Raw genomic sequence first — 55,335 nt, 5'->3', positions numbered from 1 at the left:
CGGCAGGCGCGAAATCTGGTAGCCAAGGCGAACAAAGTCGCCGCGCAGCAGATCGCGCGGATCGATCGGCTCGACCCTCAGCAGCACCTGCTTGCCGTCGCGCAGGATCGCAGCCCGGCCGGCGATGATCCAGCTCAGGAAGCCGATCTGGACGAGCGCGAGCACCAGCGCCGAAATGATCAGTCTTTTGCCGGTCATCATGCCGCCGCTCCTTCCACGCTCGAGACCCTCATGCGCTTTTCCACGCGGAGGATGACAAGGGCGAGCAGGCCAAGAAGCACAGCGGCTGCAAGGAAGAAGCCTGCGGTGTCGAGCATCGACTGCAGCATCACCACATAGATGATGGCGAGTTCGAAGGCGAAGCCGGCATAGGCAACCCAGCGCAAGCCCCTGCTCTCGCGGCCGCCCAGCACAATTGCCGCGACAATGCCGGCAAGCGCAATGACCGAGGCAATGCCAAAGCCGCTGTTATTGCCTTCACCGGCCAGTTCGAACTGGACCATCGCCAGGCCGGTGAGAAACCCGATCAGCGCGTGCAAGGGCAGCCGGCCGCCAAGTTGACCCGGTCGACGGGCCCGGCAGCGAAGATCGCAGCCGCGAAAAGCAGCGCCGACACGATAATGAGCGGGACGGCGACCTGCAGCGTTTCGTATTCCGTAAGCAGCAGCACGAGATAGAAGATGACCGACAGGATGATCAGATGCCGCGCCGCCTGGCTGCGGGTCCAGAACGAAATGGCGAACAACACGATCACCATGACGACGAAGAGGTGCGGAAATTTCGTGCGCCTGAAATAATCGAACCCTGTCAGGAACAGCCACGCGTCGGCAATGCCGACAGAAGCGACGGTCAGCGGGTTCGAGCGCAGCGCAATGGCCGCCAAGGCGGTGCCCGCGCCCCAAGTGATCAAGGCCGACGCTTCGTCGCCGGACAAATGGTACATCTGGCTGATCAGCGCGATCGATCCGCCGAATGCCGCTGCGGCGACGATCCAGAGTGCCTCGCCGATTGCAGCATGGTCGCGTGTCTTCAGCACGGCGCCGCCGACATAGCCGGCGATGATAATGGCGAAGAGCGCAGCCACCCGCACCAGCCGCGGAATGGCTTCCCAGTTGGCGGCGACGAAGATCAGCACGGCCGCACCAAAAAGCAACGCCGCTATCATCGCCAGGATCGAGCCGAAGCTCAGTGATCTGCGCTCATAGGCGTCGACGCGTCAGCGCCTCGGCCGTCGAGGCGTCGATCAGGCCAGCCTGCAGCCATCGTGCGATATCGGCCCTGACCCGCGATGAATAGCTCGCCATGCCTTTCTCCCCCAGCTTGGTCGTTTCTTCAGCCGACCCGATCAAACCGTTGACGCTACGGCATTTTCCGATTCGTGCCTATCTATGTCGAAGACGAGAATTGCTGGTGATTGTGCATTGCACAATTTGCATTGCTGCCATGCACCAATAGCGCTTTTAAATCGATATGACCCAACCTATCTTCTGGGCGTACACAAAGACGGAATGATCCGAAAGAAAGACGAAACGAGAATACCATGAACCTGATCCGCAACTACCGCAACTGGCGCCGCTACCGGGACACCGTTTCCGAGCTGAGCCGCCTGAGCAACCGTGAACTGACCGACCTCGGCATCAGCCGCGGCGACATCCACTACGTCGCCCGCAAGGCGGTCTAATCCTCTTCGGACCGCAAATGGTCCGAACCAGTTTGACTCGAAAAGAGAACGACAATGAACCTGATCCGCAACTATCGTAACTGGCGCGTTTATCGCTCGACGGTTACCGAGCTGGGCCGCCTTTCGAACCGCCAGCTGCATGATCTCGGCATCGTCCGCGAAGAGATCAAGAGCATCGCCCGCAAGGCGATCTAGTCAGAATTTCGCCAGGGTCGACCTCCTCCCCGACCCTGACGGATACGGTCAGCCTTCACCTCCTCCCGAGGGTTGACCACAAAAACGGCGCCCGCCGCACCTCCTCCCGCGGCGGGCGCTGTTTAAAGGACGAAACACGTTTCGTCCTGGGGTTTCGCCCCCTTCATAAGGCGAAAGGAATTTCGTCAAAGCCGACCTCCTCCCCGGCGATGGCGAATACGGTCGATCTTCACCTCCTCCCGAGGATCGACCTGCAAAACGACACCCGCCGGACCTCCTCCCCCGGCGGGTGTTGTTGTTTTCAGGATCGACGAGCACTGAGAATCGTTCTGGGAGGATCGTTCTGGCGAGGAAGTCCCTTTCGTCAGTCGAGCGCACCGCTTTCCAGCACGCCCCGCTTCTTCCACTGGCTCAGCGGAAAAATGTCCGGTGCGCCACCCATCGGCGCATACCAGGAATCCACCACCCACTCGGTGCCCTTGCGGTCGCTGATCACCGCCGTCCAGTGGGGATAGCGCCCGTCGACAAGCAAGCCTCGCGAGGCCTTGTCCTCGACCTTGTGGAACCTGAGCAATTTTCGCTCGGCAAGATAGACCAGCAGCGCATGGGTATTGGTCGATTCGTCGACACAATCCATCTGGCCCCTGATGCGCGATGCACCGAATTCCGACTGCGGCAGATCGCGAATGCCGGTGGCCCGGAGAATGCGCTGCTCGAAATAGCGAACAGCCTTCGAAATAGCGGCACGCTCGGCTTGCGGCGAACCGGCGCCGGCACGCAGGATAGAGCGGAAACGCGCGCCGTCACCGGGGCCAAGCGCCAGCATCGTGCGATAGTTGCAACTGTAGCCGTGGCAGATGGGAATCCGCTTGGAAGCTGTCGCGGCCAGGTCGCCGGCGGCCGCTGATCCGCCCACGGCGATCACGACTGTCAGAAATGCCGATCTGGCAAACATCCCGAGCTTCCCGTCCATTCTCCGACAGTAGACAATTTCGGCACTTGGCGGCAACAACGCCGCCGGATCGTGTAATTGCAATCGCAGCGACAAAGGATTATTTCGGCGCTTATGAACAAGAATCCCATTCACGTCATCGGCGGTGGCCTGGCCGGTTCTGAAGCCGCCTGGCAGGCGGCCGAAGCCGGCGTTCCCGTCGTGCTGGATGAAATGCGTCCCATCCGCGGCACCGATGCGCACAAGACGGATGGATTGGCCGAGCTCGTCTGTTCCAATTCCTTCCGCTCCGACGATGCGCAGACCAACGCCGTCGGCCTGCTGCACGCCGAAATGCGGCTGGCCGGTTCGCTGATCATGAGCGCCGGCGACGCGCACCAGGTGCCGGCCGGCGGTGCGCTGGCCGTCGACCGCGACGGGTTTTCCGGAGCGGTGACAGAAAAGCTCGAAGCGCACCCGCTCATCACCATCCAGCGCGAGGAAGTGCCCGGCCTGCCGCCGGCGGATTGGGATCAGGCGATCATCGCCACCGGCCCGCTGACCGCACCTTCGCTCGCCCAATCGATCGCGGAAGCGACCGGCGCCGATGCGCTCGCCTTCTTCGATGCCATCGCGCCGATCGTCCATTTCGACACGATCGACATGGACATCTGCTGGTTCCAGTCGCGCTACGACAAGGTCGGGCCCGGCGGCACCGGCAAGGATTACATCAACTGTCCGATGGACAAGGAGCAATATCTCGCCTTCGTGCAGGCGCTTGTCGACGGCCAAAAGACCGAATTCAAGCAATGGGAAGGCACGCCCTATTTCGACGGCTGCCTGCCGATCGAGATCATGGCCGAGCGCGGCGTCGAGACGCTGCGTCATGGGCCGATGAAACCGATGGGGTTGACCAATGCGCACAATCCGTCGGTAAAGGCCTATGCCGTCGTCCAGCTTCGCCAGGACAATGCGCTGGGCACGCTCTACAACATGGTCGGCTTCCAGACCAAGCTGAAGCACGCCGAGCAGGTGCGCGTGTTCCGCACCATCCCGGGCCTCGAAAACGCCGAGTTTGCCCGCCTCGGCGGCCTGCACCGCAACACCTATATCAATTCGCCGACGCTGCTGGACCACTCGCTGCAGTTGAAATCACGGCCCGGCCTGCGCTTCGCCGGCCAGATCACCGGCTGCGAGGGCTATGTCGAAAGTGCCGCCATCGGCCTGCTTGCCGGGCGCTTTGCCGCCGCCGAGCGGTTGGGCCACGCGCCGGCGCTGCCGCCGATGACCACAGCCTTTGGCGCGCTGCTCAACCATATTACCGGCGGTCACATCGTTTCCGACGACGAGCCGGGAAAGCGCTCGTTCCAGCCGATGAACATCAATTTCGGCTTGTTCCCTCCGGTGGAAGCCCCGAAAGCCGAGGGAAAACGCCTGCGCGGCAAAGACAAGACCGTCGCCAGGCGGCGTGCCATCACATCGCGTGCGTTGGCTGATTGCCGGGAATGGCTGGGGCTGCCTTCGCGGGCTGAAGCAGCGGAGTAGCCCTTTTCCGCACTTGTCGGTCAGCTGATCGGAGAGTAGGATATTATCCTACCTCCATCACAGGGAGCAATTCCATGGAGCCCGCCGAGAAACTGTCCGTCACCGTCACGCCAGCCATGGCGCGCATGATCCGCGAAAAGGTCGAGGACGGCTCCTTCGGATCGGCGAGCGAGGTCATCCGCGCAGCACTTCGCGCCTTCCAGCGCGACGAGGAAGAGCATGCCGAGCGCATGGCGTCGATCAGGGCGCGCGTCAAGGCCTCGATTGAAGATACGAGACCGAACCTTTCTGGCGAGGAGGTTCGCGACCGTCTTAGGGGATTTTTCGCGCAGTATTCGAGCCGCGCCGATGATTCGGCGGCTTGAGGTCGAGTATCGCGAAAGCGCCAGCGGTGATCTGGCAGCAATATTCAGACACATCGCCGAGGCTAGCGGAAGTGCTGATATCGCACTGAAATTCGTTCTGCGTATCGAAGACCGCTGCCAAAACATCGGCAATGCCCCTCGCGGTGGCCGCAGGCGCGACGACATCGTGCCAGGATTGCGAACAGTTCCGTTCGAGCATTCTGCCGTCATCGCTTACGTCATCGAAGGCGATCTCGTCCGCATTGTGAACATCTTCTACGGCGGTCGCGACTATGAGACGCTGATGCGCGATGGCGGATCGAGCGATCCATCATGATGGACAGTTACCCACCCAGATCAACGATCGCGGCGGGAGCCCCGGTTTTCCATCTCTAAGGTTCCTTCATACTTGTCAGCCTTCAGGCGACCGGCCAGCCTCGCGTTGCGCGGCGCAACAGCAGCCAATGCAGGCGCCAGGCCGAGAGCCGCGCCACGCCGTTCAGAGGTGACTGACGAGAAATTTCCATCTTGCCGAGATAGGCGCGCGACAAGGCCAGCGGCAAAAATGCTGGTCTGAGCGAATCCGGCAACGCCGATGCACCCTGCTCGAATGCCGCAAGATGTTCTTGCGCCAGCGCGATCATCGCGGCGACGGCGCGTTGCGCTCCAGGCCCGTCATCGCCCGCAACAAACTCATCGGACGACGACCCTGCCGCGGCGAGAATGTCGGCCGGGACAAAGCACTGCCCGCGCTTGCGGTGCAATGGCAGCAGCAGCAAAAGGCCGGTCATCGCTTGTGCACATCCTGCCCTGCCCGCAAGCTCGGCGAAACGCGGCGCTTCGACGGGATCGAGCACCATCGCTGCAAGCTGGATGAGCGCCGCTGCGGTTTCGCCGCAATAGCCTTCCAGATCGGTGCGCGACGGCATGGGATCGTCGTAGAGATCGAAAATACGGGCTTCGAGCATGTTCTCGAAGGCGGGTTTCGGCAGGCGGTGGGCGGAAATCGTCGCCTTCAACGCGTCGGCAACGGGATGGCCGGTGCCTGCCCCGGTGTCCCCGGCTGCGATGACATCGCGCCACCATTGCAGCCGCACTTCCCCCGGCAGAGCCTCGCGGATACGGTCGCGAATGCCTGATATCTCGGCATTGAAGGCATAGAGCGAAAACAGCGCGTCACGCTTGTCCTCGGGGGCATAGAGCGCGCAGACATAGCGGTCATGATCGGCGGCGCGCACCGTTTCCCTGACGATTTTGGCGTTTTCGCTCACGTCACTCGACGGCAATCAGCGCGGCGGCCACCGCGCGGTTTTCCGCCAGAAGAACATTGTAGGTCCGCACGGCAGCACCAGTCGACATCGGATCGGCCGCAACACCCGCCGCCTTCAGCGCAGCACGCAGCGCCGCCGGCAACGGCCTGAGATCCTTGCCGGCGCCGACCAGCAAGATCTCGACCTTGTCAGCCTCGTTGAGCAGCTTGGCGAAATCCGCCGCCGTCAGCGCCAGGGGATCGGCCGGCTCCCAGCCATAGATGCCCGACGGCAGGCACAGGAGCGAGCCGCGATGCGACATGTCGGCGAAGCGAAACCCGCCATTGCCATAGGCCTCGATCGGCGCCCGGCCGGGGAAATGCGCTTCACGGATGACAATGCCTTTGGTCATCCCGTTGGCCGCCCGTCAGCTTGCCATGGCTTTGCCGCCGCTCACCGGCTTCTCCACATCGGCCGTCGCAGTCTCCGGACGAAGCTTGAACAGGATGAGCAATGGCGCGGCGATGAAGATCGACGAATAGGTACCGAAGACGACGCCGAACAGCATTGCCAGGGTGAACGAGCGGATCACCTCGCCGCCGAACAGCACCAGCGCCAGCAGCGCCAGCATCGTCGTCACCGAGGTCAGCGTCGTTCGCGACAGCGTCTCGTTGATGGCGTTGTTCAACAATTGCGGCAGCGGCATCCGCTTGTATTTTCGCAAGTCTTCGCGAACACGGTCATAGACGACGATCGTGTCATTGAGCGAATAGCCGATGATGGTGAGTATCGCCGCAAGAGACGATTGGTTGAATTCGAGACCGGTGATGACGAAGAAGCCGATCGTCATGACCACATCGTGGACCGTGGCGATAATGGCGCCGACCGCGAACTGCCATTCGAAGCGGAACCAGACATAGACCAGGATTCCGAGCAGCGCGATCAGCATGGCTATGGTGCCTTGCTTGGCGAGTTCGCCGGAAACCGTCGGCCCCACCACTTCGACACGGCGGAAATCGTAATGGTCCTGCAACTCGCCGCGCACCTTGTCGATGACGGTCTGTTCGGCGTTCTCGCCGCCCTCCTGCGTGCCGACGCGGATCAAGACGTCGTTCGGGTCGCCGAACTGCTGCACCTGCACTTCACCGATGTTGAGTTCCGAAAGCCTGCCGCGGATGTCGGCAATGTCGGCGGTGCCATCCTTGGCCTGCACCTCGATCAGCGAACCGCCCTTGAAGTCGATGCCGTAGTTGATGTCGACGGTCATGAACAGCACGACCGCCAGGATCGACAGCACGCTGGACAGCGCGAATGTCCAGCGGCGGATGCCCATGAACGGAATTCGCGTGCCCGCCGGGACGAAGGTCACCGGCGCGCGCGGCAACTCCTTCGGGCGGGCGCGGCGAAGCCAGATCGACACCAGCAGGCGGGTGAAGGTGAAGGCGGTGAAGACGGTGGTCAGAATGCCGATGGCGAAGGTTACGGCAAAGCCCTTGACCGGCCCGGTCCCCAGCCAGAACAGCACCACGGTTGCGATCAGCGAGGTGACGTTCGAATCGACGATCGTCGCCAGCGCTTTGGAAAAGCCCGTGTCGATCGCCTGGATGACCGAGCGACCGTTTCGTCGCTCCTCGCGGATGCGCTCGTAGATGAGGACGTTTGAATCGACCGCCATGCCGATGGTCAGCACGATGCCGGCGATGCCTGGCAATGTCAGTGTCGCGCCAAGCAACGACAACAACGCGATGATCATCGCCACATGCACCGCCAGCGCGATATTGGCAATGAAGCCGAGAAAGCCATAGGCCACGAACATGAACACGACGACGAGTATGGAGCCGATCACGCCGGCGACCTTGCCGGCGTGAATGGAATCCTCGCCGAGCCCAGGGCCTACCGTGCGCTCTTCGATCACCGTCAGCGTCGCCGGCAGCGCGCCGGCACGCAACAGCACGGCGAGGTCGTTGGCACTCTCGGCGGTGAAATTGCCTGAGATCTGGCCGCTGCCGCCAAGGATCGGTTCGCGGATCTGCGGCGCCGAAATCACCTGATTGTCGAGGATGATGGCAAACAGCTTGCCGACATTCTGCGAGGTGGCCTGGCCGAAACGCGCCGCCCCCTTGGAATCAAAGGTGAACGAAACCACCGGCTCATTGGTCTGGGAATTGTACGTCGCCTGCGCATCGACGAGATTCTCGCCAGAAACGATGACGCGGTTCTCGATCAGATAGGGAACCGGCGGATCATCTTGGGAATACAACACCGAGGATCCGGCCGGCGGACGACCGTTGAGCGCGTCCTGCACCGGCATCGACTGGTCGACCATCTGGAAAGTCAGCTTGGCGGTCTGGCCTAGAATATCCTTCAGCCGTTGCGGATCCTGCAGGCCCGGCACCTGGACCAGAATGCGGTCGTCGCCTTGGCGTTGCACGATCGGCTCGGTGGTGCCGAGTTCGTTGACGCGGCGCTCGACGACTTCGAGCGACTGCGCCAGCGCCGTCGACGTGCGATACTTGATGCCGGCATCGGTGAAGGCAAATTTGAGCAGGCCGGGCTCGGAATCATCCAACGACATTTCCTGGACGGAGCCGCCGCTGAACAGGCCGGCGGCCACCGGGTCTGTCAATGTCTTCAGCGCCGTCTTGGCAGCTTCGACCTGACCGGGGTCGGTGATGCGGACCTGCACGGCCCGGCCTGATCCGGCAAGGCCGGTATAACCGATCTTGGCATCGCGCAGCCGCGTCCTGATTTCGTCGCGCGTCGTCTCCAGCCGATCCTTGATCAGATCGTTCGGATCCATCCTGAGCAGGATATGCGAGCCGCCCTGCAGATCGAGGCCGAGCGTCATCTGGCGCTTCGGCACCCAGTCGGGAAGCTTGGCGAGCGTGCTTGCCGAAAAAAGATTGGGCGCAGCGAGGATCACTGTGGCGGCCACGGCCAGCCAGATCAGGATCATCTTGAAGCGCGAGAAATAGAGCATAAGGCGTCGTCCGTCACGGCGTTCGGGCGGATCGTTCCGCCTGGAATTGGGTTATTTCTAGGCGCTCTGGTTCGCCCTGGCGAGCCGTGGTCCGCACATAGGTTGATGTCGAGCACAAGGCAGTTCACTTTGATGCTGCCATCGGGCTTTCTTCAACTATTGTCAATCTTGCCGGCATGGGACCAGCGCACAATGGCATCACGAGATCGTTGGCGCCCCGTGATACCGGCGGTCAGCCAGATCAGAGTCGTCCTGAAGCGCGAAAATACAGCAAATGGCGTTGCCGGACGGGGCGATCCTGGGGAAACGTTGTGCCGACAATCCGTTTATTTCTTGGCGTTCTGGTTCGCCACTGGCTCGCCCTTGACGCGCACATCGGCAATCGTCGAACGCAGCGCCGTTACCTTGGTGCCACCGCCGAGATCGATCTCGAGCTCGTTGTCGTCGATGACCTTGGTCACCTTGCCGACGAAACCGCCGCCGGTGATGACCGTATCGCCGCGGCGAACCGCCGCCAGCATCTCGCCACGCTTTTTCAACTGCGTGCGCTGCGGCCGGATGATCAGAAAATACATGATCACAAAAATCAGGACAAACGGCAAAATGCTGATGAACATATCCGGGGAGGTGCCGACGCCTTGGGCATATGCCGGGGTCACGAACATCGAAGTACTCCTGAATTTTGAAAAACAGCCGCCAAACGGGTAATTTGGCGGCCCCGTGAAATTTGGCCGGAATATAGTCGGTAAAGTTGCCAATGCAACTGCGACCGAGCATTTCAGCTGCTTTTCCGGCTGGTTGAGCCGTGTTAGAGCATGGTCCCGAAGGATGGAGCGCGGTTCTCAAAAAAGATCGTGCCCTAACAAAAGGTTGGAGCCGGTTCCGAAACCGCCGGAATCGATAGGTTCCGTTGCTCTTAATGCAAAAACAAAAGACAAGAATGACCGACAGCACCATCGAAGCCCTGAACAGGAAGCTCGACCGCCTGATCGAGGCGGTCGCCCGCCTCGCCCCGCCCCCGGTGCCGGAAACCGATCTCGGCCGGGCCGACTGCTTCGTCTGGCAGGCTGATCCCGGCTATCTGGAGCCGGTGCGCAAGGTCAACCGGGTCGACATCGGCCTGATCCGCGGCGTCGACCGCGTCCGCGACATACTGGTCGACAACACCGAGCGTTTCGCCTCCGGTTACGCCGCCAACAACGTGCTGTTGTGGGGCGCACGCGGCATGGGAAAATCCTCGCTGGTCAAGGCCGTACATGCGGCGGTCAACGCATCGGCAAAGCTGGATTTGCCACTCAAGCTCATCGAGATCCACCGCGAGGACATCGACACGCTGCCGAAGCTGATGGCGCTGCTGAAGGCAGCGCCTTACCGTTTCATCCTGTTTTGCGACGACCTCTCCTTCGACCACGACGACACATCCTACAAGTCGCTGAAGGCGGCGCTCGAAGGCGGAGTCGAGGGCCGCCCGGCCAATGTGATCTTCTACGCCACGTCGAACCGGCGCCACCTTTTGCCGCGCGACATGATCGACAATGAGCGCTCGACCGCCATCAACCCGTCGGAAGCGGTCGAGGAAAAAGTCTCGCTCTCCGACCGTTTCGGGCTATGGCTCGGCTTCCACAAATGCTCGCAGGACGAGTATCTCGACATGATCGACGGATATGTCCGCCATCACGGACTCGCCATCGATCCCGAGACGCTGCGCGCCGAGGCGCTGGAATGGGCGACGACGCGCGGCAGCCGTTCGGGTCGCGTCGCCTGGCAGTACACCCAGGATCTGGCAGGCCGGCTCGGCAAGTCGCTGCAGGATTAGACCATGATCCCGAACCGAAGGTCAGCGCAGCAAAAAGTGGAGCCCGGTTTTTTCGGAGAAGATCATGGTCCGGAAAAGCCACTGAAAAAGCCCGCCCCTTGCGGAGCGGGCTGAGCCGGCGGGCCGGACTGGAGGTCAGGCGGCCCGCAATCGCTTTTCTTGTTCTATTCAAGATAGGTCGAAGGATCGTCTTGCCTACTCAAGGTAGGTCGAAGGATCGACTTTCTTCATTCAAGATAGGTCGAAGGATCGACCGGCGCCGAATTCTTGCGCACTTCGAAATGCAGTTTCGGCGAGTCGGTGGTGCCGCTCATGCCGGACTGCGCGATTTCCTGGCCGCGCTTGACCTTCTGGCCGCGCTGGACCTCGATCGAACGGGCGTGGCCATAGACTGTGACCAAACCGTTCTCGTGGCGCACCAGCACCGTGTTGCCGAATTCCTTGAGGCCATCGCCGGCATAGATGACGACGCCGTTCTCGGCCGCCTTGACTGGCGTTCCTTCCGGCACGGCGATGTCGACACCGTCCTTGCCGCCGCCAAAGCTGGAGATCACGCGGCCGCGCACCGGCCAGCGCATCTTGCCGATACCGGTGGCATTTGGCGCGACCGCGTCGTCGTCCTCGGCCTGCTGGATGAGCTTCGCATCCTTCTTCGGCGGCGTGTAGGCGGCGAGCGTCTCCGACGGCGTGGTCTTTGGCGCAGGCGGGGTGGTGGCAGTCGTAACCGGATCGACCTTTGCCGGCCTGGCGCTGGCAACTGTCGCGGTGCCGCCGGCCGGCACCTTCAATGTCTGGCCGATCTTGAGCAGACCGTCCTGCATGCCGTTCGCCTGCTTCAACGCAACCACGCCGACGCCGGTCTTCCTGGCGATGGCCGACAGCGTATCACCCTGCTGGACGGTATAGGACCCACCGGCACCAGCCGCCTTGGGTGCGGCGTCCTTCGGCTGGCTTGCCGCGGCCGATGCATCCACCTGCGCGGCGGACTTGCCCTCCTTGAGCTTGGGCTGCTGCGGCAGCACGGCCACCATCTCCGGCGCCTTGGCCGGCAAATCGTGTTTGGTGTCGTTCGCGGGCTTGGCGTCGGCAAGCTTCGGCGCCGGTTTCTTGCCCGAATAGGCATAGGCCGGAATGACAATCTTCTGGCCAGTCTTCAGCCCGTTGGTCGCGCTTAGCCCATTGACCTTCATCAGCGCGTCGGCGGGCACGCCGTAGCGCCGCGACAGGCCGGAAATTGTCTCGCCGTCCTTGACGATGATCTCGGCTGCACGCGGTTCGCCGCTCGCCGTCGCCATGCGCGGAGCATCGGGCCGTGACTCTTTGAACGGCTTTGCCACGGTTGCGGTCGCAGTCCGGTCGACCCGGGGAGCGGCTGGCGCCGTAGCGGTGCGAGCCGGACGGGCGGCGGGCGCCGACGCGGTAGCTGGCTGCGCCTGATCGACCGGCGGCAATTGCTGCGTCGTGACCGGTTCAAGGCTTGAACGGCTTACCGACTGGGTGTGGCTGCCGTCGAGCGGCGCAGCCGAAACCGCGGCATCGCCGGGATATGGCTGGGCGGCATCCTGCTTGTCGATGATGGCGCGCTGGTTGTTTGTGGACGACGTGAAGACGTCGTCGACGCTGTTGAACCGCGAGACTTGGGAACTGCATCCCGCCGCGGTGCCCGCAACCATCAGGACGGCGATACCCCGCGCCAGGTTGCGTCCGTTTGCCTTCAAAATACTGAATTGCATCGCATTTACCCGCAGATACCCGGTACAGACTGACCGTGATTAAAGCGCGTTAATGTTACCGGCCGGTTAAACCTCTAGAATCAGACGCAAATTTTCTTAAAATATTTAAAGCTGCACGAACGGGTGTGATTCAGCTCAGGTAAGCCGGAGACCGACCAGACAGGTGAGTTGCGGGCATCACCTGAACATCGACAGATCCTAGATGACGGCGGCTACGCTGCGCAGGATCGGCTGCAGGCGTACCAGACCGATGTCCTCGCGTTCGAAGCGGCTGCCGACCTTGGTCAGTTTGGCCAGCACCTGCTCGCCCTCCTCGGGTCCGATCGGGGCGATGACGATGCCGCCGCTCGACAATTGATCAAGCAGGAAGCGCGGCAGGCTGTCGAAGGCCGCCCATGCGACGATACGGTCGAACGGCGCTTCATTGGCCAGTCCGTTGGAGCCGTCCGCCTGGCGCACGATGACATTGCCGATGCCGAGCGCCTCGAAGCGCTGTTTGGCCTGCTCGACCAGCGTCTTGTAGCGGTCGATGGTGACGACGCGCGCGGCGAGCCGCGACATCACCGCTGCCGTGTAGCCTGACCCGGTGCCGATCTCGAGCACCCGGTTGCCCGGTTCGATGGCAAGTGCTGCGATCACCGCGGCTTGCAGATCGGCGCCCTCGATCGCCTCGCCGCATTCGATCGGCAGCATGCGGTCCGACCAGGCGATCGGATGGAACTGTGCGGCCAGGAAGCCGCGCCGCGGCGTCGCCTCGAAGGCGGCGATCAGCGCCTTCGGCACCACACCCTTGCCACGCAGGCGGAGCAGGAAAGCGGCGAAGCCTTCGCGGTCATCGACCGTCGGACCATGGTTCAGGTTCATGCGAGCGCCTTGGTCAGTTGATCGCGAATTTCATGCGCTGTGAGATCGAGCTGCAGCGGTGTCACCGACACCTGCCGGTTGCGCATGGCATGGAGATCAGTGCCTTGCTTGCCCTCGACCAGCTCGCGGCCGAAGCGCAGCCAGTAATAGGGAAGCCCGCGGCCGTCGCGGCGCTCGTCGACCCACAGGCTGTGGACGAGCTTGCCTTGCGAGGTGACGACCGTGCCGGCGATCTCTTCGGGAAGGCAATTCGGAAAATTGACGTTGAGCAGCACGCCATCCGGCAGCGGCATGGCGACCAGCTTTTTGAGCAGCGCCGGCGCCAGCGCCTCGGTGGTTTCGTAAGGGACGAGGCGATCCTCGCCGACATAGGAATAAGCCTGGCTGAGCGCGATCGATCGCACGCCGAGCAGCGCGCCTTCCATGGCGCCGGCAACGGTGCCCGAATAGGTGACGTCGTCGGCGATGTTGGCGCCGGAATTGACCCCGGAAAGGATCAGGTCTGGCGCTGCGGGCAGGATCTTTTTCACGCCCATGATGACGCAGTCGGTCGGCGTGCCGCGCACGGCAAAGTGCTTTTCGCCGATCTTTCTCAGGCGCAGCGGCTCCGAGATCGACAGCGAATGCGCGTAGCCGGACTGGTCCTGCTCCGGCGCCACCACCCAGACATCGTCCGACAGCGTGCGGGCGATGCGTTCGAGCGATGCAAGGCCCTCGGCATGGATGCCGTCATCATTGGTTAGGAGGATGCGCATTATCTCGATTCGATCTTTTCCAGACCGCCCATGTAAGGCCGAAGCGCTTCAGGAATGGTTACGCTGCCATCCTCATTCTGGTAGTTTTCGATGACAGCAATAAGAGCGCGGCCGACGGCGGTGCCGGAACCGTTCAGCGTGTGGGCGAAGCGGTTGCCCTTGCCGTCCTTGTCCTTGTAGCGGGCATCCATGCGCCGCGCCTGGAAATCGCCACAGACCGAGCAGGACGAAATCTCGCGATAGGCGTTCTGGCCCGGCAGCCAGACCTCGATGTCATAGGTCTTGCCCGCGCCAAAGCCCATGTCACCAGTGCACAGCGTCACCGTGCGGAACGGCAGGCCGAGCCGCTTCAGCACTTCCTCGGCGCATTCGGTCATCCGCTCGTGCTCGGCAAGCGAGGTGTCCTGGTCGGTGATCGACACAAGTTCGACCTTGTAGAACTGGTGCTGGCGCAGCATGCCACGCGTGTCACGCCCGGCCGAGCCCGCTTCCGAGCGGAAGCACGGCGTCAGCGCGGTATAGCGCAGAGGCAGTTTCTCATGCGGCGTGATGTCTTCGCGCACAAGATTGGTCAGCGGCACTTCGGCGGTGGGAATGAGGCCAAGCCTGCCATCTCCACGCGAGGCGAAGAACAGATCCTCCTCGAACTTCGGCAGTTGCCCGGTACCGAAAAGAGCTTCGTCGCGCACCATCAGCGGCGGCTGGATCTCCTGGTAGCCATGCTCGGTCGTATGCAGGTCCAGCATGAACTGGCCGAGCGCGCGCTCCATCCGTGCCAGTCCGCCCTTGAGCACGGTGAACCGCGAACCGGACAGTTTCACCGCCCGCTCAAAATCCATCATGCCGAGCGCTTCGCCGATCTCGAAATGCTCCTTCACCCAGTTCGGGCGAGCCGGCACATTGCCGACGATGCGCTTGACGACGTTGTCGTGCTCGTCCTTGCCGACCGGCACATCGTCGAGCGGCACGTTGGGCAGCACCGCCAAAGCGTCGTTCAGCGCCTTGTCGAGCTCGCGTTCGCGCGCCTCGCCGTTCTGGATGAAGGCCTTGATCTCGCCAACCTCAGCTTTCAGTCTTTCGGCAAGGGCGGCATCGCCCGAGCGCATGGCGTTGCCGATTTCTCTCGAGGCGGCATTGCGGCGCTCCTGCCTGGTCTGCAGTTCGGTCAGATGTTCGCGCCGCGCCTCGTCCCTGGCGATCAGATCATCGACAGTGGACTGTGCCTCCGCAGCCGGCCACGAGCGCTTCTGGAGCGCCTCGACAAGGGCCTTCGGATTGTCACGAATCCATTTGATGTCAAGCATGGTTTTTTCGTCCTCAAGTAGGCTAGAGGGGCGTAAACCGCATCCTTGACCGATGCAAGATGTGAACATCGAGTTCCCTCGCGCCCCCCTTTGTCCTGCCGGACATCTCCCCCACGGGTGGGGAGATCGGCTGTCATCACGACTTTCGCCAATCTCCAGAATCCAAGAAGTGAGCCGTCGGCGAAGCTGCCATTCTCCCTCCTTGTGGGGGAGATGTCCGGCAGGACAGAGGGGGGCGCTGTCCCGCAAACCTGAAAATAATGGCCTCAGGCCAGCCTAGGTCGACGACGCGTCCGCCGACTTTTCGGCCGCCGCTTCCGCAGCCTCCCGCTTCTCGCGCGCCAGACGTTCCCGTTCCTTGCTGCGCTCGATCAGCCGGGCCGACCAGATCGAGACCTCGTAGAGAAGGATCGTGGGAACGGCCAGACCGATCTGGCTTATCGGGTCGGGCGGCGTCAGGATAGCCGCGACGACGAAGGCGATGACGATTGCCCATTTGCGCTTTTCGACCAGCGCCTCGGACGACAGCATGCCCACCCGCGTCATCAGGCTGGTCACCACCGGCAACTGGAACACCAGCCCGAAGGAGAAGATCAGCGTCATGATCAGGCTGAGATATTCCGACACTTTCGGCAGCAGCGAAATCTGCACCTGGTCGTCGGTGCCGGTCTGCTGCATGGCGAGGAAGAACCACATCACCATCGGCGTGAAGAAGAAATAGACCAACGACGCGCCCATCAGGAACAGGATCGGCGAAGCGATCAGGAACGGCAGGAAGGCGTTGCGTTCATTCTTGTAGAGGCCGGGCGCGATGAATTTGTAGATCTGCGTGGCGATCAGCGGAAAGGCGATCACCATGCCACCGAACATCGCCAGCTTGACCTGGGTGAAGAAGAATTCCTGCGGCGCCGTGTAGATCAGTTCGACCTTGAGCGGGTCGAGCCCTGCCCATTGCGTCGCCCATTTGAATGGGATGACCAACAGGTTGAACAACTGCTTGGCGAAGAAGAAGCAGAACAGGAAGGCGACGAAGAACCCGCCGATCGACCACATCAGCCGCCGGCGCAACTCGATCAGATGTTCCATCAGCGGAGCCGCCGACTTGTCGATCTCGTCCTTTTCCGAAATGCTCACTTGGCGGCTCCCGCCGTCTTTTTGGCGGCTGCAGCCGGCTTCTTCACCGCTGCCGGTGCAGGCTTCGGCTCGGCCTTTTTAGCCGCGGTCTTTGTCACAGCAGGTTTTGGCGCTGGCTTCGCTGCGGTCTTGGGGGCTGGCATCGCTTTCGCTGGCGCGCCCTTCGTCTTCGCCGCCGAGGTCTTTTGCGATGCGGCCGGCATCGCCGTCGCGACCGGCGGTGTCACCGAACCATCGGTCATTGCCGGAAAGGTCGGCGCCGCCGGCGCCGCTTCCGGGGCTTTGACGCCCGGCAGCACCGTCGCGCCGTTGTTCAGCTCGGCATCCTGCGTTGAAGCAGCCGGCGCGACCGGGTCTGCAGCCGGCTTCGGCTTCATCACCGCGTCGACGCCTGAACGGACGTCGGCCGCCGCCTGCTCGAACGGGTTGAGCTGTTTCCTGATCTCGGCGGCCGGGTTGAGGCTTCTGAGTGAATCGACCGACTTCTTGACGTCGTCAAGCTCGGCCTCCTTCAGCGCATCGTTGAACTGTTTCTGGAAGTCGGCTGCCATGCCGCGCATCTTCGCCGTCGTGCGGCCGAAAGTGCGCAGCATCTTGGGCAAATCCTTGGGCCCGACGACCACGATCATGACGATCGCGATCACCAGCATCTCGGTCCAGCCGATGTCGAACATGGCGATACGTTCCGACTAAAGTTTTGGGCTCAGCTCTTGCTGGCCTTTTCCTTCGCTGCCGAAACGGTTTCGTCGGCACGGTGCTCGACGGTGCGCTTGTCCTCGGCAACGTCGTCGTCGGCCATGCCCTTCTTGAAGCTCTTGATACCTTTGGCCATGTCACCCATCAGCTCGGGAATCTTGCCGCGACCGAACACCAGCAGCACGATCACCAGCACGATCAGCCAATGCCAAATCGAAAATGAACCCATAACAATCTCTCTCGAAAGTTTTCTCTGACGATGATCTATGCGCTTTCGCGCCGGGATTCAAACATAACCGCGACAGAGTTTATAAATGAGTGGCCGAAGTCACGCAGTTTCGGCGCCGCAGCCCGCTACCTATCGGCGCAGCCGCTAAACACCAATCGCTTTCGGCACGTCTTTGCGATCAATCTTCCTCGACGCGCGGCGTCAACAGGCCGAGTTCCTCAAGGTCGATGTCGGTCAGCGGATCCTCGTCGTCGGTCAGCGCATCCGGGTCGGCCGGCGGCAGCGGAATGGAAAAATTCGACGGCATGCGGCCCGAAAGCAGCCCAGCACCCTTCAATTCCTCCATGCCGGGGAGATCGCGGATCTCCTCCAACGCGAAATGGTCGAGGAAGATGTCTGACGTGCCGTAGGTGACGGGACGGCCGGGCGTGCGGCGCCGGCCGCGCATCTTCACCCATTCGGTTTCCATCAGCGTGTCCAGCGTGCCCTTCGAGGTCTCGACGCCTCTGATATCCTCGATCTCGGCGCGCGTCACCGGCTGGTGGTAGGCGATGATCGCCAGCACTTCGAGCGCCGCACGGGAAAGCTTCTTCTGCTGCACCGTGTCGCGGCTCATCAGGAAAGCGAGATCGCCGGCGGTGCGGAACGCCCAGGCATCGCCAACGCGCACCAGATTGACGCCACGCCGCGCATAAATCTGCTGCAGTTCAGCCATCGCCGCGGCAATATTGATGCCGTCGGGCAGGCGCGCGGCAAGCTGTTTTTCGCTGACCGGTTCGGCGCTGGCGAAAACGATCGCCTCGGCCATGCGCACGGCTTCCGCCATATGCAGCCGCTCGCCGGGATTCTGGGACAGGTTCTGGACCTGGCTTTCTGCCGGCACATCGGCGAGCACGTCGTCTTCGGTCTCGTCTTCGACCTTGAACGGAATGACCGAAGCGTTGGCGCGCTCGCTCATGATGCCACCTCAACTGCCCTGATGCCTTGCGCACGACCGCGCAGGTAGAGCGGCGCGAACACCTCGTCCTGCCGCATTTCCATTTTGCCTTCGCGCACCAGTTCCAGCGTCGCCGCAAACGAACTGGCAACCGCCGTACGCCGCTCGTCCGGGTCGGTCAGATATTCGACCAGGAAACTGTCCAGCGCCGTCCAGTCGGCAAGCGTGCCGATCAGCCTGTTCAGGATGTCGCGCGCATCCTTGAGCGACCACACACCGCGCCTGGCGATCGTCACATTGGTGATCGCCTGCTTCTGGCGTTGCGCCGCATAGGCGGTCAGCAGATCGTAGAGCGAGGCCGAATAGGCGTTGCGTTTCTCGACGATGACCATTTCCGGCATACCGCGGGCGAACACGTCGCGTCCGAGCCGGTTGCGGTTGACCAGGCGTGCCGCCGCGTCGCGCATCGCCTCCAGCCGCTTCAACCGGAATTGCAGCACCGCCGCCAGTTCCTCGCCGCTTTCACCGTCATCGCCGGGTTGCTTGGGGATCAAAAGCTTCGACTTGAGAAACGCCAGCCACGCCGCCATCACCAGATAATCGGCGGCAAGCTCCAGCCTGAGCGCCCTCACCTTTTCGACAAAGGCCAGATATTGCTCGGCCAGCGCCAGGATCGAGATGCGCGACAGATCGACCTTCTGGTTGCGGGCAAGATGCAGCAGAAGATCGAGCGGGCCCTCGAAACCGTCGACATCGACGACCAGCGCGGGATCGCCGGTCAGCCGCGAATCGTCGTTCTCGGCCCAAAGACGGTCCATCGGTGCGGCCTTGCCGGCCTTACTGTCCAACGTTTCCGCCACTTCCTGTCGCGTCCTTTGCTTTTAATCTTCTTGTTTGACCGTGATCTGTTCCGAAAAACCGGCTCCCACTTTTTGCTACGCTGACCTTCGGTTTGGAATCACGGTCTAGGCCACCGCATCGAAATAAGTGGCGAATTCGGCGCGTATCTCGGCTTCATCGGCCCGATCGCGGTTCTTGATATAGGTCAGTGCCCGTTGCGCGCGTTGCAGCGACATGCCTTCAAGCCCCGTTGTGCGCGACGCAATGCCAACCATCTCCTCGAAAACGCCGTTGCAGTGAAGGACCAGATCGCAGCCCGCCGCAAGGATCGCCGCGGCCTTTGTCGGGAAATCCCCAGAAAGTGCCTTCATCGAGGTGTCGTCGCTCATCAGCAGCCCGTCGAAGCCGATTTCGCCGCGGATGATCTCGTCGATGACCTTGCCGGAGATCGTGGCCGGGTTCTTCGGGTCGATCGCGCTGTAGACGACATGTGCTGTCATCGCCATCGGCAAATGATTGAGTTCCCTGAACGGGGCAAAATCATGCCGCTGCAAGTCGCTCATCGAGGCATCGACGGTCGGCAGTTCGAAATGCGTGTCGGCAAAGGCCCGTCCATGTCCGGGAATATGCTTCATCACCGGCAGCACGCCTCCCGACATCAGGCCCTCCGCCGCGGCGCGGCCAAGTTCGATTACGGCGCGGGGCTCTTTGCCATAGGCGCGCGCGCCGATGACGTCGCTGGCGCCCTCGATCGGCACGTCGAGCACCGGCAGGCAATCAGCCGTGATGCCGTAGCGCAGCAGGTCGAAAGCATGCAGCCGCGCCATTAGCCATGCTGCGCGGTTGCCGGCGTCGTGATCGTTGCGCCACAAGGCGCCGAGCGCGCCACCGGCCGGATAATTCGGTGCCAGCGGCGGCCGCAGGCGCTGCACACGGCCGCCTTCCTGGTCGATGAACACCGGAGCGTCCGGGCGCTCGACACAATCGCGCATCGCGGCGACCAGATCGCGGATCTGCTCGGCCTCGCCGATGTTGCGGGCAAACAGGATGAATCCCCACGGGCATTCGTTGCGGTAGAAATTGATTTCCTCGCGTGTGAGCGATTTCCCGGCGCAGCCAAGGATCATGGATTTTGATTCGGTCATGGGCGGGAGTTTAGAGCGTCACGCAGACAAAGGGAATCGCATCGAGCCAAATCGCTCGAGCCGGAATCCCTTCCACACAAAGAACTCGTTCCAACATAGAAAACCGGCGCGGTCACAGACGCGCCGGTTCTTTCGGCCCAAGGGCGGGAGGTTTGAAAACGGTTAGCGCGACACGAAACAATTGCCGCCGGCAGCCTTGTAGTTGGTGCACAAGTTGATCGCATCGTTGCGCGACTTCGCCGGGACGCGGACGCGATAAAACGTCCCCTTGCCGGCGATCTCGGCCTTGACGATGTTGGCCGTGTGGCCGGAGAGCACGCTGCCATAGCGACGCTGCAGATCCTGATAGGTCGACTGGGCGCTTTCGACGGTCGGCTGCGAGGCGATCTGCATCGACCACGAGCCACCGCCGGTCGAGGCCGCCGCATTGATGGACGCGACCTGGTCGGGCTTGACCTCACCGACGACGTCGACCGGCTGGTCGGACGGGCGCTGCGGCGCCACCGGCACCGTGTCCGGCGTGTTGGCGGGCTGGGTGGTTTGGGCTTCAGCCTCAGCCGTGGGCACGGCGGCCAGATTGGCTGCTTCCGGCGTGGCGGCTCCCGGCGCGGCGGTTTCGGCCCGGTCGCCTGCCACTGGGTCGCCCACTGGGGTTCCGCCCAACAGGTCGCCACTTGCCTGGTCGGCAACAGACGGTACGGTACCGGTCTGCGCCGCGTCGCCGGCCTGACCCGCCGGGGCCACAAGCTGCGGCGCCGGATCGACGGGCTCGACGGCAGCCACTTGCGATGCCGCAGGCGCCGGATCCTCGCGCGCAACCAATGAACCATCTGATTTCACCACCATGGTTCTCACCTTGCGTGGCGCAACCGCGACGACATCCGGCTCGGTGCCCTGCTCGGCCTCTTGCAGAACCTGGGCGATACGATCCTCGGACTTGGGTGCCGGCGCGGCGGCGTCGGCATTCCCGACCGCTTGCGTGTCGCCGACCGCTTGCGTGTCGCCGGCCGCCTGCGTGTCGCCGGCCGCCTGCGTGTCGCCGCCGGCCGCATCGGCGGCTTCAGCCGTGTCGATGTCGGGCGAAAGATCGACCACACGGCTCTGCGGCGGCTCCTTGGCGGCCACGTCCACCGGCTCTTCGGTGTTGGTAACCAGTTTTTCCTGGACCGGTTCGGCAGGCCTCGCGCCCCCCTTGGCCACGGCGTCGTAAACCTTGTTGTCCTGGTTCGGCACGACGGTGCCGCCCGGGTTTTCCGGCCTGACCTTGATCGGTGCGTTGTCTGCCTTGACGATCACCGGCGCATCGCTGCCGCCGTTGCCGCCGAAAGACAGCGCGAAGGCGCCGAGACCGCCGGCGACCGCCACGGCGCCGACGACTGCGGCGACCAGCAGGCCGCGGCGCCGGGGCTTCGCGGCATTCTGCTCGGCCAGGCCTGCAACCGACATGGCCTCATCCAGTTCGGGGTCATAGTCGAGTTCGTCCAGGGCAAAGTCGTTGGCTTGCGCTTGCGAAACCGGCCGGCCGCTGGGCAAGTCGCCCAGATCGAAGCCGTTGGCAGCATCGGCGTAAGCCGCACTGACGGGCGCTGTTGCCGGTCTCGCCGCATAGGTCCGCGTTTCAACACGGTCGGGCTGGAACCCGGCCGCTGACTGGAATCCTGCCCCCTGCTGGGGTCCGGCCGCCGGCTCGAATCCTGCCCCCGGCTCATATCCGCCCCCTGGCTTAAATCCGGCCCCCGGCTTGAATCCGGCATTGTAGGATTCGTCGTCATACGCCGCGCTGCGCGCTGGGGCGGCAGCGACATCCACGGCACTCATTTCCGAGAGAAGGCTGGCGAACTCGGTATCGAGATCGTCATAGGCAGGCGCCGGCGGTTCGTCTTCATTGAAGTCGAGTTCCGGAATATCGAGGTCGTCGGCCAGCGCTACGACGCGCTCGGGCACATCGACCGTCTCGACATCAGGCATCTCGTCATATGCAGAGGGCTGTTCGCCTTGCGCCGGCGCAGGTGCCGCATTGGCGGCATCGCCTTCGGCCGGCTCATTCCGATAGGCCGGCTCATCCTGATAGGCCGGCTCATTCTGATAGGAGGGTGCCGCAGCCACTGGTGGTGTCGTTGTTTCTGTGGTCGCCGAAGCCGTTAGCTGGGCTGCAAAGGCAGGCTGCGGCTGTGCGACCGGCGTTACGCGGCTCCACGAACGGGCCGGCGCAGGCGCGACGGAGGGTGCCGCCATCCAGCTGAGCGAATCATTCCGATCCTGTTGTGAAGCGGCCGCAACGTCATCGCCGTCGCCATGATCCAGACCGATGTCCTTGGCGAAGGCGGCGTGCAATGCGTCCTCGTCGAAATCGATATCAGCCGGTCCGGCAGCATCTTCAGCGCCGAAATCATGGCCCTCGAGCCCGTCGAGGAGAACGGTATCGAGATCGGCGTCGGCGGCCTGGACCGCATCATCGTTCGGCTGCTCCGAAGGGTCTTGCTCGTCAAGGCTCCAGACCAGTTCGTCGGTGGAATCCACTGGTTTGCCGGCGGCTTTTCCAGCCGCAACTACAGGTTGCTGAACCATGGCGGCCGCGGACGCTGCCACTGGGGCAGCCCGTGTGCTCATGGTGCCCAACAGCGCGTTCAATTCGTCTTCGAGGCTCCGCTCCTCAGCGACGGGAGCTGGCGCTACCGGCTGAGCCACGGCGGCTGGCGCCGTCGGTTGGGCTGCAATGCCGGGGGCCTGCGTAGCCGGCTCCTCGGCTTCCCCGGCAAGCGCGTCGTCGAAGCTCAGTTCAAAATCGTCGTCGAACGCAGGTTCCGGGGTCGCCGCGGAAGGCTCGTCGTCCGTGGCGGCGATAGCCTCCGGTCCGTCAATTTCTGGCTCGTCGATTTCGACCGGTTCAGCCGTGCGAATGTCGAAATCCAAGTCGACGTCATCCGCGTCGACGTCATCATCCATCGCGACGTCGGCCATGGTGTCGTGGTCGGCAAAGACTTCATCGGACTCGTCCGAAACGGCCCGAACAGGCGCAGCAGGCGCTTCAACAGCGGCCTCGATCGGCTCAAGTTCGTCGAGCATCAGATCGTCTTCGAGCGAGCTTGCGACGGCGCTTTCGAATTCATCGTCGAAGGCTGGTTCGGCGGCCGGCGCGGAGACGTCGGCGGCTTCGGCAGCCTGCTCCACCGGCACGTGCTCGTCGAGCATCAGGTCGTCTTCGAGCGAGCTTGCGACGGCGTTGTCGAATTCATCGTCGAAAGCGGGTTCGGCGGCCGGCGCCGAGATGTCGGCGGCTTCGGCCGCCTGCTCCACCGGCACGTGCTCGTCGAGCGTCAGCTCGTCTTCGAGCGAGCTTGCGACGGCGTCGTCGAATTCATCGTCGAACGCGGGTTCGGCGGCCGACGCGGCAGTATTCTGTTCGGCCCCGTCCGCCGTATCGTCGTCCAGTCGGAAATCCTGTTCGAGCGACGCGGCAGGCTCGTCGTTAACCGGCAAATCGTCTTCGAATGGCGACACGTCTTCGAGCGAACTGGCGAGCGCATCATCGAAATCGTCGTCGAAAGCAGCTTCAACAGCCGGCGTGAATGCTCCGGCAACGCCAGGGCGTACATCGTCGGCATCGGCGGTTTCGTCTGCCGCATCGTCGTCCAGCAGGAGATCCTGTTCGAGCGACGCGACAAGCGCGTCGTCGATTGGGTCAGTGGCAGCCGGGTCGAAAGCCGGCTCGCGACGTTCGGTTGCGCCGTCATTGTCGTCGGCGCCGAATTCGCCCATCAACTCCTTCTCGAGGTCGATGCCGAAATCGCCGTCGTCCGCCGGCTGACTTGCTGCGGCCGGCGCCGAATGGGCCTGCGGCTTAACCGGCTGGCGCGGGTCGAACCCCATGATCCTGGTCAGTTCCGCGAACGGATCATCGTCGGCGATATCGTTTTGGGCGGCTGCTTTCAGCTGGGTTCTGTCTGCCATTATTGTTCCCGAACTCGCACTCATTCGGACGCCGTGGACGTCGCGCAGGGTTGGCCCTTACCAGCGCAATGTGGGCAAAAGGTGACAGGTTTTTTAGTCAAAACCTAACGCATTTCGGTGGGCGCATCGGCTCCGATCAGCGTCAGGCCGGACGTCAAAACATCCGAAACAGCCTGCACCAGCCCTAGTCTGGCATGGGTCAATTGTCGGTCGTTAACCTTAACAAAACGTAAGTCGGGATTTTCGGTACCGCGGTTCCAATGTCCGTGGAAGCTGGAGGCGAGATCGTAGAGGTAGAATGCCAGCCGGTGCGGCTCGAGCGCAAGTGCCGCGGATTCGATCAGCCGCGGATATTCGGCAAGCTTCCTGATCAGGCCGATCTCGCCTTCGTCGGTCAGCGAAGCGGTGGCCGCGGCCAACCGATTGCGGTCGAAATTGGCCTCGCCCAACTGTTCGCTCGCTTGCCGGAACACCGAATGGCAGCGCGCCGAGGCATACTGCACGTAGAACACCGGATTGTCCTTCGACTGCTCGGTCACCTTGGCGAAGTCGAAATCGAGCGGCGCATCGTTCTTGCGGTAGAGCATCATGAAGCGGATCGGGTCGCGGCCGACCTCCTCCACCACTTCGCGCAGCGTTACGAAATCGCCCGACCGCTTGGACATGCGCACCGGCTCGCCCTCGCGAAAAAGTTTTACCAACTGGCAAAGCAGCACGGTAAGCTTCACCTGGTCGCCGGAAATCGCCCTGGCAAGCGCTTCCAGGCGCTTCACATAGCCGCCATGATCGGCGCCAAGCACATAGATCAGCTCGACGAAACCGCGATCGACCTTGTCTTTCAGATAGGCGACATCAGCGGCAAAATAGGTGAAGGTGCCGTCCGACTTGACCAGCGCCCGGTCCATGTCGTCGCCGACCGCCGTCGAGCGGAACAGCGTCTGCTCGCGATCCTCCCAGTCGTCCGGCTTCTCGCCCTTGGGCGGCGGCAGCTTGCCCTTATAGATATGGCCCTTGAGCGTCAGGTCGTTGATCGCCGAGCGGATTTTCCTGGCGTGGTCGGCGTGCAGGGTGCGCTCCGAGAAAAAGACGTCGTGATGCACATTGAGCAGCGCCAGATCGTCACGGATCATCGCCATCATCGCGTCGATGGTCCGGTCCTTGACAATGGCAAGCGCTTCCTCGTCCGGCATCAGCAGCAAGGAACGGCCAAATTCGCTCGCCAGAGCCTGACCGACCGGCACGAGATAGTCGCCCGGATAGAGCCCGGCCGGAATCTCGCCGATGGCGTCGCCCAGCGCCTCGCGGTAACGCAGCATGGCAGAGCGGCCGAGCACGTCGATCTGCGAACCAGCGTCGTTGATGACATATTCCTTGGTCACGTCGTAACCGGCGAAGGCCATCAGATTGGCGAGCGCATCACCCACCACGGCGCCGCGGCAATGGCCGACATGCATCGGTCCGGTCGGGTTGGCCGAGACATATTCGACGTTGGCTTTCTTGCCGCCGCCGACCGTCGAGCGGCCGTAATTGCGGCCTTCGCCGAGCAGCCCAGTCAGGTGCACCTGCCAGAACGCGTCCTTGAGCCTGAGATTGACGAAGCCCGGGCCGGCAACGTCTGCAGCGGCGATGTCCGGGTCGGCGCGCAGCGCTTGCGCCAGCCTTTCAGCCAGTGCGCGCGGCGGCTGGCCGGTCGGCTTGGCCAGCACCATTGCCGCATTGGTCGCGAGGTCGCCATGGCTGGCGTCGCGCGGCGGCTCGACGGCGATGCGCGACAAGTCCAGCGAACCGCCGTCTTTGTCTTTCAAATCAAGCGCTTCGACGGCCTTTATAATTCGCGCGTTGAAATCGGCGAAGATGTTCATTGGTGTGGCTCTGGCTCTGACGGCTTTGCGGGAAACCGGTCTATTGGCCGGCAAAATCGAGCCCCGCCTAGCTTAATTCAGGCGTATGGTCAAACAAACGGCGGTGTTCTTTCAAAGCATAGGTATCCGTCATGCCCGCCAGGAAATCGGCGACGCTGCGCGCCTTGATGCGATCGTCAGCCCGGTCGAGCCCTTCGCGCCAGCCATCGGGCATGGCGCGCGGATCGGCGAAATAGACCTCGAACAGGTCGTTGACGATCTGCTCGGCCTCGTTACGCACGCGCATGACTTCGCTGTGGCGATAGAGATGCTTGTACAGAAAGGCCTTCAATTGCTTTTCGAACGCGGCCATTTCGGCAGAAAAGGTCACCATCGTCTCGCCTGCCGCCCTCACCGCGTCGGCGCTGTCCGGCTTGATGCGGGCCAAATTGGCGGTGGTGGAGACGATGACGTCCTCGACCATCATCGTAATCTGCCGGCGCATCAGTTCGTGCCCTGTCCTCACATCGTCCAGCGCCGGATAGCGCTGACGCACGCTGTCGAGGATCGAGCCGGGCAGCGAGACCTTTTCCAGCATGTCGAGCTTCAGAAGGCCCGACCTCAGGCCGTCGTCGATGTCATGGCTGTTGTAAGCTATGTCGTCGGCGATCGCCGCGCACTGCGCCTCGATGCCGGCGAAGCGGTCGAGTTCGAGGTCGTGCAGCTCCGAATAGTCGCGGATCGCTTGCGGCACCGGCCCCTTCAGCCCGTTTCCGCTGGCGTCGGTCAGCGGTCCGTTGTGCTTGACCAGCCCCTCCAGCGTCTCCCAGGTGAGGTTCAGCCCATCGAATTCGGCATAGCGGCTCTCCAGCCGCGTCACCACGCGCAGCGATTGCGCATTGTGGTCGAAACCGCCCCAGGCCGCCATCTTCTCGTTCAGCGCGTCCTCGCCGGTATGGCCGAAGGGCGTATGACCGAAATCGTGCACCAGCGCCACCGCCTCTGCCAGGTCCTCGTCGCCGCGCAGCGCCCGCGCCAGGGCGCGCGCGATCTGCGCCACCTCGATCGAATGCGTCAGCCGGGTGCGGTAATGGTCGCCCTCATGCGCGACGAACACCTGCGTCTTGTGCTTCAGCCGGCGGAAGGCCGTCGAATGAATGATGCGGTCGCGGTCGCGCTGGAACGGCGTGCGGGTCGGGCTCTCCACCTCGTCGAACAGCCGCCCGCGCGACTTTGCCGGATCGCAGGCATAGGCGGCGCGCGGCCGATAACCAAATCCGATGTCGCCCAACTCATTCGTCATCGCCCCAACCAATTTCCATGGCCCCAACCAATTTCCATGGTCTATGCCGCAGTTGACTTGCCCCCTCGAGCTTCATACCTATCATGTGAAACCGAATGCAAGGTGACGCCCATGGGCGCTGACGCCAAGACCGCCATGAAAATCGAGATGACCGACGCCGCCGCCAGGCGGATTGCCAAGATTGTATCTGGCGAAACCGGCAAGACGGCGCTGCGCGTTTCGGTCGAGGGCGGCGGCTGTTCCGGCTTTTCCTACAAGTTCGATCTGGTCGACACCCGCAACGATGACGACGTCGCCATCGAGAAGGACGGCGCCACGGTGCTGATCGATGACCTCTCGCTGGTCTATATGGGTGGCTCGGTGATTGATTTCGTCGACGATCTGATGGGCCAGTCGTTCCAGATCAGGAACCCGAATGCGGTCGCCTCGTGCGGCTGCGGCACCAGCTTCAGTATTTAGAGAATGCCTACCATTAGCGCGGTCCGTCAGGTCGCGCTTTCAGCCGGACGCGATCTCGATGCAACGCTGGCGTTCTGGCATGACGTGCTCGGCATGACAGTGCACGTGCGCTTCGATCCGCCCGGCATCGCCTTCATCATGGCCGGCGACGTGCGTCTGCTGTTCACCGACGGCCTGCCGGCCGGCACCGTCTATCTCGACATTTCGGGCCTTGACGATTTCTACGCCTCGGCAAAAGCCGCCGGTGTCCCCTTCACCGCGCCGCCGATGCTCGTCCACCGCGATACCGAGGGCCTGTTCGGGCCGGCGGGGGAAAGCGAATGGATGGCCTTCCTAAAGGATCCGGCAGGCAATACGATCGGCCTCGTCGAACGCCATCCGCCTGAATAGCAATGAGGCCGTCATGAAAATCGTCACCTGGAACATCAACGGCGTTCGGGCCCGCATCGGCAATTTGACCCATTGGCTGACGGAAAGCGCGCCTGATATCGCCTGCCTGCAGGAGATCAAGACGGCCGATGAGCAGTTTCCGCGGGCCGAGATCGAGGCGCTTGGCTACAACGTCGAAATCTATGGCCAAAAGGGTTTTAACGGCGTCGCCATCCTGTCGAAGCTGCGCTTCGACGAGGTTATCAGAGGCTTGCCGGGCGACGATACGGATGAGCAGGCCCGTTTCATCGAGGGCGTGTTCTCGACCGACAAGGGCGCGTTGCGCGTTGCCTCGCTCTATTTGCCGAACGGCAACCCGATCGATGACGAGAAGAAGTTCTCCTACAAGCTTTCCTGGATGGCGCGGCTCGAGCGCTGGGCCGAGGAAAGGCTCGCGCTCGAAGAGGCCCTGGTGTTGGCCGGCGACTACAATGTCATCCCCGAACCGATTGATGCGAAATTCCCGGAGAACTGGCTCGGCGATGCGCTGTTCCAGCCGCAGACCAGGCAGGCGTTCCGCCGGCTGAAGAACCTCGGCTTCACCGAAGCCGTGCGCGCGGTCACCGACTCGCCGGACATTTTTACGTTCTGGGACTATCAGGCCGGCGCCTGGCAGAAGAACAACGGCATCCGCATCGATCACTTGCTGCTCTCGCCCGAGGCCGCCAATCGCTTTTCCTCGGCCTCGATCGAAAAGCACGTGCGCGCCTGGGAAAAACCCTCGGATCACGTGCCGGTGGCCATCGAATTGGGTTTTGCGCCAATCTGATCATTTCGGGGCCCGAACCGCCGGATTCCCGGTTGATAGACCGTCATATCGCCACAATCGGGGTTTCCGCTGCAATCCGGGTTCGGCCGGGGTTCAGGATGACGATCAGATTTGCGATTTGCCCATGTGCCGCCGCGCTCGCCCTCGCGGCGACGCCGGCGTTGGCCGACCCGGCATGCCTGGCCAACAGAACATCCTTCCAGATCGGCCAGGTCGCCTGCCTGACGCTTTCCGGCCGGAGCCATCTCGCCCGCTGCGACATGGTGCTCAACAACACGTCATGGACAAAGATCAAGGACGATTGTCCTAAAACCACGCTGGCGCCGCCGGCCACGCCGGTTTCAACGCCGGAGTCCGGTCCCGTCGAGACGCAACCGACCGAGAATTGATCTCGACTTTTTCGAGATCCCACCCTTCCTGACTATTAACCACCCTTTCCTGGCTGTTGGCTACACGACTATCGGTCGCCGCCGCCCTTGGTGAGGATGTCGTCGGCCAGCGAAATCGCGGTGCGGCGGTCGGCCTCGCCCGCAGCGGCAAACGCCTCTTCCTGCATGCCGCGTATCCATGGCTGGTCGGAAGGCGCGGCCCGTTCGAGCGCCGCGGTCATCATCGCCAGCCCCCGAACGATCTTGCCGCTCTGGAAGAGCAGGTGGCCGAGCGTCGCCTGCGCACCGGCATGGCCTTTTTCCGCAGCGAGTTGGAACCAGCGTCCGGCCTGCTTGATGCTCGCCTTGACGCCGCCCTTGCCATTCAGGAAGATCTGGCCCATCTCGAACTGGGCATTCGGGTTGCGGTAGTTGGCGGCGGCGCGCATGTAGTACTCCTGGGCCGCCACCTCGTTCTCTTTGATCGGGCTGCCGGGGATGCCCGTCCTCAGATAGTCGCCGAGCGCCACCAGCGCATCAGAGACATAGCTCTCTTCCGGCGAACCGGGCTCGACGTCCTGATCGACGATCTCGCTGAAGAACTTGAACGCCGCGTAATCGTCGCGCTCGACGCCGTCACCCTCGGCATACATGCGCGCAAGCTTCCAGGTGGCGCCGATCTGGCCGTTTTCGGCCGCGTATTTATAAGCTTCCGCAGCCTGCTCCTTGCGGCCGTTCTTGTATGCGGAGAAGCCGAACTGGAACACTGCCCACGGGCTCGACTTCGGCTTTACGCCGGTCTTGTCGTCGAACACCTTGTCGTCGAAGGCCATGGCCTGGCCCGCGGCGCCCAAGGTCGCGCCGAACGTGGCGATCGCGACCAGTGCCGAAAAGACAGACAGCCTCAGCAACTCAGATATCCGCATAACAATGTGTTTCTCTCGCACCACCGGGATGGGTGACCGCCCCGTCGCGGGCAGGCCCTACCGTTTGTGCATATTTCCAGATCGCGCCCGACTGATAGTCGGTCGCGCGCGCCTTCCATGCTTTTGCCCTGGTCGCCAGTTCGGTGTCGGACAGCGCCACCTCGATGGTGCCGTTCACCGCGTCGATCGAGATCAAGTCGCCATCCCTGAGCAGCCCGATCGGGCCACCCACGGCGGCTTCCGGCCCGACATGGCCGATGCAGAAGCCGCGCGTCGCGCCCGAAAAACGCCCGTCGGTGATGAGAGCCACCTTGCCGCCCATGCCCTGGCCATAGAGAGCCGCCGTCGTCGATAGCATTTCGCGCATGCCCGGACCGCCGCGCGGTCCCTCGTAGCGGATCACGAGGACCTCGCCTTCGCTGTAGCTGCGATCCGTAACCGCCTGGAAACATTCCTCTTCCGAATCGAAGCAGCGCGCCGGGCCAGAGAATTTAAGCTCCGACATGCCCGCGACCTTCACGATCGCGCCTTCGGGGGCAAGGTTTCCCTTCAAGCCCACGACGCCACCCGTTTGGGTGATTGGTCGGTTGGCGGGACGGACCACATCCTGGCTAACATTCCAGGCAACGTGCTCCATATTTTCGGCTAAAGTGCGGCCGGTCACGGTCAGGCAGTCGCCGTGCAGATAGCCGTGGTCGAGCAACGTCTTCATCAACAGCGGAATGCCGCCGGCTTCGAACATGTCCTTGGCGACATATTTGCCGCCCGGCTTCAGGTCGGCGATATAAGGCGTCTTCTCGAAGATCCTGGCGACGTCGAAGAGATCGAACTTTATCCCGGCCTCATGCGCGATCGCCGGCAAATGCAGTGCCGCGTTGGTCGAGCCGCCGGTGGCCGAGACCACGGTCGCCGCATTCTCCAGCGCCTCCAGAGTGACGATGTCGCGCGGGCGGATATTTTTTGCGATCAGCTCCATGATCTTTTCGCCGGAGGCGAAATTGAAGCGGTCGCGCATCTCATAAGGCGCCGGCGCCCCGCAGGAATAGGGCAGCGCCAGCCCGATGGCCTCGGCGACGGTGGCCATGGTGTTGGCGGTGAACTGGGCGCCGCAGGAGCCGGCCGACGGACAAGCGGCTTGCTCGATTTCGAGGAGTTCGGCGTCGCCGATCGCGCCGACCGAGTGCTGGCCGACGGCCTCGAACACATCCTGCACGGTAATCTGTCGGCCCTTGTAGGAACCGGGCAGGATCGAGCCGCCATAGATGAAGATCGACGGCACGTTGAGCCGCACCATGGCCATCATCATGCCGGGCAGCGACTTGTCGCAACCGGCAAGGCCGACCAGCGCATCGTAGCAATGGCCGCGCATGGTGAGCTCGACCGAATCGGCGATGACCTCGCGCGACACCAGCGACGATTTCATGCCCTGGTGGCCCATGGCGATGCCGTCCGTGACGGTGATGGTGCAGAACTCGCGCGGCGTGCCGTTAGCCGCGGCGACGCCCTTCTTGACCACCTGCGCCTGGCGCATCAGCGAAATGTTGCAGGGTGCCGCCTCGTTCCAGCAGCTCGCGACGCCGACCAGCGGCTGCGCGATCTCGGCCGCCGACAAACCCATCGCATAAAGATAGGAGCGGTGCGGCGCGCGCGCCGGACCGACGGTCACATAGCGGCTAGGCAGCTTGGCCTTGGAGATGACTTTGGCGTTCATACTCTTCCCTTGCCGCGAGCGGTGCGACCTGCCCCATTGCCGAGCCTTTTGGCACATACCCTGGGACGAATTCGAGGTGCGCCGGGTTTATGGCGGGAAGTAGGCAATGTCGGCGGGCGCGGTTGTGGCAGCGAGGGTTGCCCGGAAACTGTTGCCAAAACATCACGATCGCGTGAGGCAGAGGGACGCGGCGTCGTTGCACGCCGCTTGGTCGCCGGGCAAGCCCCTCAAGCAAAAAGGCCGGGCATAGCCCGGCCTTTTTGCCATTGAAAACAGACGATTAGAACTTGACCTTAACTAAAGCTGAGCCGGCAAGGAGCAGATCGTCGTCATATGTGTAGGTGACGGCATTTGCGGTGTCGCCAACGCCGGTGAAAGTCGACGACCCACTGGTCAGGACACCGATCGAGCCACCAAGTCTGACCTCGATCTTGTCGTTCGGCGAATAGGAGATGCCGCTGGCGACGGACCAGGTATCCGACTGATAGCCCGACGTCGTCGAGGTTCCACGATCCCAGGTCAGCGAAACCGCGGCCGACAATTGGTCAGTGAACTTATGCGCTATGCCACCCGCGACAGTCCAGCCGTCGCGATAAAGCAGATCGAAGGAAACTGGCGAGGGAGCACCGGTTACAGGGCTGCGAACACCTTGGATCGGAATGATGCCAAGCTTGCTCCATTCCTGCCAGCGGATCGAACCAAACGCCAGCCAGCCGGGCGCTATACCGCTCTGCAGCTTGAGTTCCACAGCCTGGGGTATTTCGGCCGAGGCGGACACAGGAAACACTCCGGTAGCGCCTGGAATCAGATCCGCTGGAAAGGCACCCCTAAACCCGGTCGTATCAACGGTTCCCGACAGTTCGTCATATTTGTAGCTCGAAGAGTACACCAGGCTTGCGCGCAAGGCGATTTCGGGAATTTCATAGGCGGCGCCAGCACGCCAGCCCCACGCCTCGTCGGAAAGCTGGAACTTGCCGAGGCCGGTATTGCCGAAGGCCAGCAAGGTCTGGCGCGACAGAAATGCATCGACCTCCTGATAGGAGATCCCGCCGATGAACCGCAGCGCGCCCTTGCCGACATTCACCTTGTAGGAGCAGGTAAGGCCGAAATCATTTGTTCTGACGTAGTATTCGACCGCGGATGGCGAATAGGCGTTGTTCATTCCGAAGTCCGCCTCCGCGCCAAACGGTTCCGTATAGGTCGCAAGGCAATCCACTGGTTCAAAAATGTTGGCCTTGATGCCGATGCGCGGCACCGCATAGTCGCCACCAACGTCCACGGACGAAGACGACAACGCAACCGGGTTTGGCGGGGAATCCAGGCGCTGCACATTCTTCAGTGTGCGCTGTGGCGAAACATAGGTGACGCCGGCGTCGATCGAATATGGCACGGCATCGAACAACTGGTCGATGTTGACACCGCCCCGGTCGAAGCCGCCGGCGTTGGCAACGCCCGATGTCAATAGCGAAAAGCACCCCGCCCCCAGCGCTTTCAGACGCAAATTGTTCATGAATCTCTTCCCCTAGTACGAATGGACTAAGCTAGACCCAATTCAGGTTAACGGCGCAACAACGAATTCTCGATGCGTACATGTACGCCTCCGCCGACCGCATTTCAGCCAAAGTGACAGCTTCATCGCAGAGCCGGAAAATGGCCCATTTGGCTGCAAATCGAGCAAAAAACTCGGAAAACACGGCTGAAACGACGCCAAAACGAGCCGTTTTGCGAAGACGAGGCTCCATTGTTACATTATGGCAACAATGGGGCCGAAAACATTCCGTTTACGTCAAGATTTACGCAGCGGAATGCCTATTTTTCATGCAGGAAGCCGCCCGAAAAAGCGCGTTCGCATAACTCGCGACTCCTGAGAATCAGGCGCCCAAGGAGCGGAAGCCGGCCTGGCAAATCCGCTCCTCAGTCGATTCGATTCTCAAATACCAGAGCTGTCAACCGGCTTCGCGCACGCGTGTCAGAGCCACCGAAAGCTTCTCTTGCGCCTCGCGATACTCGGCGAGTTTTTCGCGTTCGGCCTCGACGACATCTTCCGGCGCGTTGGCGACGAATTTGTCGTTGGACAGCTTCTTGTGCAGGCGGGCGATCTCTTCGGTCACCTTGACCAGCTCCTTTTGCAGCCGCGCCGCCTCCGCGGCAAGGTCGATCAGGCTGCCGAGCGGCAGGCAGATGGTGGCCTCGTTGAGCACGATCTGGGCGGAGCCCTTGGGCGCCGTATCGACAAGCGAGATGTCGCCGACCCGCGCCAGTCGCTTGATGGCCGATGCCTGGCGCTCAAGCCTTTCGCGGGTTGCGGTATTGGCGCCGATCACCATCAGCGGCGCGATCGCCGCCGGCGGCACGTTCATTTCCGAACGCACCGAACGGATGCCTGAGACCAGGTCGATCAGCCAATTGATGTCGGCGGCCGCTGCCTCGTCCTCGAAGTCGGGCGACGGCCACGCGGCATGGCAAAGCAGCGACGGCCGTTCCTTGCCCTCACCTGATGTCTCAGCCCACAGCTCTTCGGTCATGAACGGCATCATCGGATGCAGCAGCTTGTAGATCTCGTCGAGCACGAAGGCGACGCAAGCCCGGCTCTCGGCCTTGGCAGCCTCGTCCGCGCCCATGAAGACCGGCTTCAACAGTTCCAGGTACCAGTCGCAGAACAGGTTCCAGACGAAGCGGTAGGCAGCAGTCGCAGCCTCGTTGAACCGGTATGAAGTGATGCCATCGGTGATTTCGCGCGCCGCGCGTGTCAGTTCCGTCAGGATCCAGCGGTTGACCGCCAGCTTGGCGTCGTTCAGCCAGAAATCGTCGTTTCTCGCGACGTCGTTCATCTCGGCAAAACGCGTCGCGTTCCACAGCTTGGTGCCGAAGTTGCGGTAGCCGGCGATACGAGCCGGATCGAGCTTCACGTCACGCCCTTGCGCGGCCATCACCGTCAGCGTGAAGCGCAGCGCGTCGGCGCCATATTCATCGATGAGATCGAGCGGGTCGATGACGTTGCCCTTCGACTTCGACATCTTCTGCCCGTTCTTGTCGCGTACCAGCGCGTGGACATAGACGGTGTGGAACGGCTCCTCGCCCATGAAATGCAGACCCATCATCATCATGCGAGCGACCCAGAAAAAGATGATGTCGAAGCCGGTTACCAGCACGTCGGTCTGGTAGTAGGTCTTCAGCTCCGGCGTCTGGTCCGGCCAGCCGAGCGTCGAGAACGGCCACAGCGCCGACGAGAACCATGTGTCGAGCACGTCCTCGTCGCGGATCAGGATCTCGCCCGGCTTGAAATTCTCGAGTTTGTCCTCGACCCAGGCCTTCCACGGCCCTTCCAGCGCCAGATAATATTCGATTGCGGCGGCGAGCGCCTCCTCCTCGGTCTTCTCGACGAAGATGCGGCCGTCCGGCCCGTACCAGGCCGGGATCTGGTGTCCCCACCAAAGCTGGCGCGAAATGCACCAGGGCTGGATGTTCTCCATCCAGTCGAAATAGGTCTTCTCCCAGTTTTTCGGCACGAACCTGGTGCGGCCCTCGCGCACAGAGGCAATCGCCGGCTTGGCGAGCTCCGCCGCGTTCGCATACCATTGTTCGGTCAGGAACGGTTCGATCGGCACGCCGCCGCGATCGCCATGCGGCACGGCATGGCGATGCGGCTCGACCTTTTCGAGGAAGCCGCCCGCCTCCATCAGCTCGACGATCTTCTTGCGCGCGACGAAACGATCGAGGCCGTTGAGCTCATCCCAGACGGCCTGACGCTCGGGCGTTATCTCCAGCCCGGCGAGAAACTCGTCATTGTCGGTGAGGGCGACCGCCGCCTCGACGGTGAGGATATTGATGGCCGGCAGCTTGTGGCGCCTGCCGACCTCGAAGTCGTTGAAGTCGTGCGCTGGCGTGATCTTGACCGCGCCGCTGCCTTTCTCCGGATCGGAATACTGGTCCGCCACCACCGGGATTTTGCGGCCGACGATCGGCAGGACGAGGTTCTTGCCGACCAGATGCCGAAAACGCTCGTCGTCGGGATGCACTGCCACCGCCGTATCGCCCAGCATCGTCTCGGGCCGCGTCGTCGCCACGGTGACGAAGGTTTTTGGATTTTCCGGATCGAAGACCTCGCCCTCGACGGGATAGCGGAAATGCCAGAGATTGCCGTTGACCTCCTGCTGTTCGACCTCGAGGTCGGAAATCGCAGTCAACAGCTTCGGGTCCCAGTTCACAAGCCGCTTGTCCTTGTAGATCAGGCCCTCCTTATAGAGGGTGACAAACACTTCAAGCACCGCCCTGGACAGACCCTCGTCCATGGTGAAACGCTCTCGGCTCCAGTCGGCCGAGGCCCCCAGCCGCTTCAGCTGGTTGAAGATCGCTCCGCCGGATTCGGCCTTCCACTCCCAGACCTTCTCGATGAATTCTTCGCGCGTCAGGTCGCGGCGGTGGATCTGCTTCTCCATAAGCTGGCGCTCGACCACCATCTGGGTGGCGATGCCGGCGTGGTCCATGCCGGGCTGCCACAGCACGTTCTTGCCGCGCATGCGCTCGAAGCGCACCAGAATGTCCTGCAGCGTGTTGTTGAGCGCATGGCCCATATGCAGCGAGCCGGTGACGTTCGGCGGCGGGATGACGATGGTGAAGGCTTCTGCGCCCTCCTCGGCGCCTGCGCCGGCACGAAACGCGTCGGCTTCCTCCCAGACTTTGGCGATCTTCGGCTCGACGATTTTAGCGTCGTAGGTTTTTTCGAGCATGGGAAGGGCGTCCGGGCTGTCGGGTTTTTTGCTGGTCCGGTGTAAATCGGAAGGTTTTAGCCAAGTCAACCGCAAGCGAGCTGCAGACGGCCATGCCAGCAAATAGCGCCTGGGCAGCAAATAGCGCCTGGGCAGATCGGGGCAACTTGCAGAAGTGGGCGTCGCAGGGCTATCGCTTAGCGGTTCGCGCTGCCCCTCATTGCCCTGCCGGGCGTTTCTCCCCGTACGTTGACGGGGAGAAAAACGCCCTCGGCAAAAGATTTCGCCAATCTCAAGCGTTGCAAGAGAGGGTGCTGAGGTTGCGGCCAGCGCATCTTCTCCCCGTTCACGGGGAGAAGATGCCGGCAGGCAGATGAGGGGCGGCGCCGCCCTCGGCAATTGGCCTCGTTACTGCGCGCCGCGCGCCACGCGTTCGATTTCTTCGCGCACCAGCCGCTCGACCAGCGTCGGCAGATTGTTGTCCAGCCAGTCCTGTAGCATCGGCCTCAGCATCTCCTCGGCCATCTCGTCGAAGGTTTTCTTGCTGCGGCTGGCGAACGCATCGGAAAGCTCGCCGAAGGCGGCGGCAACTTGCCGGCCCGTATGTTCGGAAAGGATCGCCGGACGAGCGGACGGTGCCTCGCTCGTCGCCGGGCGCGCCAACCCGCTTCGCGGCGGGGCCGGCTCGGAAGCAGGTTCGGCCGCGTCCTCGAAAACCTCGGCCTTCGGTTCGGCGTCCGGCGTCTGCCGCAGATCAGCCCTGTCTGGGATCCTGTCCGGCTTGGCCACGGTCTTTGCTTCGCCGACTGCGGCGATATCACGCCGCCACCCGGCAACGATACTGTCGGTCGTCTCCGCAACCCTTGCCGTCGCAGGCGCATTCGGCTCTGGCGTGGCGGCCGGGGCCGCTTCGGCCGCGACCCTGTCACCAGCAAGCGTCACGGCCGATTTGACCGGAGCCGGATCGGAACGCAGCGGCGGCTCCACGTGCGCGATGACAGGCTCGACGGCCGACGGTTGCGCCTGCACCTCGGTCAGCGTGGCCGGCCTCCTGGCGTCGAATCCCGGACGCAACTCGGCGCGAAACGCGCTCACCTCAGGCGGCACGCTGCCTGCCTCAGGCGGCACCCCAACTGCCGCCGGTGCCGGCACAGCTACCGCCGGTGCCGGCACGGCTGCCGACGTCAAATCCTGCAGCAGGTCGTCCGCCTCGTCCGGCTGCCTGCGGCCGGAATCGTTGTCCTCGATTATCCTCCTGATGGAAGCCAGTATCTCCTCCATGGAAGGTTCGCGCTGTACGCTGCTTGCCGTCGCCATCGTCACATCCGCCGCCCTTGTGACTCGTTGCAGATTTCCTGTCCGGCCAAAGCCGGATTCGAATCATGGCAACAGCCTAACCCACGGATCGCCTTACGAGAATCCCCAATCTGGGGGCGTGTTGGATTTCAACAGATTAGAGCCCGCGCGTCCTTTTTTGGACGCACGGGCTCTAAATAGCTTGAAACTGGGCGAAAGTTGAAACTGGTGAGGTGATCAGCGGCCGTCTGGCGTGCGCAGGCCGAACCATTTGTCCTTGACCGCATTGTAATGCTCTTCAGGCTTGTATTTCACTACCTGAAGGGCGAGACGCTCGACCGAAAGACGACCGATAGCCGACAGGATGGCATAGCTCGCCACCACCAAATCGCGTTCGGCGCTGGCCTGGTTGATCTTGGCGGTGATGAGCGTGGCCTGCGCATTGAGGACGTCGAGCGTGGTGCGCTGGCCGACATTGCGCTCCTCGATGACGCCGCTCAGGGCAAGCTGCGCGGCGGCGATCACCTGCCTGTTGGCCACCACGGTTTGCTGGGCGGCGGTATATTGCGTCCACGCCGAGGTCACGGCCTGCCGCACGGTGTCGCGGCTGACATCGACCTCGATCCGGGCCTGGCTGAGCGATTCCTTGTTCTGGCGCACTATCGCCGACGTCCGCCCGCCCGAATAGATCGGTATGGTCAGCGTGGCACCGATGTTGGCCGTATTGGTTGTACCATCCTGACCGCTGAGGGGATCGGATCTGCGGTAGGCGCTGGAAACGCCGGCGGAAGCCGAAAGCTGCGGCAGCAGCGCGCCTTCGGCCGATTTCACCGTAAACGCCGCCGCGTCGACCAGATGCTGGGTGGCGAGGATGGCCGGGTGCTCAACCGATGCGATCGCGATCGCCGTATCGAGATTCGTCGGCAGCAGCTTCGCCAGCGGCGAAGCGGCCCTGAGCCTGCCGGGATCGTCGCCGACGATCTGGCGATAGGTCGCAGCGCTCGCCAGCGCCTGCGCGCGGGCGGCGGCCAGTTCCGCCACGGCCGAAGAGCGTTCGGCATCGGCCTGAGCCACGTCGGTGCGGGTGCCTTCGCCGACGTCGAAGCGCGAGCGCGCGGCGCGCGCCTGCTCGGTCAGGAACTGCAGGTTCTGCTCCGTCAGCACCGCCACCTGGCGGTCGCGAATCACGTCCATATAGGCGCTTGCCGCATTGAACAGAATATTCTCTTCGGTGTTGCGCAGGCTCTCGAACGAGGCGCGGACCTGCGCTTCGGCGGCGGCGACGTTGTTCCTGGTCTGAAAGCCGTCGAACAGGGTCTGGTCGATCTGGACGCCAAAGTTGCCGGTGGTTATCGAGATTTTTCCGTTCTGCCCGGGCACGTTGGGCTCATTTCTACGGGCATCGAAATGGCCCCTGGAGTAGTCGATGTTCGCTGAACCGGTGATGGTCGGGCGCCAGCCGGACTTAGCGATGGCAACGCCCTCATCGGTGACGCGGACGCCGGCGCGGGTCGAATTAAGCTGGGAATTGTTCTGATAGGCCTTTGAAAGTGCACCGAGAATGGTTTCCGCCGAGGCGCCTAGCGGAGAAAGCGCGGTCGCCGAAAGGAAGGCGGCAAAAAGTGACTTGCGTAAAGACGGCACGTTATTCCCTCATTCGTTTTGCATGGGAACCACACCGCGCCGGCTTCTGCCTTTCGAGCAGCCGGCGCGGTGTGTTTCAGGTTCCCTGCTGTCAGCCCCCAAAAAAGAACACCCCGGTTGTGCGGATCAGCAACAATTGTTCAAGCGCAAGCGAACACGACAACGGCTTTGCTGCAAGCCAAAATCATTCAGAACTCGAACGCGCGGATACGTTCGAATCCCGGTAGTGGCTTAATTGCCGCATTAAAGGCGCCTCTTCCGGTTACGACCCCGCCTTTTTTCAGGAACAATCGGGCCACACCCGAATTCCCCTGCCCTTCGACGGCGACGAGCCGACCGCCTTCCGCAAGCTGGTCCAGCAGCGGTTCCGGCACTTTCTCGACGCTGCCGCCGATGAAAATGACGTCGTAGGGCGCTCCCGCGGCATGCCCTTCCGGCAGCGGTCCGTTGACCACGCTGACATTGTCGCAGCCCAGCGCCGAAAGGGTCGATTTGGCGGACTCGGCCAATGCCGGATCGCTTTCCAGCGCAACGACGGATTTTGCCAGCCGCGACAGGATCGCTGCCGCATAGCCGGTGCCGCAGCCGACATCGAGCGCCGAATCGCCAGGGCCGATCTCGGCCAGTTGCATCAGCTTGGCCAGCGGCGAAGGCTCCATTAGATAGCGTGGGCCGTCCGCTGCATTGGCAATGCGGATGTCTTCGTCGATATAGGCCAGATCGCGCTGATCGGGGGCGACAAAGGCTTCGCGCGGCACGACAAGCATCGCCTCGAGCAGCGGCGCGCTGGTAACGTCGGTGGTGCGGATCTGGCCGTCGACCATTTTTACCCGACGTTCGGCAAAATCAGCGCTCATCTTCCAACCAATCCGCCCAAAATCAATCTGCCCAAGATCAATCCGCTCAGGATCAATCCGCTTGCCGCGCTAAGACCGCGGCGCATCTCGACCGGACCCCCTGGCGCTGGTGCGCGGGAGCTTGGGCATTTGGAGGCCTCGCCCGGAATCGAACCGGGGTGCAAGGATTTGCAGTCCTCTGCGTAACCACTCCGCCACGAGGCCTCATTGCTCCCGGCGTTCCACCCGGTTCCAATAGGTTGCGGCGAAAATGCCGTCAAGCGGCCATGGTGCATTCCGGACGGTTTCCCCTCGGCATGATGCCACGCATCGAATCCTCGATGCGCATCCTGCAATTAAAATATTAACTGATTGGTAAGCACGCAGTATGGCAAAGGGATGCCGGGCCCTGGACTTTACGTTGGATAAGCAGGAGGTCCGTCATCTGAAGGAGAACTGCGAGGGCCGGGAAACGAGTTCCGGGCAATGGCCAGGTTGAGTCGAGCCGGAAAGACGCCCCCCTTCACAGAAGCTTGCCCCTGCGGTGCAAACCATCAGTTCGGCCGCCGCCGCCGTTCCCACCACACGACGAGCCGGCGCCGGTGACGGCGCACCACGGCGAACTCGTAGGAGAGCACCAGCAAACCGATCGGCACCATCCAGAAGCCCAGGATCGGCAGGAAGCCGAGAATGCCGCCGAGGATCAGCACGACGCCGATCGCAATCCTGAGGCCGCGCGAGCGCGGCATGGTGAACTCACGGCCGAAGACCGATATTTTCCGTGCCGGTGGATGGTTATGGCTTGCTGCGCTCATGTCTGGTCAGTGGTCCGTTCGGGCAAAGTAAAAGCACCAGTCTGACGAAAGCCGCAACCGCCTTTTCGGTTCCGCGCACCCCGCCAGACGGCTCATATGAGGACGCGCGCACATGATTGCCAGAAATCGCGACGCGAAAAAGCGCCGAAAAATACGAAATGCTTCTTTGCAAAGCCGAAACGGGTTTGCTATAGGCTGCGCCACTCACATGAGAGCCTCTGTTCCCCGGTAGCTCAGTGGTAGAGCAACCGGCTGTTAACCGGTTGGTCGCTGGTTCGAATCCGGCCCGGGGAGCCACCGCCTTTTTTTACGCTAAGGCGCGATGCAGCGCGCCAGCGTCCAATTTCTCCTACGCTTCGATCTAGATAGCCCTGCTTCCAGAGTGTTAGAGCATCGAGGACCGATGAAATCAGGCGTAGCATAGCAGCCTCGCCCGCCCACGCCTATTTACTCGCAGGCCGCAATCGCAGGATCGGCGGCTACCGCGCGGAAATACTGATGATCGGCGGCTTCGCGCCCGAGTCCGCCATTCAGTTTGCCGTGGCGGCGTCCGAACGTTGCCGCCTGTTATCACTGCCGTCGCTGCCTCAACGACAGCAGCTTCCAGACGGGCGCGAGGTGTTCGTGGACGGCGGATTTGCACAGCTTTGAGCCTGGGCGCGAAGCGTCGCTGGGACAAAGCAGAGAGGCCTCGTGCCGGATTTGCCAGCCAAGATCTCAACGCCTACTCAGTTGAGCATGATCCGCGAGGACGTCGCGCCTGCGGCGTTGCCCGAAGGACTTACCCCCGTGCCTCCTGCCAGTGGGGATAGGTGATTTAGGCGGTGACCGCGCCTTGCTCGTGCGAACGGATCGTGACCTTTTGGCCTTTGGGCATATGGACGATCTCGCCCGGCCCTGCGGTGACGCTGCCTGCCTGTCCGGACACCGACAGCCGCCCCTCAAGGAGACCATGACATCATCGACGGCCATTGTCTCCTCGAGTGTCTGGTTCGGCCCATAACGCCCGTAGCCGATGGTGATCGGAGAGGCATGGCGCTGATCGACCAGATTGCCAACGAAGACATCTCCGTCCTGTCCGGGGGAACGCTCCAGGGCTGCGTCGGTGAACTTGCGAACATTCACGGGAATTGTTCCTTATGGATTTGAGTTGTTAGGTTGAACTCCTGCGTCTCAGGGCCGAGTCCGAACCGATCGTGATGATGCGTCCCCGCTTCCATCAGGCGTTGATGGCGGTCAACAAGGTGATCGATCTGAATGGGAAGCGCGCATTGGTTACTGGCGCTTCGCCGGCGACCTGCAGGTAGAGATGCAGAGCTGAACAAGTCTCACGCCAGCTAAGGTAATCAAGGTGGGCCACTTGTCGTTCATTTCGCTTTTTCTCCATCCAGCATCTGCTCTGTACGGGGGCGTCGGTCATTTAGTCTTGTCAGCTCCGGTCAGTCCGGAAGAGGAATGTGCTCATCCCGGTCATCCACCGGGAGATCGAAGCGCCCCTTGCCCCAGTTTTGCGCGCGCCATTCGGCTTTGGCCTCTTCGATGCGCTCCTGCGAAGACGCGACGAAAACGGGGGCCCGGAAAGGTCGCGCCGCCGAGGATCATCAGCCGCGCCCCTCTACTGCCGGCGGCGACGGTGATCTTGTCGCCGGGCCGGAAGACCATCATGTGGGAGGCCTCGAATTCCTGGCCGGCGACCGAGATCGAGCCCTCGACGATGTAGATGCCCCGGTCCTCGTGATCGTCCGGCATCGGCAGTCGGCGCCGCGCTTCCAATGTCACGTCGGCGTAAAAGGTCTCGGAGAACATCCTCGCAGGCGCGTTCTCGCCGTAGGCGTTGCCGAGGATAAGCCGGACCGATACGCCGCTATCCTCGATCATCGGCAGCGCTCCTTTGCTGTGGCGCTCGAACATGGGCGCTATGTCCTCGTGGCTGTCGGGCAGCGCCAGCCAGGTCTGGATACCGAACAGGCTGTTCGGGCCACTGCGGGCTGTCGCGGAGGTGCGCTCGGAATGGGACACGCCACGCCCGGCGACCATCCAGTTCAATTCGCCCGGGCGGATGATCTGGTCGGCACCGGTGCTGTCCCGATGATGGAAGTCACCGCGAAACAGGTAGGTGACCGTGCCCAGACCTGTATGCGGATGCGGCCGGACATCAACGCCCTGTCCGGTCAGGAACTCGGCGGGCCCGGCTTGATCGAAGAAGATGAATGGGCCCACCATCTGCCGCTTCGGCGCCGGCAAGGCGCGACGGACTTCGAAGTCACCCAGGTCGCGGGATCGCGGAATGATGAGCGTCTCGAGCGCGTCGATGCCTACCTCATCGGGACAGCCGGGTTCGATTGCCGGGTTCCAACTCATGCACGCCTTCCTCTCCTGGGCTTCCGGAATGTCGAAACTGGCGCGTGACCGCCTACTGAACTAGCCCCGCGATACGTCAAGCTGTGTCGCAGCAAGTGGAACGTGCAGGCCATGTCGCCGAAGGAGTGCCACCGACGAACGCAGGTCCTTGACGAGGCTTCACACCGTTCGTGTTCTAGCCGTCGAGACCCCAAAGTTCCGGGTTCCGTTTGAAATACTCAATCAGCATCTCGGTGAGCACCCGCACTTTCCGGGTGGGATGCTGACCCGGCGGGCGGACGACATACGCGGCGGCCGGAGGTACCGGATAGCGTGTCATGATCGGGACCAGCGCGCCGGAGGCCACATATTCGTGTGTGATGCAATCGGCGAGCCAGGCGATGCCGAGACTTGCCGCCGCCGCGGCGGCAAGCGCCGTAGCGCTATCGGCCTTGAACCTGCCCTGCGGCTGAACCGTGACGATCTTGTCGCCATCCATGAACTGCCAGGCTTCTGTTCCCTGCATGAGGGCCTGATGGTTGACGAGCTGCTCTACCGTCTCAGGTGAACCGTGCGCTTTGATGTAATCCGGGCTTGCGACAAGCTTTCCATAGATCGGCCCGACGCGCTTCGCGATCAGGTTGGAGTCCTGAAGGTAACCAACCCGGATCGCGCAATCGAAACCTTCGGCGATCAGATCGACGAAGCGATCGCTGTAGGAGGTATGGATGTGGAGCTGCGGGTGCTGGCGCGCCATTTCCGCGAGCACCGGGCGAAGTGGGTTGGGCCGAACGTAAGCGGCATGGCAACTCTCAGGCGGCCGCGCAGCTCACCGGTGGGGAGCATCGTTTCCCTGGCCGTATCGATCTCGGCGCTGGCTCGAGCCGCATGGTCTCTGAACGTGTTTCCCGCTTCTGTGAGCGCGGCGCCGCGGGTCGTTCGTGCAAGAAGCTGAACGCCGAGTTCTGCTTCGATCCGGAAAAGCCGCCGACTGACGATTGACTTGGAGACGCCGAGCCGGCGCGCGGCGGCCGATACGCCCCCTGCATCGGCCACTGCGACGAATGTCTGTAGATCTTCGATGTCCAATTCGGCGTTCCTCGATTCGCGACACAGCTTGCCTGACTATGGCACTACCGCATCACCAAAAGGAACAGCAAATTCCGTCCAGGCAACGTCGCCCGCTGGCGCATGTGTCTCCCATGAACCCATTGCCGTCCGTAGCGGCAGAGAAAGGAAGTTTTGATGACCCCTCGTAACGGCCTTGATTCGCTTCTTCGTCCTGAAGACTCGGTCCTCGTTCTGATCGACCACCAGCCCTACCAGCTCGCGAACCTGAACAGCCACGATCCGCACATGGTGGTCAACAATTCGACGGCTCTGGCGAAGCTAGCAAAAGCCTTCAATGTTCCGACCATTCTCACCAGCGTGATCGCGGCGCGCGGTGGACTTCTCTTTAAGCAGATCACCGACGTATTTCCGGACCTGGAAGTCATCGATCGCACCTGGGTGAACACCTGGCAGGACGAGAATGTGGTGAACGTCGTCAAGGCGACCGCCCGCAAGCAGCTGATCATCGCCGGCCTGTGGACCGAGGTCTGCGTCGCAATGCCTGTGATCCAGGCCGTCGGCGAAGGCTGGGACGTGACCGTGATCACCGACGCGTCGGGCGGGATTTCGAAGGAGTCTCACGAAGTTGCCATCCAGCGCATGATCGCGGCCGGCGCGAACGTGATGACCGTGATGGCGCTCGCTGGCGAATGGCAACGCGATTGGGCGCACACCGAGCATGTCGAGGAGCTGACCGAGATTCTCATCCAGCACTTCGGCGGCAGCGGCATCGCGTATCTCTGGGAGCAGCAGCTTCTCAACACGCCGGTACCGAGCGAAGGCTGATCCGGGCCGGGATGGCGAGCATTTCGGTGGGGGTCGGGAACGATCCGTTTGCCGGCCCTCGCCATCCTCGCCCTTCCGGCTGCGACGGGTCAAGCGGCCTTCGGAAGGACGGCGCGATGGCGGCCGTAACCCACCTTCACGAGCAGTCCCTCGTCGCACATCCTGGATAGATAGCATCGGGGGATGCCGATGGCCGTGAGTTCAGCCGTGCGCACCTCGCCCCGCTCTCGCGCCAGAGCGACGGCCCGCTCCCTGAGCGTCGGTGTCGGGCCACCAGCGAGGCGTAGGGCTTCGGCGCGGTCTCGGTCACGTTTGCGCATTTTGGCGACTCTGGTGCATCCTGGCGTAGGGCTATGGAAAATTCGTATTTCTCAGCTTCATCGACTCCGAGGAGCCACCGCCTTTTTACGCTAAGGCGCGATGCAAGCGCGCCACCATGCGACTTTTCTCCGCGTAAGGATCTGGTTCAAGGCTCCATCAGCCTGGAGGACAGGAATTCGATGAACCGCTGGGTCTTGGCTGGAATGAGGTGAGTTTCGGTGACGGCGTGAATGCTGACCGGCGATCCCTGCCATTCCGGCAGGACACGCCGGAGCCTGCCCGAGGCCAAATCTTCGGCGACGATCTTCTCGGCAAGCAGGGCAATGCCCTGGTGGTTGACCGCCAGGGCGCGGATCATCCCAACGCTGTTGACCGTGAAGCGGCCGCCAACGTCGACATCGATCTTGTTCGTCCCCTGATGCAAGGTCCAGGTCGGCGTCCGCGGCATGCAGATGCAATCATGCTCCGCCAGCTCCGCCGGTGTCGCGGGCTCGCCTGACGCTTCGAGATAGCCAGGAGACGCGTACAGGCGGCGCGAATGCCGCCCGATCAGGCGCGCAATAAGGCTGGAATCTTCCAGTTTGCCGATGCGGATCGCTACATCGAACGGCTCGGCCACCAAATCGACGCGGCGTGGCGTCAGGTCGAATTCGAACGTGATGCCGGGATAGCTTTGCGCAAAACCGACGATGATCGGCGTCAGGTAAAGCGTGGCGAAGTCGACCGGGAGCGAAACCCGCAGCACCCCGCTCGGCTGCTCCAGCATCGCGCCGAGCTGCTCGTGCGCGAGCCGTGCCTCGTCGACGATTCGCTTGCTTCGTTCATAGTAAAGCTGGCCGGCCTCGGTGAGCTCGATCTTGCGCGTCGTGCGATGCAGAAGCCTCAGGCCGATCGCCTTCTCCAGCGCGCTGATACGCCGCGACAGAGTGGAGTTTGGCATGCCGAGAGCCTCCGCCGCCTTCCGAAAGCTCCTGGCTCTGGCCACCTCGACAAACAGTGCCATGTCGTTCAAATGGCTCACGCTATTGCTCCATACATGGAATATTGATTTCAGTTTTGCCGGATTTATCCTGACATTGGAATAGTGGAACAAGGGCTCCAGCAAATGGAGATCCCAATGAGCCCCTTGTTCACCCCTGTCCGCGTCGGCCGCTACACCCTGCCGAACCGCCTCGTCATGGCCCCGATGACCCGCAGCCGCGCTGCCTTCGACGGTACGCCGGGAGAGCTGGCTGCCGAATATTATGCCCAGCGCGCCGGCATCGGCCTGATCGTCACCGAAGGCACCCAGCCCGCGGATGACGGCCAAGGCTATCTCACCACCCCGGGCATCTACACGCCCGCCCATGTCGCCGGCTGGCGAAAGGTCATCTCCGCCGTGCACGATAAAGGTTGCCACATCTTCATCCAGCTGATGCATGCCGGACGTATGTCGCATCCCGACAATACGCCGCATCATCGCCGGGGTGTCGCGCCGTCCGCGATCGCGCCGGGGACGGGCATGTTCACCATGACGGGAATGCAGGACATTCCCACGCCGCGCGCGCTGACGACCGAAGAAGTGCGCCAGACCGTCGCCGATTTCCGCCATGCAGCCCGCTCAGCGATCGAAGCCGGCGCCGACGGCGTCGAGATTCACGGCGCGAACGCCTACCTCGTCCAACAGTTCTTCGCGCCAAGTGCCAACACGCGCACCGACGAATATGGCGGCTCCATCGAGAACCGCGCCCGCTTTGCGATCGAGGTCGCCACGGCAATCGCCGAGGAGATCGGCGCGGACCGCACCGCGATCCGGCTGTCGCCCGGCACGACGATATGGGGGATCGACGAAGGCGCCGAAGGGCCGGACCTCTACCGCTATCTGATCGCCCAACTCGACAAGCTCGGACTCGGTTACGTGCACATCATGCATCAGGGCAACGAGCCGTTGCTGGCCGACATTCGCGAGCTCTGGCGCCAATCGCTGATCCTTAATCGGCCAAGTCGTCCGCGTGACCAGATCGGCGCCGACGTGGCTTCGGGGCTGGCCGATCAGGAGTCCTATGGCCAGATGGTCCTGGCCAATCCGGACTTTGTGGAACGGTTGAAGACCAATGCGGCGCTGAATGCGGCAGTCCAAGCCACCTTCTATGGCGGCACCGGCCTAGGCTACACCGACTATCCCGCGTTGAGCGCGTAAAGCGCAAGCAAGTAAATCCCCAGGCGCCATAAGTCCAATAAACATCTATCACCTGAGTCTGACTTTCAGTTTCAAAACTATTCTTTGGGTATTATCGCCACGCAGGAAGAACAAATCTCATGAACCCACCCGATGACTTCAAAAGTGTCCCCAGCCGGTCTGAACCGCTTGGCTCCGGCCGGGCCCTACGTCTTCAAGCATATGGCGGCACAGAGAGCCTGAAAGTCGATTGGGTATCCGCCCGCGAGCCTGGTCCCGACCAAGTGCTCGTCCAGGTCAAGGCTGCCGGAGTAAACGGAATCGACTGGAAAATCCGTGAAGGTTACGTCCGCGACAAGTTCAAGTTATCTTTGCCCGCGACGTTTGGCATCGAAATGGCGGGGGTCGTGCTGCGGACCGGCTCCAACGTCGAAGGCGTGAGGGTCGGAGACCGGGTCATGGCCGCGCTGGGTGGCCTGGGCGCTTATGCTGACCATCTGCTGATAAATGCCGAAAAACTCGTCAAGACGCCTGCAGTCCTGTCGGACATTGACGCTGCGGCAGTACCGGTGGCGGCGATGACGGCATGGCAAGTCCTTCAGGTCGCCGATTTCGACCTTCGGGGGCGGCGGGTGTTGATCCACGGCGCGGCTGGTGGGGTGGGCAGCTTCGCTGTCCAGTTCGCCAAGACGGCTGGAGCGACCGTCTATGCTACAGCCTCAACCAAGAGCGTGGCCCATGTCCAAGCCTTGGGCGCTGACGAAGTGATCGATTACCAGAAACAGAACTTCGAGCTTCTTGCGAGCAACATTGACCTTGTCATCGATCTTGTCGGGGGCCAGGTCTTAGACAAATCTTGGGCCGTCCTATCGCCCGGCGGCGTCCTGGCCAGCATCGCTGCAACCGATGTGGTTGCGCGCGCCCCGGCAGGCCGTCGTGGCATCTGGTTGTCAGTCAAACCTGACACCGCGCGCCTGGCCACAATCGCTCAAGAGATCGCTGACGGCTCGCTGCGGTCGACGATTGCAGAAGTGGTCGGCTTCGACGATCTGGCACCCGCGATCGAGCGCAATCGCACCGGCCACGCTCCCGGAAAGATAGTCTTAGACCTCACCAGGTAACTGCAGCTCTTGGCAATCGTCTCCCTTCAGCGATGGCGGACAGGAATGCACCTAACTGCGAGGCGCAATTGGCGCCTTGAACCAGCGACCCCACACGACAAACAGCGACAAGCCAAGCAGAGCAAGGTTGAACGGGAGAGCCGTTGCGAGATCGCCCCGCGCCGCATGAAAACCGATGGCCAGCACCTGGATCGTGACGAAGCCGAGCGCGGCCAGCGGCGTGAGGCGTGGCAGGATGCGGGTCAGGGCCGGCAGGATGATGCCGATGGCGCCAAGCAGTTCTGACGCGCCGATGAAGCGCAGCAGCCACTCGGGGAGCTCGGTCGCGTAGTTGACCCCCATGGCAACCAGGTCGGCGGGCGACAGGAAGCTCTTGCTGACGCCGGCCATGCCGAAGATGCCGGCAAGTGTGACTTGCGCCGACCATAGGCCGATTGCGAGAGCGCGGTTTGGAGCGGGTGCGGCCTTGGTGGCCATCGTATGTTCGGACATTGTTTTCTCCTGTGTCTCTGCCTCGGGAACGGCGTTCACGAGTGCATCTTCGTCTGCCGGGTGGCCAGGTTTGATGTTTTGGCGAGCTGGCTCGTTTTGCGGAGCATCTCCGCCGTCTCGCGCAGGCCGACGTCGAGCGGCTCGGGCGTGAATCCAAATGCGTTCACCGCCCGCCGGGCGTCGATGATGAATGGGCGCTCGAACTGGTAGTAGGTGATGCGCATTTCCCTGAGCATCGGCACGAAAAGGCCGGCGGCCACCAGGGCGGCATAGGGAAGGACGGTCACCCCAGGAGATGGCAATCCAATCAATTGAGCAAAGCGATCGAGAAGTTGCCGGGCCGTCATCGGCGGGTTGGTCGGCACGTGCCAGGCTTTTCCCCAAGCTTCGGGATCTTGTGCCACTCTCACCAGCAACTTTGCCGAGTCGTTCATGGAGGTCCAGCTACGCGGAACGTCGATCGGGACCGGAGAGATGACCCGCTTACCCTCGAGCAAGGGCTTGGCAAGAGCCAAGGCAAACAAGCTGTTGGGCGGAACATGATCGCTGGCGCGAATTTCGGTCAGCTTCAGCCGTTCTGCCTGATGGCGCCGTAGCGCCTCGCGCCAGAGATCGGCACGGACCCTGAGTTTGGGGTGCGTCGCGACAAGCGGGGTGTCCTCGCTCATCGCGCCGTTCACCTGTCCATAGCCGTAGAGATTGCTGTAACTCGCCAGCACCGCGCCCGTCCTCTCCGCGGCGGTCAGCATGGCCTCGAACAGCGGCGGCCAGTCGGTCGGCCACCGGTCGTATGCCGGGCTGGCGCAGCAATAGATCGCGGACGCGCCCTGGCTGATCGCGGCCAACTGCTCGGCGTCGGTCGCGTCCGCCGCGACGCGTTCTATCAAAGGGTGCACCGGACCGGTGCCACGGCGCGTCACGAGCTTGACCTGCTCGCCGGTGCTCGCAAGCAGGTTCGCCGTAGCAGTTCCGACGCTGCTCGCCCCGACAATGACGCTGAAGCTCATGATAGCGCCCGCAATGCTTCGCCAAGCGTCTCGACAAAGGGCCTTGCGAGCCTGCCGGAAAGCTTTTCGACATCGCCGGTCACAATGTCGTTGCCGCCTGCGGCGAATTTTTTCTGAATGCTGATCAGCGCATCGATTACGACTTCGGGGTAGCCGAACTGGGCGAAGCCCTCCCGCAGGGCCGCTTCCGGAGCGATCTGGAAGCCGATCTCGCGGCCGAGGAATTGCGACGCAATGGCGGCGCGCTCGGCGCCGGTCAAGCTCTGCGGGCCAGTGAGGTTGTAGATCGCCCCGTCATGGCCGTCGCGTAAGCGCGTAGGCGTCCCCACGTAGCGTGCAGGCGGTTGATCGCTCATTTTCAGCATGAATCATGCGGAGAATCCTATGAGCGACAGTATGAGCCATCATCGAACATTCGAGATTTTGACGGCGGAGCCTGTGCCGTCCCGACGCAAGCCGCGCCATCGGTCGGACGAAGAGAAGGCACGGCTTGTCGCCGAAGCGTTCTCGCCAGGGGGCAATGTCTCGGCGGTTGCGCGTTCCGAGGGGCTGGACCCCTCGCAGCTCTATGCGTGGCGCCGCAAGGCGCTTTCGTCGGGCATGGTTGCGCCACTGACGGAGGGAGCGAGCAAGCCGGCGAAGTTCACGCGCTTTGAAGCGGTGGGCAGCGACACGGTGGAAATCGTCATTGGCGACGCAGTGGTGCGCGCCGGCGGCGATGTCGATCCCGATCGCCTGGCGAGGATCATCCGCGCGGTTCGTAAGGCATGATCGCTTCCGGTGTGGTGGTTTACGTGTCGTGCCAGCCGGTCGACTTCCGCAAGGGCGCGGCATCTTTGATGGCGCTGGTCAGGGATGGCGGCCTGGACCCATTCTCGGGGGCACTTCACGTATTCCGTTCGAAGCGTGCGGACCGGGTTCGCATCGTGTGGTGGGACGGCAGCGGGGTTTGTCTTTATTCGAAGACTCTGGAAGATCACAGCTTCTGCTGGCCGGGGATATCGGCCGCGCGCATGCGTCTCGACCACGCCCAGTTGATGGCGCTTCTGGCCGGACTGGACTGGAAAAAGATTCGTCCGGCCAGGGTCAGGCGGCCGTTATCGACGGGCTGAAACCGGCCTGCGGCAAGATGAATCATGCGGCTGGAACGGTTGGGAAAGCGGCTGTTTTTGTGCTCTGTTGCTTGCCATGGTTCTACCGGGTCTTGCCCTTCCCGACGACGTTGATGCGCTGAAGGCGATGATCCTTTCCATGGCTCGCGAGCAGGCTGCAAGCGAGGCCCGGATCGCAGTCGCCGACGCTCGGATCGCAGCATCTGAGGCGGAGGTCGCCCGGCTGAAAGCTGTCGAGAAAAGCGCCAGCGAGCGGATCGCCAATCTCACGTCAATCCTGAAAGTTTTACAGCGCACGCAACATGGCACGCGTTCCGAGCGGCTACGCCTGGCCATCGACGACGAGCAGGCCTCCTTTGCCTTCGAAGAGGTCGAGACCGGCCTTTCGGAAATCCGGAGCGAACTCGACCGCGCGGTCGGGAACAAGCCGAAGCGCGCCCCGCGTCCGCGCAAGGGCTTTGCTGCCCACCTCGAACGCATCGAGGAGGTCGTCGAGCCGGAAATCCCGGCCGACTGCGAGGGGCTTGAAAAGGTTCTGATCGGCGAGGATCGATCCGAGCGGCTGGACGTCGTGCCGCCGAAGTTCCAGGTCATCGTCACGCGCCGTCCCAAATACGCCTTCCGGGGCCGTGACGGCGTGGTCCAGGCTCTGGCGCCGGCGCACATCATCGAAAGCGGGCTGCCGACGGAGCGGCTGCTCGCCTATATCGCCGTCTCCAAATACGCCGACGGCCTCCCGCTTTATCGGCAGGAGGCGATCTATCTGCGCGACGGCGTCGAGATCAGCCGGTCGTTGATGGCGCAGTGGATGGGGCATCTGGGCTTCGAGCTGCAGATGCTTGCTGATTACATACTGGAGCGCATCAAGGAGGGCGAAAGGGTCTTCGCCGACGAGACGACCTTGCCCACCCTTGCCCCTGGTTCCGGGAAAACCACGAAAGCCTGGTTGTGGGCCTACGCACGGGATGACCGACCCTATGGCGGAACCAGTCCGCCAATGGTTGCCTATCGTTTTGAAGACAGCAGAGGTGCGGATTGCGTGGCGCGCCACCTCGCCGGATTCAGCGGTATCCTGCAAGTGGATGGCTACTCGGCCTATACCAACCTGGTCAAGGCACGGGCCAAAGCCGGCAGCAATGAAACAATCCGGCTCGCCGGGTGCTGGGCTCACCTGCGGCGCAAATTCTACGACCTGCACATCAGCGGGGTCTCGCAGGCCGCGACGGATTCGATCATCGCCATGACCGAATTGTGGAAGGTCGAGGACGAGGTCCGCGGCAAGGATGCCGGAAGCCGCGCCGCGCTACGTCAGGAAAAGTCCGTGGCCATTGTCGCGAGCCTCTTCGATCTATGGGAAGCGGAACTGGGCAAGGTCTCCGGAAAATCCAAGACCGCCGAGGCGATCCGCTACGCGCTCACCCGGCGGGAGGCGCTGGAACGCTTTCTGATGGACGGTCGCATCGAAATCGACTCCAATATCGTCGAGCGTGCAATCAGGCCCCAGACGATCACGCGAAAGAATAGTCTATTCGCCGGCAGCCACGGCGGTGGACGAACCTGGGCGACGGTAGCCACCTTGCTGCAAACCTGCAAAATGAACAGCGTCGATCCGCTCGACTGGCTCTCGCAGACCTTGACCCGCATCGCTCAAGGCTGGCCGGCATCCGAAATCGAAATGCTCATGCCTTGGAACTTTAGGCCTGACGTTATCGGCTGACCGCTTACGCCGTCGCTGGCGAGCATGCCCGCCGCGGCAGCGGCAATGTCGTTGCGCGAAATGAAGGCGACTTTGTTTTCGGCCAAGCCAAAAATCTGATTGGTCTGCGGTGCCGCCACCTCCATGGCGAAGCTCTCCGCGTAGTAGTTCATGCGGAGGACGGTCCATGCCTTGGCCTGCTGGATCAGGGCCTGTTCGCCCCGCCAGTATGAGCCGTGCATGGAGGTGTCTTCGGCCCTCATAGTGCCGGCGGCTGAGAGGAACACAATGTGACCCACACCGGCCGCGACAGCCGCCTCGATCGCGGCTGCGTTCTGCCGCGACCGCGCGCCTCAGTAAGAGCCGGTCGAGACCGGCATACGCATCGGCCAGTGTTTCTGGGCGATCATAGTCGCCGACCCGCTTCTCCCATTCTCCGGTCACCTTCTCCGGGGTACGGCTGATGGCGACGACGTCGTGGCCCTGCGCCCGTACTGCGAGTTCCGCCAGGACGGCTTGCCCAAGGTGCCCACTGGCGCCGTTGATTCCAATTTTCATGATATGATTTCCTCGCGAACAAAATGTTCGTAAGGTCATATCGGTGCATTAGGCAAACGCGCAAGATTGCACTATTTTGTCCATCACGATCAAAAGTGTGCGTGATACAAACGGAGAACAGATGATGAAGGCCGGCAACGCACTCCATCACGATGAAGCAGCAAGGGACGAGTGCCGGGCCCTCGGCCAAATACTCGACCGGGTCGGTGACAAATGGACTGTCATGGCCGTGGGAGCCTTGAAGGACGGGCCGGTGCGCTTTACCGCCCTGCTCCGTCAGATCGGGGGCGTATCCCACCGCATGCTGACCTTGACGCTTCGAGGGCTGGAGGAAGACGGGCTGGTCAAGCGCACCAGTTTTCCGACCATCCCTCCGAAAGTCACGTACGAGCTGACCCCGCTTGGCCACTCGCTCATCGAGCCGCTGCGGGCATTGTCGCAGTGGGCGGTCAAGCACCGGCCCGAAATTGAGAGCGCCCGACAGGCTTTTCGCGCCGAGCGAGATGAGGCGGCTGCCTAGACTGATTGGCTGCTAAGTCCGCTGGTCGAGGCGATCGAAATCGCAGCGCGTTGCTTGTTGCCAGTGCGCGGCGATGCGGAGAGACCGGACAGTCAGCCGCCTCTAATGCATGTCGCGCAAAAGCATGCCCTCTGGCCTGACCCGAGGGTGTGCAGCGGTTTTGCGATAACGACATGCATAAAACAATAACCCAAAGCGCGTCGCATGAGGCCGGTCAAACGCGACGCGCTTTAGATTTACGACCGCGCGTGCCCGGCTTGGCCGGAACGCTCTTTCCATACTCGTTCCACCAGGCGGTGAGCGCTTCCATCGTGGGACCAAGCCCGCGCGCCTTTGGGGTGATCTCGTACTCGACGCGAGGCGGTACTTCCGCGAACACTGTTCGCGAGACCAGCCCATCCGCTTCGAGTTCGCGCAGTTGCGCCGTCAACATGTGCTGGGTGATGCCAGGGATCGCTTTTCGCAGCTCTCCGAATCGGTACACCCGCTGATTGAGCAGCCACATGATCTCCAGCTTCCATTTTCCCGAAAGCATCGCGAAAGCGCGGCGCATCTCGTCCTGCATTGTGAAGCCGTCCTTAGCCATCAGTCTGATTTTCCATACTTACTGTCGTTTTTTCATCCTACTTGTACTTGTTCATCTTAGGATACATTTTTGATGCGTGCCAGGCAACGTTG

General features: G+C 62.4%; 53 protein-coding genes, 2 tRNA genes and 4 pseudogenes (1 of these 59 cut by a window edge). 19 read left to right on the top strand and 40 right to left on the bottom strand.

Going from position 1 to position 55,335, the window contains the following annotated elements:
- Positions 1-201 carry the 5' portion of a GDYXXLXY domain-containing protein gene (locus JG739_RS16260; protein WP_202362483.1) on the bottom strand. It extends 381 nt beyond the left edge of the window, so only the first 201 of its 582 coding nucleotides appear in the window; it begins with the start codon at positions 199-201; its stop codon lies off the left edge, out of view.
- A pseudogene (locus tag JG739_RS16255) lies at positions 198-1,304 on the bottom strand (DUF2157 domain-containing protein). The gene JG739_RS16260 and the pseudogene JG739_RS16255 overlap by 4 nt, the downstream one beginning before the upstream one ends.
- A 236-nt stretch (positions 1,305-1,540) precedes the next feature.
- Here JG739_RS16255 and JG739_RS16250 point away from each other — a divergent pair.
- Both JG739_RS16250 and JG739_RS16245 read left to right on the top strand, forming a co-directional pair.
- Positions 1,541-1,681, top strand: coding sequence for a DUF1127 domain-containing protein (locus JG739_RS16250; protein WP_202301979.1), 141 nt, complete (start codon positions 1,541-1,543; stop codon positions 1,679-1,681).
- A gap of 54 nt (positions 1,682-1,735) precedes the next feature.
- Complete coding sequence (locus tag JG739_RS16245; RefSeq protein WP_023802557.1) at positions 1,736-1,876, top strand: DUF1127 domain-containing protein; 141 nt, start codon at positions 1,736-1,738, stop codon at positions 1,874-1,876.
- A 364-nt stretch (positions 1,877-2,240) separates the two neighbouring features.
- On the opposite strand, the gene JG739_RS16240 is transcribed toward JG739_RS16245, so the two are convergent.
- Complete coding sequence (locus JG739_RS16240; RefSeq protein ID WP_244749452.1) at positions 2,241-2,831, bottom strand: hypothetical protein; 591 nt, start codon at positions 2,829-2,831, stop codon at positions 2,241-2,243.
- 111 nt (positions 2,832-2,942) lie between these two features.
- Here JG739_RS16240 and trmFO point away from each other — a divergent pair, with 111 nt between their 5' ends.
- From trmFO to JG739_RS16225, 3 genes are all read left to right on the top strand, one after another.
- Complete coding sequence (gene trmFO, locus JG739_RS16235; protein WP_202362482.1) at positions 2,943-4,352, top strand: methylenetetrahydrofolate--tRNA-(uracil(54)-C(5))-methyltransferase (FADH(2)-oxidizing) TrmFO; 1,410 nt, start codon at positions 2,943-2,945, stop codon at positions 4,350-4,352.
- Positions 4,353-4,426: 74 nt separating this feature from the next.
- Positions 4,427-4,717, top strand: coding sequence for a type II toxin-antitoxin system ParD family antitoxin (locus JG739_RS16230; RefSeq protein ID WP_202362481.1), 291 nt, complete (start codon positions 4,427-4,429; stop codon positions 4,715-4,717).
- A complete protein-coding gene (locus tag JG739_RS16225; RefSeq protein ID WP_202362480.1) occupies positions 4,701-5,033 on the top strand; it encodes a type II toxin-antitoxin system RelE/ParE family toxin in 333 nt (110 codons plus the stop codon). Before JG739_RS16230 ends, JG739_RS16225 begins: the two co-directional genes overlap by 17 nt.
- Before the next feature lie 82 nt (positions 5,034-5,115).
- Here JG739_RS16225 and JG739_RS16220 read toward each other — a convergent pair whose 3' ends face one another.
- From JG739_RS16220 to yajC, 4 genes are all read right to left on the bottom strand, one after another.
- Positions 5,116-5,967, bottom strand: coding sequence for a phytoene/squalene synthase family protein (locus JG739_RS16220; RefSeq protein WP_202362479.1), 852 nt, complete (start codon positions 5,965-5,967; stop codon positions 5,116-5,118).
- Position 5,968: 1 nt separating this feature from the next.
- The gene (locus JG739_RS16215; RefSeq protein ID WP_202362478.1) at positions 5,969-6,358 is read right to left on the bottom strand and encodes an Mth938-like domain-containing protein; all 390 of its coding nucleotides are present in this window, start codon (positions 6,356-6,358) and stop codon (positions 5,969-5,971) included.
- Between the two features lie 15 nt (positions 6,359-6,373).
- Positions 6,374-8,926, bottom strand: a complete 2,553-nt coding sequence (gene secDF / locus JG739_RS16210) for a protein translocase subunit SecDF (RefSeq protein ID WP_202362477.1) — start codon at positions 8,924-8,926, stop codon at positions 6,374-6,376.
- Between the two features lie 326 nt (positions 8,927-9,252).
- A complete protein-coding gene (gene yajC / locus JG739_RS16205; RefSeq protein WP_065007771.1) occupies positions 9,253-9,591 on the bottom strand; it encodes a preprotein translocase subunit YajC in 339 nt (112 codons plus the stop codon).
- Between the two features lie 275 nt (positions 9,592-9,866).
- Here yajC and JG739_RS16200 point away from each other — a divergent pair, with 275 nt between their 5' ends.
- Positions 9,867-10,742, top strand: coding sequence for an ATP-binding protein (locus tag JG739_RS16200; protein WP_202362476.1), 876 nt, complete (start codon positions 9,867-9,869; stop codon positions 10,740-10,742).
- A 227-nt stretch (positions 10,743-10,969) separates the two neighbouring features.
- On the opposite strand, the gene JG739_RS16195 is transcribed toward JG739_RS16200, so the two are convergent.
- The 13 genes from JG739_RS16195 to JG739_RS16135 form a co-directional block, all read right to left on the bottom strand.
- The gene (locus JG739_RS16195) at positions 10,970-12,475 is read right to left on the bottom strand and encodes a peptidoglycan DD-metalloendopeptidase family protein (protein ID WP_202362475.1); all 1,506 of its coding nucleotides are present in this window, start codon (positions 12,473-12,475) and stop codon (positions 10,970-10,972) included.
- 198 nt (positions 12,476-12,673) lie between these two features.
- Positions 12,674-13,339, bottom strand: a complete 666-nt coding sequence (locus JG739_RS16190; protein ID WP_202362474.1) for a protein-L-isoaspartate(D-aspartate) O-methyltransferase — start codon at positions 13,337-13,339, stop codon at positions 12,674-12,676.
- Complete coding sequence (gene surE, locus JG739_RS16185; RefSeq protein WP_202362473.1) at positions 13,336-14,094, bottom strand: 5'/3'-nucleotidase SurE; 759 nt, start codon at positions 14,092-14,094, stop codon at positions 13,336-13,338. Before surE ends, JG739_RS16190 begins: the two co-directional genes overlap by 4 nt.
- The gene (gene serS, locus JG739_RS16180; RefSeq protein WP_202362472.1) at positions 14,094-15,398 is read right to left on the bottom strand and encodes a serine--tRNA ligase; all 1,305 of its coding nucleotides are present in this window, start codon (positions 15,396-15,398) and stop codon (positions 14,094-14,096) included. The genes surE and serS overlap by 1 nt, the downstream gene beginning before the upstream one ends.
- Positions 15,399-15,674: 276 nt before the next feature.
- A complete protein-coding gene (tatC, locus tag JG739_RS16175; protein ID WP_202367490.1) occupies positions 15,675-16,484 on the bottom strand; it encodes a twin-arginine translocase subunit TatC in 810 nt (269 codons plus the stop codon).
- 44 nt (positions 16,485-16,528) lie between these two features.
- Positions 16,529-17,206 carry a Sec-independent protein translocase protein TatB gene (tatB, locus tag JG739_RS16170; RefSeq protein ID WP_202362471.1) on the bottom strand — a complete coding sequence of 226 codons (678 nt, stop codon included), beginning with the start codon at positions 17,204-17,206 and terminating at the stop codon, positions 16,529-16,531.
- 29 nt (positions 17,207-17,235) lie between these two features.
- Positions 17,236-17,457, bottom strand: coding sequence for a twin-arginine translocase TatA/TatE family subunit (locus JG739_RS16165; protein ID WP_202362470.1), 222 nt, complete (start codon positions 17,455-17,457; stop codon positions 17,236-17,238).
- A gap of 178 nt (positions 17,458-17,635) precedes the next feature.
- Entirely contained in the window at positions 17,636-18,415 is a 780-nt protein-coding gene (gene scpB / locus JG739_RS16160) for an SMC-Scp complex subunit ScpB (RefSeq protein ID WP_202362469.1), read from the bottom strand.
- Positions 18,412-19,212, bottom strand: coding sequence for a segregation and condensation protein A (locus JG739_RS16155; RefSeq protein WP_202367489.1), 801 nt, complete (start codon positions 19,210-19,212; stop codon positions 18,412-18,414). Before JG739_RS16155 ends, scpB begins: the two co-directional genes overlap by 4 nt.
- A 147-nt stretch (positions 19,213-19,359) precedes the next feature.
- The gene (gene nagZ, locus JG739_RS16150; protein WP_202362468.1) at positions 19,360-20,379 is read right to left on the bottom strand and encodes a beta-N-acetylhexosaminidase; all 1,020 of its coding nucleotides are present in this window, start codon (positions 20,377-20,379) and stop codon (positions 19,360-19,362) included.
- Positions 20,380-20,541: 162 nt separating this feature from the next.
- The gene (locus JG739_RS16145; RefSeq protein ID WP_202362467.1) at positions 20,542-24,330 is read right to left on the bottom strand and encodes an SPOR domain-containing protein; all 3,789 of its coding nucleotides are present in this window, start codon (positions 24,328-24,330) and stop codon (positions 20,542-20,544) included.
- Positions 24,331-24,434: 104 nt separating this feature from the next.
- Positions 24,435-26,192, bottom strand: coding sequence for an arginine--tRNA ligase (gene argS, locus JG739_RS16140; RefSeq protein WP_202362466.1), 1,758 nt, complete (start codon positions 26,190-26,192; stop codon positions 24,435-24,437).
- Between the two features lie 67 nt (positions 26,193-26,259).
- Positions 26,260-27,474 carry a deoxyguanosinetriphosphate triphosphohydrolase gene (locus tag JG739_RS16135; RefSeq protein WP_202362465.1) on the bottom strand — a complete coding sequence of 405 codons (1,215 nt, stop codon included), beginning with the start codon at positions 27,472-27,474 and terminating at the stop codon, positions 26,260-26,262.
- A gap of 111 nt (positions 27,475-27,585) precedes the next feature.
- Between JG739_RS16135 and erpA the strand changes: the two genes are divergently transcribed.
- The 4 genes from erpA (at position 27,586) to JG739_RS16115 (ending at position 29,520) form a co-directional block, all read left to right on the top strand.
- Positions 27,586-27,933, top strand: a complete 348-nt coding sequence (erpA, locus tag JG739_RS16130) for an iron-sulfur cluster insertion protein ErpA (RefSeq protein ID WP_202362464.1) — start codon at positions 27,586-27,588, stop codon at positions 27,931-27,933.
- Between the two features lie 3 nt (positions 27,934-27,936).
- Complete coding sequence (locus tag JG739_RS16125; protein WP_202362463.1) at positions 27,937-28,323, top strand: VOC family protein; 387 nt, start codon at positions 27,937-27,939, stop codon at positions 28,321-28,323.
- Between the two features lie 13 nt (positions 28,324-28,336).
- A complete protein-coding gene (xth, locus tag JG739_RS16120) occupies positions 28,337-29,131 on the top strand; it encodes an exodeoxyribonuclease III (RefSeq protein ID WP_202362462.1) in 795 nt (264 codons plus the stop codon).
- 98 nt (positions 29,132-29,229) lie between these two features.
- Entirely contained in the window at positions 29,230-29,520 is a 291-nt protein-coding gene (locus JG739_RS16115) for a hypothetical protein (protein ID WP_202362461.1), read from the top strand.
- 68 nt (positions 29,521-29,588) lie between these two features.
- On the opposite strand, the gene JG739_RS16110 is transcribed toward JG739_RS16115, so the two are convergent.
- The 9 genes from JG739_RS16110 to JG739_RS16070 all read right to left on the bottom strand — a co-directional run bounded on the left by JG739_RS16110 (position 29,589) and on the right by JG739_RS16070 (position 41,436).
- Complete coding sequence (locus JG739_RS16110) at positions 29,589-30,425, bottom strand: tetratricopeptide repeat protein (protein WP_202362460.1); 837 nt, start codon at positions 30,423-30,425, stop codon at positions 29,589-29,591.
- The gene (gene ilvD / locus JG739_RS16105) at positions 30,412-32,136 is read right to left on the bottom strand and encodes a dihydroxy-acid dehydratase (protein WP_202362459.1); all 1,725 of its coding nucleotides are present in this window, start codon (positions 32,134-32,136) and stop codon (positions 30,412-30,414) included. Before ilvD ends, JG739_RS16110 begins: the two co-directional genes overlap by 14 nt.
- A 280-nt stretch (positions 32,137-32,416) precedes the next feature.
- A complete protein-coding gene (locus JG739_RS16100) occupies positions 32,417-33,646 on the bottom strand; it encodes an OmpP1/FadL family transporter (protein ID WP_202362458.1) in 1,230 nt (409 codons plus the stop codon).
- Between the two features lie 436 nt (positions 33,647-34,082).
- Entirely contained in the window at positions 34,083-36,866 is a 2,784-nt protein-coding gene (locus JG739_RS16095) for a valine--tRNA ligase (RefSeq protein ID WP_202362457.1), read from the bottom strand.
- A gap of 387 nt (positions 36,867-37,253) precedes the next feature.
- On the bottom strand, positions 37,254-38,162 hold the full coding sequence (locus JG739_RS16090) for a PopZ family protein (RefSeq protein ID WP_202362456.1): 909 nt from the start codon (positions 38,160-38,162) through the stop codon (positions 37,254-37,256).
- 216 nt (positions 38,163-38,378) lie between these two features.
- A complete protein-coding gene (locus JG739_RS16085) occupies positions 38,379-39,785 on the bottom strand; it encodes a TolC family outer membrane protein (protein ID WP_202362455.1) in 1,407 nt (468 codons plus the stop codon).
- A gap of 188 nt (positions 39,786-39,973) precedes the next feature.
- On the bottom strand, positions 39,974-40,642 hold the full coding sequence (locus JG739_RS16080) for a protein-L-isoaspartate O-methyltransferase family protein (RefSeq protein ID WP_202362454.1): 669 nt from the start codon (positions 40,640-40,642) through the stop codon (positions 39,974-39,976).
- 130 nt (positions 40,643-40,772) lie between these two features.
- A tRNA-Cys gene (locus tag JG739_RS16075) sits at positions 40,773-40,846 on the bottom strand.
- A 329-nt stretch (positions 40,847-41,175) separates the two neighbouring features.
- Positions 41,176-41,436, bottom strand: coding sequence for a hypothetical protein (locus JG739_RS16070; protein WP_202362453.1), 261 nt, complete (start codon positions 41,434-41,436; stop codon positions 41,176-41,178).
- Positions 41,437-41,658: 222 nt separating this feature from the next.
- Between JG739_RS16070 and JG739_RS16065 the strand changes: the two genes are divergently transcribed.
- Together JG739_RS16065 and JG739_RS16060 are read left to right on the top strand one after the other, a co-directional pair.
- Positions 41,659-41,733 (top strand) — tRNA-Asn (locus JG739_RS16065).
- A 201-nt stretch (positions 41,734-41,934) separates the two neighbouring features.
- Positions 41,935-42,087, top strand: coding sequence for a hypothetical protein (locus JG739_RS16060; protein ID WP_202362452.1), 153 nt, complete (start codon positions 41,935-41,937; stop codon positions 42,085-42,087).
- A gap of 166 nt (positions 42,088-42,253) precedes the next feature.
- Here the strand turns inward: JG739_RS16060 and JG739_RS16055 are convergent.
- From JG739_RS16055 to JG739_RS16040, 4 genes and pseudogenes are all read right to left on the bottom strand, one after another.
- A pseudogene (locus JG739_RS16055) lies at positions 42,254-42,561 on the bottom strand (ethanolamine utilization protein).
- A gap of 94 nt (positions 42,562-42,655) precedes the next feature.
- Complete coding sequence (locus JG739_RS16050) at positions 42,656-42,823, bottom strand: hypothetical protein (RefSeq protein WP_202367720.1); 168 nt, start codon at positions 42,821-42,823, stop codon at positions 42,656-42,658.
- A gap of 52 nt (positions 42,824-42,875) precedes the next feature.
- Positions 42,876-43,797 (bottom strand): annotated as a pseudogene (locus JG739_RS16045) (pirin family protein).
- Positions 43,798-43,972: 175 nt separating this feature from the next.
- Positions 43,973-44,865: pseudogene (locus JG739_RS16040) on the bottom strand (LysR family transcriptional regulator).
- Between the two features lie 156 nt (positions 44,866-45,021).
- On the opposite strand from JG739_RS16040, the gene JG739_RS16035 reads away from it, so the two are divergent.
- Complete coding sequence (locus JG739_RS16035) at positions 45,022-45,672, top strand: hydrolase (RefSeq protein WP_202362451.1); 651 nt, start codon at positions 45,022-45,024, stop codon at positions 45,670-45,672.
- A gap of 89 nt (positions 45,673-45,761) precedes the next feature.
- Here JG739_RS16035 and JG739_RS16030 read toward each other — a convergent pair whose 3' ends face one another.
- Both JG739_RS16030 and JG739_RS16025 read right to left on the bottom strand, forming a co-directional pair.
- Entirely contained in the window at positions 45,762-45,992 is a 231-nt protein-coding gene (locus JG739_RS16030; protein WP_202362450.1) for a type IV toxin-antitoxin system AbiEi family antitoxin domain-containing protein, read from the bottom strand.
- 146 nt (positions 45,993-46,138) lie between these two features.
- On the bottom strand, positions 46,139-47,014 hold the full coding sequence (locus JG739_RS16025) for a LysR family transcriptional regulator (protein WP_202362449.1): 876 nt from the start codon (positions 47,012-47,014) through the stop codon (positions 46,139-46,141).
- Between the two features lie 84 nt (positions 47,015-47,098).
- Here JG739_RS16025 and JG739_RS16020 point away from each other — a divergent pair, with 84 nt between their 5' ends.
- Positions 47,099-48,172 carry an alkene reductase gene (locus JG739_RS16020; protein WP_202362448.1) on the top strand — a complete coding sequence of 358 codons (1,074 nt, stop codon included), beginning with the start codon at positions 47,099-47,101 and terminating at the stop codon, positions 48,170-48,172.
- Positions 48,173-48,291: 119 nt separating this feature from the next.
- Complete coding sequence (locus JG739_RS16015) at positions 48,292-49,272, top strand: NADP-dependent oxidoreductase (RefSeq protein WP_202362447.1); 981 nt, start codon at positions 48,292-48,294, stop codon at positions 49,270-49,272.
- 51 nt (positions 49,273-49,323) lie between these two features.
- On the opposite strand, the gene JG739_RS16010 is transcribed toward JG739_RS16015, so the two are convergent.
- The 3 genes from JG739_RS16010 to JG739_RS16000 are packed head-to-tail and all read right to left on the bottom strand — an operon-like array spanning position 49,324 to position 51,127.
- Positions 49,324-49,764, bottom strand: coding sequence for a DoxX family protein (locus JG739_RS16010; protein ID WP_202362446.1), 441 nt, complete (start codon positions 49,762-49,764; stop codon positions 49,324-49,326).
- A 35-nt stretch (positions 49,765-49,799) separates the two neighbouring features.
- Positions 49,800-50,771, bottom strand: a complete 972-nt coding sequence (locus JG739_RS16005) for a hypothetical protein (protein WP_202362445.1) — start codon at positions 50,769-50,771, stop codon at positions 49,800-49,802.
- The gene (locus JG739_RS16000; protein WP_202362444.1) at positions 50,768-51,127 is read right to left on the bottom strand and encodes a hypothetical protein; all 360 of its coding nucleotides are present in this window, start codon (positions 51,125-51,127) and stop codon (positions 50,768-50,770) included. Before JG739_RS16000 ends, JG739_RS16005 begins: the two co-directional genes overlap by 4 nt.
- Positions 51,128-51,155: 28 nt before the next feature.
- On the opposite strand from JG739_RS16000, the gene JG739_RS15995 reads away from it, so the two are divergent.
- The 3 genes from JG739_RS15995 (at position 51,156) to tnpC (ending at position 53,600) form a co-directional block, all read left to right on the top strand.
- On the top strand, positions 51,156-51,542 hold the full coding sequence (locus JG739_RS15995) for a transposase (RefSeq protein ID WP_183445375.1): 387 nt from the start codon (positions 51,156-51,158) through the stop codon (positions 51,540-51,542).
- Positions 51,539-51,883 (top strand): IS66 family insertion sequence element accessory protein TnpB, encoded by a 345-nt coding sequence (gene tnpB / locus JG739_RS15990; protein ID WP_183445374.1) that lies wholly within the window; start codon positions 51,539-51,541, stop codon positions 51,881-51,883. Before JG739_RS15995 ends, tnpB begins: the two co-directional genes overlap by 4 nt.
- Before the next feature lie 76 nt (positions 51,884-51,959).
- Positions 51,960-53,600 (top strand): IS66 family transposase, encoded by a 1,641-nt coding sequence (gene tnpC / locus JG739_RS15985; RefSeq protein WP_183445373.1) that lies wholly within the window; start codon positions 51,960-51,962, stop codon positions 53,598-53,600.
- Here tnpC and JG739_RS15980 read toward each other — a convergent pair.
- Positions 53,531-53,821: a hypothetical protein gene (locus tag JG739_RS15980; protein WP_202367719.1), complete on the bottom strand. Its 291-nt coding sequence runs from the start codon at positions 53,819-53,821 to the stop codon at positions 53,531-53,533. The genes tnpC and JG739_RS15980 overlap by 70 nt on opposite strands.
- Before the next feature lie 437 nt (positions 53,822-54,258).
- Between JG739_RS15980 and JG739_RS15975 the strand changes: the two genes are divergently transcribed.
- Positions 54,259-54,657, top strand: coding sequence for a winged helix-turn-helix transcriptional regulator (locus JG739_RS15975; protein ID WP_202362443.1), 399 nt, complete (start codon positions 54,259-54,261; stop codon positions 54,655-54,657).
- Positions 54,658-54,871: 214 nt separating this feature from the next.
- Here JG739_RS15975 and JG739_RS15970 read toward each other — a convergent pair whose 3' ends face one another.
- Positions 54,872-55,243: a winged helix-turn-helix transcriptional regulator gene (locus tag JG739_RS15970; RefSeq protein WP_202362442.1), complete on the bottom strand. Its 372-nt coding sequence runs from the start codon at positions 55,241-55,243 to the stop codon at positions 54,872-54,874.
- Between the last annotated feature and the right edge of the window lie 92 nt (positions 55,244-55,335).

The sequence above is a fragment of the Mesorhizobium sp. L-2-11 genome (assembly GCF_016756595.1).
Classification (GTDB): domain Bacteria; phylum Pseudomonadota; class Alphaproteobacteria; order Rhizobiales; family Rhizobiaceae; genus Mesorhizobium.
This window is presented reverse-complemented; position numbering and strand designations above follow the sequence as displayed.

Excerpts from the sequence above, each read along its gene's own strand:
- serS (WP_202362472.1), bottom strand. The coding sequence starts at position 15,398 with ATGCTTGACATCAAATGGATTCGTGACAATCCGAAGGCCCTTGTCGAG.
- JG739_RS16135 (WP_202362465.1), bottom strand. The coding sequence starts at position 27,474 with ATGACGAATGAGTTGGGCGACATCGGATTTGGTTATCGGCCGCGCGCC.
- JG739_RS16030 (WP_202362450.1), bottom strand. The coding sequence starts at position 45,992 with ATGCGCAAACGTGACCGAGACCGCGCCGAAGCCCTACGCCTCGCTGGT.
- JG739_RS15970 (WP_202362442.1), bottom strand. The coding sequence starts at position 55,243 with ATGGCTAAGGACGGCTTCACAATGCAGGACGAGATGCGCCGCGCTTTC.
- JG739_RS16190 (WP_202362474.1), bottom strand. The coding sequence starts at position 13,339 with ATGAACCTGAACCATGGTCCGACGGTCGATGACCGCGAAGGCTTCGCC.
- tnpC (WP_183445373.1), top strand. The coding sequence starts at position 51,960 with ATGGTTCTACCGGGTCTTGCCCTTCCCGACGACGTTGATGCGCTGAAG.
- JG739_RS16240 (WP_244749452.1), bottom strand. The coding sequence starts at position 2,831 with ATGTTTGCCAGATCGGCATTTCTGACAGTCGTGATCGCCGTGGGCGGA.
- JG739_RS16090 (WP_202362456.1), bottom strand. The coding sequence starts at position 38,162 with ATGGCGACGGCAAGCAGCGTACAGCGCGAACCTTCCATGGAGGAGATA.
- erpA (WP_202362464.1), top strand. The coding sequence starts at position 27,586 with ATGGGCGCTGACGCCAAGACCGCCATGAAAATCGAGATGACCGACGCC.
- JG739_RS16110 (WP_202362460.1), bottom strand. The coding sequence starts at position 30,425 with ATGCGGATATCTGAGTTGCTGAGGCTGTCTGTCTTTTCGGCACTGGTC.
- nagZ (WP_202362468.1), bottom strand. The coding sequence starts at position 20,379 with ATGACCGAATCAAAATCCATGATCCTTGGCTGCGCCGGGAAATCGCTC.
- JG739_RS16005 (WP_202362445.1), bottom strand. The coding sequence starts at position 50,771 with ATGAGCTTCAGCGTCATTGTCGGGGCGAGCAGCGTCGGAACTGCTACG.
- JG739_RS15980 (WP_202367719.1), bottom strand. The coding sequence starts at position 53,821 with ATGCACGGCTCATACTGGCGGGGCGAACAGGCCCTGATCCAGCAGGCC.
- tatC (WP_202367490.1), bottom strand. The coding sequence starts at position 16,484 with ATGGAACATCTGATCGAGTTGCGCCGGCGGCTGATGTGGTCGATCGGC.
- JG739_RS16020 (WP_202362448.1), top strand. The coding sequence starts at position 47,099 with ATGGAGATCCCAATGAGCCCCTTGTTCACCCCTGTCCGCGTCGGCCGC.
- JG739_RS16155 (WP_202367489.1), bottom strand. The coding sequence starts at position 19,212 with ATGGACCGTCTTTGGGCCGAGAACGACGATTCGCGGCTGACCGGCGAT.
- JG739_RS16080 (WP_202362454.1), bottom strand. The coding sequence starts at position 40,642 with ATGAGCGCTGATTTTGCCGAACGTCGGGTAAAAATGGTCGACGGCCAG.
- JG739_RS16050 (WP_202367720.1), bottom strand. The coding sequence starts at position 42,823 with ATGGAGAAAAAGCGAAATGAACGACAAGTGGCCCACCTTGATTACCTT.
- xth (WP_202362462.1), top strand. The coding sequence starts at position 28,337 with ATGAAAATCGTCACCTGGAACATCAACGGCGTTCGGGCCCGCATCGGC.
- secDF (WP_202362477.1), bottom strand. The coding sequence starts at position 8,926 with ATGCTCTATTTCTCGCGCTTCAAGATGATCCTGATCTGGCTGGCCGTG.
- JG739_RS16100 (WP_202362458.1), bottom strand. The coding sequence starts at position 33,646 with ATGAACAATTTGCGTCTGAAAGCGCTGGGGGCGGGGTGCTTTTCGCTA.
- JG739_RS16215 (WP_202362478.1), bottom strand. The coding sequence starts at position 6,358 with ATGACCAAAGGCATTGTCATCCGTGAAGCGCATTTCCCCGGCCGGGCG.
- JG739_RS16060 (WP_202362452.1), top strand. The coding sequence starts at position 41,935 with ATGATCGGCGGCTTCGCGCCCGAGTCCGCCATTCAGTTTGCCGTGGCG.
- JG739_RS16070 (WP_202362453.1), bottom strand. The coding sequence starts at position 41,436 with ATGAGCGCAGCAAGCCATAACCATCCACCGGCACGGAAAATATCGGTC.
- trmFO (WP_202362482.1), top strand. The coding sequence starts at position 2,943 with ATGAACAAGAATCCCATTCACGTCATCGGCGGTGGCCTGGCCGGTTCT.
- JG739_RS16035 (WP_202362451.1), top strand. The coding sequence starts at position 45,022 with ATGACCCCTCGTAACGGCCTTGATTCGCTTCTTCGTCCTGAAGACTCG.
- tatB (WP_202362471.1), bottom strand. The coding sequence starts at position 17,206 with ATGTTCGACATCGGCTGGACCGAGATGCTGGTGATCGCGATCGTCATG.
- JG739_RS16145 (WP_202362467.1), bottom strand. The coding sequence starts at position 24,330 with ATGGCAGACAGAACCCAGCTGAAAGCAGCCGCCCAAAACGATATCGCC.
- JG739_RS16095 (WP_202362457.1), bottom strand. The coding sequence starts at position 36,866 with ATGCTCGAAAAAACCTACGACGCTAAAATCGTCGAGCCGAAGATCGCC.
- JG739_RS16230 (WP_202362481.1), top strand. The coding sequence starts at position 4,427 with ATGGAGCCCGCCGAGAAACTGTCCGTCACCGTCACGCCAGCCATGGCG.
- JG739_RS16165 (WP_202362470.1), bottom strand. The coding sequence starts at position 17,457 with ATGGGTTCATTTTCGATTTGGCATTGGCTGATCGTGCTGGTGATCGTG.
- JG739_RS16115 (WP_202362461.1), top strand. The coding sequence starts at position 29,230 with ATGACGATCAGATTTGCGATTTGCCCATGTGCCGCCGCGCTCGCCCTC.
- JG739_RS16245 (WP_023802557.1), top strand. The coding sequence starts at position 1,736 with ATGAACCTGATCCGCAACTATCGTAACTGGCGCGTTTATCGCTCGACG.
- argS (WP_202362466.1), bottom strand. The coding sequence starts at position 26,192 with ATGAACATCTTCGCCGATTTCAACGCGCGAATTATAAAGGCCGTCGAA.
- ilvD (WP_202362459.1), bottom strand. The coding sequence starts at position 32,136 with ATGAACGCCAAAGTCATCTCCAAGGCCAAGCTGCCTAGCCGCTATGTG.
- JG739_RS16250 (WP_202301979.1), top strand. The coding sequence starts at position 1,541 with ATGAACCTGATCCGCAACTACCGCAACTGGCGCCGCTACCGGGACACC.
- JG739_RS16015 (WP_202362447.1), top strand. The coding sequence starts at position 48,292 with ATGAACCCACCCGATGACTTCAAAAGTGTCCCCAGCCGGTCTGAACCG.
- yajC (WP_065007771.1), bottom strand. The coding sequence starts at position 9,591 with ATGTTCGTGACCCCGGCATATGCCCAAGGCGTCGGCACCTCCCCGGAT.
- JG739_RS16200 (WP_202362476.1), top strand. The coding sequence starts at position 9,867 with ATGACCGACAGCACCATCGAAGCCCTGAACAGGAAGCTCGACCGCCTG.
- JG739_RS16125 (WP_202362463.1), top strand. The coding sequence starts at position 27,937 with ATGCCTACCATTAGCGCGGTCCGTCAGGTCGCGCTTTCAGCCGGACGC.
- scpB (WP_202362469.1), bottom strand. The coding sequence starts at position 18,415 with ATGAGCGAGCGCGCCAACGCTTCGGTCATTCCGTTCAAGGTCGAAGAC.
- JG739_RS16195 (WP_202362475.1), bottom strand. The coding sequence starts at position 12,475 with ATGCAATTCAGTATTTTGAAGGCAAACGGACGCAACCTGGCGCGGGGT.
- JG739_RS15975 (WP_202362443.1), top strand. The coding sequence starts at position 54,259 with ATGATGAAGGCCGGCAACGCACTCCATCACGATGAAGCAGCAAGGGAC.
- JG739_RS16225 (WP_202362480.1), top strand. The coding sequence starts at position 4,701 with ATGATTCGGCGGCTTGAGGTCGAGTATCGCGAAAGCGCCAGCGGTGAT.
- surE (WP_202362473.1), bottom strand. The coding sequence starts at position 14,094 with ATGCGCATCCTCCTAACCAATGATGACGGCATCCATGCCGAGGGCCTT.
- JG739_RS16000 (WP_202362444.1), bottom strand. The coding sequence starts at position 51,127 with ATGAGCGATCAACCGCCTGCACGCTACGTGGGGACGCCTACGCGCTTA.
- tnpB (WP_183445374.1), top strand. The coding sequence starts at position 51,539 with ATGATCGCTTCCGGTGTGGTGGTTTACGTGTCGTGCCAGCCGGTCGAC.
- JG739_RS16010 (WP_202362446.1), bottom strand. The coding sequence starts at position 49,764 with ATGTCCGAACATACGATGGCCACCAAGGCCGCACCCGCTCCAAACCGC.
- JG739_RS15995 (WP_183445375.1), top strand. The coding sequence starts at position 51,156 with ATGAGCGACAGTATGAGCCATCATCGAACATTCGAGATTTTGACGGCG.